At 61.4% G+C, this 56,429-nt stretch carries 48 protein-coding genes and 1 pseudogene (1 of these 49 running past the window's edge); 22 read left to right on the top strand and 27 right to left on the bottom strand.

Going from position 1 to position 56,429, the window contains the following annotated elements; genetic code table 11:
* On the bottom strand, nt 1–864 hold the 5' portion of the coding sequence (locus AC09SL_RS24540; protein ID WP_064107088.1) for an acyclic terpene utilization AtuA family protein. The gene continues 486 nt to the left of window position 1, outside the view; only the first 864 of its 1,350 coding nucleotides appear in the window; its start codon is at nt 862–864; the stop codon falls past the left edge of the window.
* 101 nt (nt 865–965) lie between these two features.
* Here AC09SL_RS24540 and AC09SL_RS24535 point away from each other — a divergent pair, with 101 nt between their 5' ends.
* Nucleotides 966–1,862 carry a LysR family transcriptional regulator gene (locus AC09SL_RS24535; RefSeq protein ID WP_058543970.1) on the top strand — a complete coding sequence of 299 codons (897 nt, stop codon included), beginning with the start codon at nt 966–968 and terminating at the stop codon, nt 1,860–1,862.
* A 132-nt stretch (nt 1,863–1,994) separates the two neighbouring features.
* Here AC09SL_RS24535 and AC09SL_RS24530 read toward each other — a convergent pair whose 3' ends face one another.
* The 3 genes from AC09SL_RS24530 to AC09SL_RS24520 all read right to left on the bottom strand — a co-directional run bounded on the left by AC09SL_RS24530 (nt 1,995) and on the right by AC09SL_RS24520 (nt 5,278).
* Entirely contained in the window at nt 1,995–2,846 is an 852-nt protein-coding gene (locus AC09SL_RS24530; RefSeq protein ID WP_058543969.1) for a CAP domain-containing protein, read from the bottom strand.
* A gap of 194 nt (nt 2,847–3,040) precedes the next feature.
* Nucleotides 3,041–3,814 (bottom strand): L-iditol 2-dehydrogenase, encoded by a 774-nt coding sequence (locus AC09SL_RS24525; RefSeq protein WP_058543968.1) that lies wholly within the window; start codon nt 3,812–3,814, stop codon nt 3,041–3,043.
* Between the two features lie 150 nt (nt 3,815–3,964).
* On the bottom strand, nt 3,965–5,278 hold the full coding sequence (locus tag AC09SL_RS24520) for an ABC transporter substrate-binding protein (RefSeq protein WP_064107089.1): 1,314 nt from the start codon (nt 5,276–5,278) through the stop codon (nt 3,965–3,967).
* Nucleotides 5,279–5,551: 273 nt separating this feature from the next.
* On the opposite strand from AC09SL_RS24520, the gene AC09SL_RS24515 reads away from it, so the two are divergent.
* Nucleotides 5,552–6,454 carry a helix-turn-helix domain-containing protein gene (locus AC09SL_RS24515; RefSeq protein ID WP_058543967.1) on the top strand — a complete coding sequence of 301 codons (903 nt, stop codon included), beginning with the start codon at nt 5,552–5,554 and terminating at the stop codon, nt 6,452–6,454.
* 165 nt (nt 6,455–6,619) lie between these two features.
* Here the strand turns inward: AC09SL_RS24515 and AC09SL_RS24510 are convergent, their stop codons facing one another.
* Entirely contained in the window at nt 6,620–8,395 is a 1,776-nt protein-coding gene (locus AC09SL_RS24510) for a sigma-54-dependent Fis family transcriptional regulator (RefSeq protein WP_058543966.1), read from the bottom strand.
* 284 nt (nt 8,396–8,679) lie between these two features.
* On the opposite strand from AC09SL_RS24510, the gene AC09SL_RS24505 reads away from it, so the two are divergent.
* The 6 genes from AC09SL_RS24505 to AC09SL_RS24480 all read left to right on the top strand — a co-directional run bounded on the left by AC09SL_RS24505 (nt 8,680) and on the right by AC09SL_RS24480 (nt 17,751).
* Nucleotides 8,680–10,152, top strand: a complete 1,473-nt coding sequence (locus tag AC09SL_RS24505) for a benzaldehyde dehydrogenase (protein WP_058543965.1) — start codon at nt 8,680–8,682, stop codon at nt 10,150–10,152.
* A 69-nt stretch (nt 10,153–10,221) separates the two neighbouring features.
* A complete protein-coding gene (locus AC09SL_RS24500; RefSeq protein ID WP_058543964.1) occupies nt 10,222–10,989 on the top strand; it encodes a coniferyl-alcohol dehydrogenase in 768 nt (255 codons plus the stop codon).
* 89 nt (nt 10,990–11,078) lie between these two features.
* On the top strand, nt 11,079–12,728 hold the full coding sequence (locus AC09SL_RS24495) for a DUF1302 domain-containing protein (RefSeq protein WP_058543963.1): 1,650 nt from the start codon (nt 11,079–11,081) through the stop codon (nt 12,726–12,728).
* A gap of 15 nt (nt 12,729–12,743) precedes the next feature.
* Complete coding sequence (locus tag AC09SL_RS24490; RefSeq protein WP_058543962.1) at nt 12,744–14,105, top strand: DUF1329 domain-containing protein; 1,362 nt, start codon at nt 12,744–12,746, stop codon at nt 14,103–14,105.
* 69 nt (nt 14,106–14,174) lie between these two features.
* Complete coding sequence (locus tag AC09SL_RS24485; protein ID WP_058543961.1) at nt 14,175–15,278, top strand: WD40/YVTN/BNR-like repeat-containing protein; 1,104 nt, start codon at nt 14,175–14,177, stop codon at nt 15,276–15,278.
* A 52-nt stretch (nt 15,279–15,330) separates the two neighbouring features.
* The gene (locus AC09SL_RS24480; RefSeq protein WP_058543960.1) at nt 15,331–17,751 is read left to right on the top strand and encodes an efflux RND transporter permease subunit; all 2,421 of its coding nucleotides are present in this window, start codon (nt 15,331–15,333) and stop codon (nt 17,749–17,751) included.
* A 94-nt stretch (nt 17,752–17,845) separates the two neighbouring features.
* Here the strand turns inward: AC09SL_RS24480 and AC09SL_RS24475 are convergent, their stop codons facing one another.
* Entirely contained in the window at nt 17,846–19,333 is a 1,488-nt protein-coding gene (locus AC09SL_RS24475) for an aldehyde dehydrogenase family protein (RefSeq protein ID WP_058543959.1), read from the bottom strand.
* Nucleotides 19,334–19,541: 208 nt separating this feature from the next.
* Between AC09SL_RS24475 and AC09SL_RS24470 the strand changes: the two are divergent.
* Nucleotides 19,542–20,501, top strand: a pseudogene (locus tag AC09SL_RS24470) (methyl-accepting chemotaxis protein); the annotation flags it as partial.
* 149 nt (nt 20,502–20,650) lie between these two features.
* Here AC09SL_RS24470 and AC09SL_RS24465 read toward each other — a convergent pair.
* Nucleotides 20,651–21,976, bottom strand: a complete 1,326-nt coding sequence (locus tag AC09SL_RS24465; protein ID WP_058544316.1) for an alginate export family protein — start codon at nt 21,974–21,976, stop codon at nt 20,651–20,653.
* A 293-nt stretch (nt 21,977–22,269) separates the two neighbouring features.
* On the opposite strand from AC09SL_RS24465, the gene AC09SL_RS24460 reads away from it, so the two are divergent.
* From AC09SL_RS24460 to feaR, 3 genes are all read left to right on the top strand, one after another.
* Nucleotides 22,270–23,769 carry an APC family permease gene (locus AC09SL_RS24460; RefSeq protein WP_058544315.1) on the top strand — a complete coding sequence of 500 codons (1,500 nt, stop codon included), beginning with the start codon at nt 22,270–22,272 and terminating at the stop codon, nt 23,767–23,769.
* Nucleotides 23,714–24,334, top strand: coding sequence for a DUF3156 family protein (locus tag AC09SL_RS24455; RefSeq protein WP_058544314.1), 621 nt, complete (start codon nt 23,714–23,716; stop codon nt 24,332–24,334). The genes AC09SL_RS24460 and AC09SL_RS24455 overlap by 56 nt, the downstream gene beginning before the upstream one ends.
* A gap of 123 nt (nt 24,335–24,457) precedes the next feature.
* A complete protein-coding gene (gene feaR, locus AC09SL_RS24450; protein WP_058544313.1) occupies nt 24,458–25,420 on the top strand; it encodes a transcriptional regulator FeaR in 963 nt (320 codons plus the stop codon).
* Nucleotides 25,421–25,602: 182 nt separating this feature from the next.
* Here feaR and AC09SL_RS24445 read toward each other — a convergent pair whose 3' ends face one another.
* The 6 genes from AC09SL_RS24445 to AC09SL_RS24420 form a co-directional block, all read right to left on the bottom strand.
* Nucleotides 25,603–26,370: an SDR family oxidoreductase gene (locus tag AC09SL_RS24445; protein WP_058544312.1), complete on the bottom strand. Its 768-nt coding sequence runs from the start codon at nt 26,368–26,370 to the stop codon at nt 25,603–25,605.
* Entirely contained in the window at nt 26,363–27,163 is an 801-nt protein-coding gene (locus tag AC09SL_RS24440; protein ID WP_058544311.1) for an SDR family NAD(P)-dependent oxidoreductase, read from the bottom strand. The genes AC09SL_RS24445 and AC09SL_RS24440 overlap by 8 nt, the downstream gene beginning before the upstream one ends.
* On the bottom strand, nt 27,156–27,977 hold the full coding sequence (locus AC09SL_RS24435) for a molybdenum cofactor biosynthesis F family protein (RefSeq protein WP_058544310.1): 822 nt from the start codon (nt 27,975–27,977) through the stop codon (nt 27,156–27,158). The genes AC09SL_RS24440 and AC09SL_RS24435 overlap by 8 nt, the downstream gene beginning before the upstream one ends.
* Before the next feature lie 78 nt (nt 27,978–28,055).
* Nucleotides 28,056–28,715 (bottom strand): helix-turn-helix transcriptional regulator, encoded by a 660-nt coding sequence (locus tag AC09SL_RS24430; protein ID WP_058544309.1) that lies wholly within the window; start codon nt 28,713–28,715, stop codon nt 28,056–28,058.
* 51 nt (nt 28,716–28,766) lie between these two features.
* Entirely contained in the window at nt 28,767–29,132 is a 366-nt protein-coding gene (locus tag AC09SL_RS24425) for a cupin domain-containing protein (protein ID WP_058544308.1), read from the bottom strand.
* Nucleotides 29,133–29,407: 275 nt separating this feature from the next.
* Nucleotides 29,408–30,706 carry an NAD(P)/FAD-dependent oxidoreductase gene (locus tag AC09SL_RS24420; protein WP_058544307.1) on the bottom strand — a complete coding sequence of 433 codons (1,299 nt, stop codon included), beginning with the start codon at nt 30,704–30,706 and terminating at the stop codon, nt 29,408–29,410.
* A gap of 311 nt (nt 30,707–31,017) precedes the next feature.
* Between AC09SL_RS24420 and AC09SL_RS24415 the strand changes: the two genes are divergently transcribed.
* The 3 genes from AC09SL_RS24415 (at nt 31,018) to hpaR (AC09SL_RS24405) (ending at nt 33,880) form a co-directional block, all read left to right on the top strand.
* Nucleotides 31,018–32,187, top strand: a complete 1,170-nt coding sequence (locus AC09SL_RS24415; protein WP_058544306.1) for a p-hydroxyphenylacetate 3-hydroxylase oxygenase component — start codon at nt 31,018–31,020, stop codon at nt 32,185–32,187.
* A gap of 65 nt (nt 32,188–32,252) precedes the next feature.
* Nucleotides 32,253–33,194: a p-hydroxyphenylacetate 3-hydroxylase reductase component gene (locus tag AC09SL_RS24410; protein ID WP_058544305.1), complete on the top strand. Its 942-nt coding sequence runs from the start codon at nt 32,253–32,255 to the stop codon at nt 33,192–33,194.
* Nucleotides 33,195–33,457: 263 nt separating this feature from the next.
* Nucleotides 33,458–33,880 carry a homoprotocatechuate degradation operon regulator HpaR gene (gene hpaR, locus AC09SL_RS24405; protein WP_058544349.1) on the top strand — a complete coding sequence of 141 codons (423 nt, stop codon included), beginning with the start codon at nt 33,458–33,460 and terminating at the stop codon, nt 33,878–33,880.
* Nucleotides 33,881–34,091: 211 nt separating this feature from the next.
* Here hpaR (AC09SL_RS24405) and hpaI read toward each other — a convergent pair whose 3' ends face one another.
* The 8 genes from hpaI to AC09SL_RS24365 all read right to left on the bottom strand — a co-directional run bounded on the left by hpaI (nt 34,092) and on the right by AC09SL_RS24365 (nt 41,400).
* Nucleotides 34,092–34,889 carry a 4-hydroxy-2-oxoheptanedioate aldolase gene (hpaI, locus tag AC09SL_RS24400; protein ID WP_058544369.1) on the bottom strand — a complete coding sequence of 266 codons (798 nt, stop codon included), beginning with the start codon at nt 34,887–34,889 and terminating at the stop codon, nt 34,092–34,094.
* Between the two features lie 14 nt (nt 34,890–34,903).
* Entirely contained in the window at nt 34,904–35,707 is an 804-nt protein-coding gene (hpaH, locus tag AC09SL_RS24395) for a 2-oxo-hept-4-ene-1,7-dioate hydratase (RefSeq protein ID WP_058544368.1), read from the bottom strand.
* 12 nt (nt 35,708–35,719) lie between these two features.
* Nucleotides 35,720–37,024: an MFS transporter gene (locus AC09SL_RS24390; protein ID WP_064107090.1), complete on the bottom strand. Its 1,305-nt coding sequence runs from the start codon at nt 37,022–37,024 to the stop codon at nt 35,720–35,722.
* Nucleotides 37,025–37,076: 52 nt separating this feature from the next.
* Nucleotides 37,077–37,469, bottom strand: a complete 393-nt coding sequence (locus tag AC09SL_RS24385) for a tautomerase family protein (protein ID WP_058544367.1) — start codon at nt 37,467–37,469, stop codon at nt 37,077–37,079.
* 45 nt (nt 37,470–37,514) lie between these two features.
* Nucleotides 37,515–38,372 (bottom strand): 3,4-dihydroxyphenylacetate 2,3-dioxygenase, encoded by an 858-nt coding sequence (gene hpaD / locus AC09SL_RS24380; RefSeq protein WP_058544366.1) that lies wholly within the window; start codon nt 38,370–38,372, stop codon nt 37,515–37,517.
* Nucleotides 38,373–38,489: 117 nt separating this feature from the next.
* Nucleotides 38,490–39,950, bottom strand: a complete 1,461-nt coding sequence (hpaE, locus tag AC09SL_RS24375) for a 5-carboxymethyl-2-hydroxymuconate semialdehyde dehydrogenase (RefSeq protein ID WP_058544365.1) — start codon at nt 39,948–39,950, stop codon at nt 38,490–38,492.
* 5 nt (nt 39,951–39,955) lie between these two features.
* Nucleotides 39,956–40,726, bottom strand: coding sequence for a fumarylacetoacetate hydrolase family protein (locus AC09SL_RS24370; protein WP_058544364.1), 771 nt, complete (start codon nt 40,724–40,726; stop codon nt 39,956–39,958).
* Nucleotides 40,723–41,400, bottom strand: coding sequence for a fumarylacetoacetate hydrolase family protein (locus AC09SL_RS24365; RefSeq protein WP_058544363.1), 678 nt, complete (start codon nt 41,398–41,400; stop codon nt 40,723–40,725). Before AC09SL_RS24365 ends, AC09SL_RS24370 begins: the two co-directional genes overlap by 4 nt.
* 186 nt (nt 41,401–41,586) lie before the next feature.
* On the opposite strand from AC09SL_RS24365, the gene hpaA reads away from it, so the two are divergent.
* Together hpaA and hpaR (AC09SL_RS24355) are read left to right on the top strand one after the other, a co-directional pair.
* On the top strand, nt 41,587–42,492 hold the full coding sequence (gene hpaA / locus AC09SL_RS24360) for a 4-hydroxyphenylacetate catabolism regulatory protein HpaA (RefSeq protein ID WP_058544362.1): 906 nt from the start codon (nt 41,587–41,589) through the stop codon (nt 42,490–42,492).
* 126 nt (nt 42,493–42,618) lie between these two features.
* Entirely contained in the window at nt 42,619–43,041 is a 423-nt protein-coding gene (gene hpaR, locus AC09SL_RS24355) for a homoprotocatechuate degradation operon regulator HpaR (protein WP_058544361.1), read from the top strand.
* 182 nt (nt 43,042–43,223) lie between these two features.
* On the opposite strand, the gene AC09SL_RS24350 is transcribed toward hpaR (AC09SL_RS24355), so the two are convergent.
* The gene (locus tag AC09SL_RS24350; protein ID WP_064107091.1) at nt 43,224–43,559 is read right to left on the bottom strand and encodes a hypothetical protein; all 336 of its coding nucleotides are present in this window, start codon (nt 43,557–43,559) and stop codon (nt 43,224–43,226) included.
* A gap of 540 nt (nt 43,560–44,099) precedes the next feature.
* Here AC09SL_RS24350 and AC09SL_RS24345 point away from each other — a divergent pair.
* From AC09SL_RS24345 to AC09SL_RS24330, 4 genes are all read left to right on the top strand, one after another.
* Nucleotides 44,100–44,675, top strand: coding sequence for a TRAP transporter small permease (locus tag AC09SL_RS24345; RefSeq protein ID WP_058544359.1), 576 nt, complete (start codon nt 44,100–44,102; stop codon nt 44,673–44,675).
* On the top strand, nt 44,672–45,952 hold the full coding sequence (locus AC09SL_RS24340; RefSeq protein WP_058544358.1) for a TRAP transporter large permease subunit: 1,281 nt from the start codon (nt 44,672–44,674) through the stop codon (nt 45,950–45,952). Before AC09SL_RS24345 ends, AC09SL_RS24340 begins: the two co-directional genes overlap by 4 nt.
* Before the next feature lie 55 nt (nt 45,953–46,007).
* Nucleotides 46,008–47,027, top strand: coding sequence for a TRAP transporter substrate-binding protein (locus AC09SL_RS24335; protein ID WP_058544357.1), 1,020 nt, complete (start codon nt 46,008–46,010; stop codon nt 47,025–47,027).
* Nucleotides 47,028–47,305: 278 nt separating this feature from the next.
* Nucleotides 47,306–48,976 (top strand): BCCT family transporter, encoded by a 1,671-nt coding sequence (locus tag AC09SL_RS24330; protein ID WP_058544356.1) that lies wholly within the window; start codon nt 47,306–47,308, stop codon nt 48,974–48,976.
* Nucleotides 48,977–49,025: 49 nt separating this feature from the next.
* Here AC09SL_RS24330 and AC09SL_RS24325 read toward each other — a convergent pair whose 3' ends face one another.
* From AC09SL_RS24325 to AC09SL_RS24315, 3 genes are all read right to left on the bottom strand, one after another.
* Entirely contained in the window at nt 49,026–49,745 is a 720-nt protein-coding gene (locus AC09SL_RS24325) for a 3'-5' exonuclease (RefSeq protein ID WP_058544355.1), read from the bottom strand.
* The gene (locus tag AC09SL_RS24320) at nt 49,742–51,619 is read right to left on the bottom strand and encodes a DUF294 nucleotidyltransferase-like domain-containing protein (protein WP_058544354.1); all 1,878 of its coding nucleotides are present in this window, start codon (nt 51,617–51,619) and stop codon (nt 49,742–49,744) included. Before AC09SL_RS24320 ends, AC09SL_RS24325 begins: the two co-directional genes overlap by 4 nt.
* 96 nt (nt 51,620–51,715) lie before the next feature.
* Nucleotides 51,716–52,507, bottom strand: a complete 792-nt coding sequence (locus tag AC09SL_RS24315; RefSeq protein WP_058544353.1) for a transporter substrate-binding domain-containing protein — start codon at nt 52,505–52,507, stop codon at nt 51,716–51,718.
* 450 nt (nt 52,508–52,957) lie between these two features.
* Between AC09SL_RS24315 and AC09SL_RS24310 the strand changes: the two genes are divergently transcribed.
* Nucleotides 52,958–53,839, top strand: a complete 882-nt coding sequence (locus tag AC09SL_RS24310; protein WP_196764492.1) for a hypothetical protein — start codon at nt 52,958–52,960, stop codon at nt 53,837–53,839.
* A gap of 150 nt (nt 53,840–53,989) precedes the next feature.
* On the opposite strand, the gene AC09SL_RS24305 is transcribed toward AC09SL_RS24310, so the two are convergent.
* Both AC09SL_RS24305 and AC09SL_RS24300 read right to left on the bottom strand, forming a co-directional pair.
* Nucleotides 53,990–54,622, bottom strand: a complete 633-nt coding sequence (locus AC09SL_RS24305; RefSeq protein WP_058544351.1) for a response regulator — start codon at nt 54,620–54,622, stop codon at nt 53,990–53,992.
* A gap of 31 nt (nt 54,623–54,653) precedes the next feature.
* On the bottom strand, nt 54,654–56,015 hold the full coding sequence (locus AC09SL_RS24300; protein WP_058544350.1) for a cache domain-containing protein: 1,362 nt from the start codon (nt 56,013–56,015) through the stop codon (nt 54,654–54,656).
* Nucleotides 56,016–56,429: the final 414 nt, after the last annotated feature.

The following is a 56,429-nucleotide window of genomic DNA, read 5'->3' as shown; positions in this document are numbered from 1 at the left end:
GTCCCGTACATGGGCCTGGCCCAGGTCCAGCACCACGTCCGGCGTCAGATAGCGTCGGGGGTCGTGTACTTCGTAAAGGAGTTGTTCCTTGACGGTCTGTTCGCTGACCCGTCCGCCGCAGTGACGGGTTTTGCCGATGATCAGGCGGCCATCCTGATGGATCTCCGCAATGGGACAGCCGAGATTGGCCGGGTCTGGAATGTCTTTCATCCCAGGATGGGCAAAATAGCCGCCGGTGACTTGGGTGCAGCACTCCAGCAGATGGCCGGCCGTGGTGGCGATGGCCATTTTCTGCCAATCGTCAGCCGGCCAACCCAACCCATGGCGGATTGCCCCCACGGCCAACGACGGATCCGCGACCCGGCCACACAGCACGATGCCAGCGCCCTCGGCCAACGCCTGGGTGATACCGTCAGCCCCGGTGTAGACGTTCACCGACACGGGGTGCTCCGAGGGATCCGAGGACAACCATTGTTCGTAACGGGGCGGCGTTTCTTCCAACAGGTCATCACCCAGCACGCAGGCGATTTTCAGTGCAGGGAAGCGGCCCGCCAGCGTCTGGCGCAGCCGTTGCGCGGCCGCCCTGGGATTGGCGGCACCGCCGTTGGTGATAATCGCAATGCCGGCCCCGATGCACAGGTCCAGCATGGGTTCGAGGAAATCAAACAGGCGGGGGGAATATCCCGCTTGTGGATCCAGGCGCTTGCGTAGTTGCGCCTCGGCCAGGGTCCGTTCAGCCAGCAGTTCGAGCATGATGTAGCGCTGGCCTTCGCGCTGCGCCAGGTCCTGGGCCAGGCGCAGCGCGGCGTCGGGCCGATCATTGGCGAAACCGGCGCCGCAGCCGACGAGGATTTTTTTTGTCATGTCCGTTTCCACTGTGGGGATGGCCCATAGTGGCTGGCGTGGATTGTTCTGTGAATTTTAAAGGTAGAATCAATTGATTCATTAATTTTATAAGTGCGGCCATGAACGTTTCTTTCAGACAGCTTCGTGCCTTTATCCTTATCGCCGAGACGTCGAGCTTTACCCGTACGGCAGAACAATTGCACCTGTCCCAGCCGGCGCTGAGCTATAGCATCCGCAAACTGGAAGAAAGCATGGGGTTGCAGTTGCTCGCGCGTAATACCCGCAGCGTCGAGCTGACCCCGGCCGGTGAGCATTTTCTGCCTCAGGCCCGGCGCATGCTCCGGGACATGAACGACGCTGTGCGCGATGCCCGCGACACCCTGAGCCTGAGCCGCGGCACGCTCCGGCTGGCCGCCCTGCCCACCGCTGCGGCGTCATTCCTGCCGATCGCCATTGCTTCTTTCCAGCATGAAAACCCTGGCGTGACGGTGAGCTTGTTGGACGGCCGCGCCGGGGAAATCATGGGCTGGGTGCAGCGGGCAGAGGTGGACGCCGGCATCAGTTCGTTGCCTGACGATCTGTCTGGACTGAGCTTCGTGCGTCTACTGGATGACAATCTGGTGTTGCTGAGCCACAAGGCCCCGCAGCATGACGACCAGGACGACTGGAAGCGGCAACCCTACATTGCCCTCACGCCTGACACCAGCATCCGGCCCCTGGCTGACGCTGCGTTGCGCTATTTGAACGTCGATCCTGTGCCGGCCTGGGAAGTGGCGCATATGAGCACGGCCACAGCCCTGGTGCGCGAAGGATTGGGTTTTTCCCTGTTGCCGGCCAGCTGCACGGCGGTGTTCAACATCGGTGAGCAGTGTGCTGTTACCGCCATCGACCAGCCGGCGAAACGTTCGATCGGCCTGCTGCAACGCAAGCCGGTGGCCCAATCGCCTTCGTTGAGCCAGTTCATGCGGCATGTACGGCAGGTGCTGCGCAAGGACGATGTCAGGTACGGACACTGAGGTTGATCGAGCAATGGCTATCGCGAGCAAGCTCGTTCCCACATAGGCTGGTGGTGGAACTTGATTGCATGTCCGCCACAAATCCCCTGTGGGAGCGGGCTTGCTCGCGATAGCGGTGGCCCGGCCACCGCGCTATTGGGTGCCAAACATCGCCGTCCAATAGATCCCTGCATCGCTTTTCGGATCGGTCGCGTACCCGGCGCCCAATTCGCGGAACTGCGGGTTCATCAGGTTGGCGCAGTGCCCCGGGCTGGCCAGCCAGCCGTCCACCACCTTGAGCGCGGTGTCCTGTCCGGCGGCGATGTTCTCGCCGATCAACTGACCCAGGTAACCGGCCAGTTCGGCGCGGTCGCCCGGCATGCGGTTGTCGCGGTCCTTGTGGTCGAAGAAATTGTTGTTGGCCATGGCCCGGGTGTGGGTCACGGCGGCCAGGGCCAAGGTGGCGTTCCAGGCCAGCGGTGTGGTGGCGGCGAAGGTTTCGGTGCCACAGCGACGCGGCTGGGTGCGGGCACTGTTGATCAGCTTCAGCAGTTTCTGGCCTTCGGCTTGCCAGTCACCCAGGCGCGCCGACAACAGTGGGCGCGCCAGTACGATGCGCCATTCGCGATCCAGGCGGCTGACGCCGATGTCTACGAACTGCGGGTCGAGTATGACCTGGCAGAAGCTTTCCTGGACAGCTTTCATGGCCGATTGCGCATCCCGCGGCCCGGACAGGCTGATGGCCTGCACGTTGACCATCGGGTAGGCCGCCCGCGCCAGCGCCTGCTGCAGGTCGCCGATGCCATTGGCCGAAAGGATCAGCCGGGAATCCATCGCCAGCGGTGGCAACTCCAGCGAGGCCTCGCCGGCGCAGCTTTGGGACTGGCTGCGGAAAAGGTTGATGGACTCGACCAGTTGCGTCTCTTCGGTGGCCGTAGCGCTGGTGGCGAACACCAGGCCCAGCGACAGCACGACAAGACCCATGACGGATGAAATGGCACGCATGTAAATCTCCCTTGAGCGGACGGCGCCTATGATGCGCAATTTTTGCCCCGCTGGGGCAACGGTATTCACGCTCTCTTGAAATCCCTTGGAACGGCACCGTTGGGTACCGTTCGGGACAATCCTCAAGTAGTGGGATCAGTTTTTGGGCGAATAAGTCCATTTCCGTCGTTACAAGGCCATGAAATCGCAGATTTTCAGCTCATCCAGTTCCCGCCATCGACGTTGTAAGTCTGCGCCACCACGTACTCGCTCTCCGCCGAGGCGAGGAAAATCGCCATCCCGGTGAGGTCCTGCGCAGTGCCCATCCGGCCATAGGGCACCTGTTGCCCGACCTGGCGCTTCTTTTCCCCCAATGGCAGATTTTCGTGGCGGGCGAACAGCGCATCCACGCCATCCCAATGCTCGCCCTCCACCACACCAGGGGCGATGGCGTTGACGTTGATCCGATGCTTGATCAAATCCAGCCCGGCGGACTGGGTCAGGCTGATCACCGCTGCCTTGGTGGCGCAATAGACGCCGACCAGCGCTTCGCCACGCCGACCGGCCTGGCTGGCCATGTTGATGATCCGGCCGCCGTGACCCTGGCGAATCATCTGCCGCGCCGCCGCCTGCAGGGTGAACAGCGTGCCGGCGACGTTGATGGAAAACAGCCGCTCGTAGCTCTGGCGCGTGATCTCCACGATGGGCGCCAGGTCGAACAGCGCGGCGTTGTTGATCAGGATATCCAGCTTGCCCACCCGGGCCACCACGGCCTCGATGGCCTGGTCGATCGAAGCCTGGTCCGTCACGTCCATTTTGACCGCGTAGGCGCTGTCGCCCAGTTCGGCGGCAGTGGCCTGGGCCCGTTCCAGGTCGATATCGGCAATCGCTACCGTGGCGCCTTCGTTGATATAGGCCTGGGCGAACGTCCTGCCGATACCTCGGGCGGCACCGGTCACCAGGGCGCTTTTTCCTTGCAGTCGTTTCATGGGGTTGTCCTTTCTGAAGTCAAAAAAATCAATAACGGGTAGCGCAGGTATCCCTCTGTGGGAGCAAGGCTTGCCCGCGATGAAGCTGATGCGGTCTCTCAGAAATCGAGGTGCCAGCACCGCGAGCAAGCTTTGCTCCCACAGAGGTCGTTACTTCTTGGGATACCCAGCCCGCTTCATCTCCCGCGCGGTACTCGATTGCGCCGAGGCCAGTGCCTGCTCCACCGTGATCTGTCCGGTGAGGGCGGCGGTGAACAGCTTGCCGACGGAGGTGCCGATGGCTTGGAACTCTGGAATCGTCACGTACTGGATACCCACGTACGGCACCGGTTCGACGGTGGGGTGGGCCGGGTCGGCGTTCTGCATCATTTGCAGGGTGATCCGGGCGAATGGTGCGGCTTTCAGGTAGGCGTCGCTGTAGGTGGACATGCGCGTGCCGGGTGGGACGTTGCTGATGCCGTCCTGCTTGGCGACCAACTGGATGTAGTCCTTGGACGTGGCCCAGGCAACGAACGACTTGGCGGCGTCCTTGTGCCGGGAGCTGGTGGGAATCGCCAATGACCAGGCATAGAGCCAGGAAGCACCTCTGTGGGTCACTTCGATGGGGGCGGCAGCGAAGCCCACACGGTCGGCGACCTTGCTTTGGCTGGTGTCGGTGATGAAGGAGCCGGCGACGCTGGCATCGACCCAGATCGCACATTTACCACTGTTGAACAGCGCCAGGGTTTCATTGAACCCGTTGCTGGTCAGGCCCGGCGGGCCATATTTTTTCAATGTGTCGACGTAGAACTGCGCGGCGGCCTTCCATTGCGGGCTGTCCAATTGCGGTTTCCATTGTTCATCGAACCAACGGGCGCCGAAGGTGTTGGCCAGGGTGCTGAGCAGCGCCATGTTCTCGCCCCAACCGGCCTTGCCCCGCAGGCACAGGCCGTACTGGCCCTGGTCAGGCTGGTGCAACTTGGCCGCGAATTCACCGAGCTGGCTCCAGGTCGGTTGCTCGGGCATGCTCAGGCCGGCCTGTTTGAACAGGTCCGTGCGGTAATAGGTGACGGTGCTTTCGCCGTAAAAGGGCAGGGCGTAGAGCGTGTCGTTGACCGAAAGGCCTTGGCGAACGGCAGGGAAAATGTCCTCCAGGTCATACCCGGCGGGCAGGTCGGTCATCGGTTCGAGCCAGTGCTTGGCTCCCCACAGCGGGGTTTCGTAGGTGCCGATGGTCAGCACGTCGAACTGCCCGCCCTGGGTTGCGATGTCGGTGGTCAGGCGCTGGCGCAGGACATTTTCTTCGAGTACCACCCAGTTCAACTTGATGTCCGGGTGCTCGCTCTCGAAGGTTCTCGAGAGTTTTTGCATGCGGATCATGTCGGCGTTGTTCACCGTGGCGATGGTGAGGGTCTCGGCGGCCTGTGCGGCCAGGGCAAAAGACAATCCCGCGAACATGACAAGCGCCTTGGGCACCGTTTTCATGAGCTTCTCCAGAGCTGCGCCTGGGCGCAGAATTATTATTGTTGTGGGGGGCGTGGCGTCGGGCAGAGCTGTCCATCGCCAATGGCAAGCCGATTACAGCAGCGCCCGTGGAGGCCGACAAACGCAGGGAGGATCGTGTGCCGATACTTTTTTAACGCCCTTGAGTGCGGCAGGCCTGGGTTAAAAAAGTATCAGTGAGCGGTCAGGCCGAGGCTGGCGAAGCGCTACGCACTCGGCGTAAGGTGCCCGCTATAACGATAAAAGAGGCGCGACATGCCTGATCACCGAACGCCCCTGTTCGAGCAGCGACCCGCCGAACTGGAAGTCATCCTGCCTGAGCCCGAACACAGTTTTCGCTGGTACGAGCATGACTACCCGTACCCGATGGCGCGCTGGAACCATCACCCTGAATTTGAAATCCACCTGATCCGCCAGGGCAGCGGCAAACTGCTGGCGGGCGACTACATCGGCCCGTTTGGCCCTGGCCATGTGGCGATGATTGGCCCCGACTTGCCCCACGACTGGATGGGCGACCTGGCACCGGGCGAGCACCTGCCCGGGCGCGACGTGGTCTTGCAATTCGATGGCGCCACGCTGCTGACCTTGCGCCGAACCCTGCCCGAACTGGGGGATCTGCAGGGCCTGTTCGAACGTGCCCGCCGTGGCCTGGCCTTCGACGGCAACACCGCGCGGCAGGCCGCGCACCTGCTGGAGGCCATCGGCCCGGCCCAGGGGCTGGTGCGATTGGCGCTGTTCCTGGAACTGCTTCACACCCTCAACCAAGCCCCTGACGACGAGGCCTTGAGCCTGGCGAGCCCTTGCTACGCGCCGGCCCTCGATGCGCGCAGTTCCGAGCGCATCCATAAAGCCTTCGAGTACCTGCAAGCCGAACTCACCGGCGACCTGCGCCTGTCGGTGATCGCCCGCCAATTGGACATGAGCGAGCCGGGCTTTTCGCGGTTCTTCAAGCGCATCACCGGACACGGCTTCATTGACCTGATGCGCAAGCTGCGGGTCCAGCGTGCCTGTCGCTTGCTGTTGCAGAGCGAAATGCCGGTGACCGATATCTGTTTTGAAGTGGGCTACAACAACTTGTCCAACTTCAACCGGCATTTTCGGATAGAGATGAACCAGACCCCCAGCGAGTACCGGCGGGGTGCTTTTCCCCCAGCTTGACACAGACCTTGCAGTCACCCAGAAACCAATGTGCGAGCTTGCTCGCGATGACGTCAGCCCAACCGACATCAATGCCAGCTGACCCACCGCCATCGCGAGCAAGCTCGCTCCCACAGGGGATTTATGGTGGATACAGATTTTGCAGTATTCCCCCAGATTCGGGGGTTAGTCCGGGACACCCCGTTGATGCTTCTTCAACCGATACGCGAACTGTGCCCGGCTCAGTCCTAATGAGCGTGCGGCCGCTGCCAGGTTGCCGCTGCTCAGTTGCAGGGCTTCGTTGATCAGCCGTGACTCCAGGCCGTCAATGGAGAAGTCCGAGTCCAGTTGGCTGAGGGACTGGAGCAGCGCCGGCTTTTGCGCGGCGTCGTTGGCGGCCAGGCCCATCGGCGAGAGACCGCCGTGCAGGTCGACGGAGTACGCATCCACCGGCAGTTGCTCATTGCGAAACAGGTGGACCAGGTCAATCGCCTGGCCTTCTTCGCTGGCGATCAGGCCGCGTTCGATAAGGTTCTGCAATTCCCGCACGTTGCCCGGAAAGTCATAGCGCAACAGCACCTTCAAGGCGCGCATGGTCAGGCCCATGGGGGTGCGGCCGTATTCCTGGCAAAAGCGCTTGAGGAAGGCATTGATCAGCAACGGGATGTCATCACGACGCTCGCGCAAGGGCGGCAGGGCGATGGGGTAGACGTTGAGGCGGTAGAACAGGTCTTCACGGAATGCGCCGTCCGCCACGGCCTTGCGCAGGTCGATGTTGGTGGCCGCCACGACCCGCACATCGACCTTGATGCCGTGGCCACCACCGACCCGCTCGATTTCCCGCTCCTGCAAGGCGCGCAGCAACTTGCTTTGCCCGGCCAGGCTCAGGCACGTGATCTCATCCAGAAACAACGTGCCGCCATGGGCCCGCTCGAAACGACCGGGGCGTGAATGGGTCGCCCCGGTATAGGCACCGCGTTCGACGCCAAACAGTTCGGCCTCGATCAGGTTGTCGGGGATGGCCGCGCAGTTGAGAGCGATGAACGGCCCCTCGCGTCGGCGACTCAATTGGTGCAACTGGCGGGCGAACATCTCCTTGCCGACGCCGGATTCGCCGCTGACCAGCACGGTGGCGGGGGTCAAGGCCACCCGTTGCAAGGCCTGGGTCGCGGCGTTGAAGGCGGCGCTGGCACCGATCAGCGGCTGTTCGCTGTCCGGCAGCGGGGCGGCTCCGGCAACAATGTCCGACTGACTGTCGGTGCGCGCGACGACCGTCGGCGGTGAGGCGTTGAGGTAATTGAGGTCCTGCTCGACATCACCCCATTGTTCGGCGGTCTTGCCGACGACTCGGCAGCGTTCGTGCCCCATGCCTCGGCATTCCACTTCGCGGAAGATCACCAGTTGCCCGAACAGCCCGCTGACGAAACCGATGGCATAGCCCAGTTCGGTCCAGCACACCGGGTCCTGCCCGGTGCCATAGGCGGCGACATGCTCGTCGGCCTCGCAGGAGTGATGCCAGAGAAACTCCCCCTCATAGAACCCCGAGTCGGCATCGAACTTGAAATGCAGTGGCTCGACCTTGGTCATGCCTTCAAGGGTGTGCAAATGCGTGCCGGCGCGAAACACCGCCGCGGCATCGGCGTGGGGCCAGCGTTCGCGAATCAGCCGGGCGTCCCGGGCGCCAGAGCAATAGCCGGTGCGAGTGAGCATGCCACGGGCCTGTTCCAGGCCCTGGCGTTCGATGATTTCCCGGCGCAAGGCACCGAAGGATGAACTGTGCAGCAGCAACATGCGCTGGTCGTTGAGCCAGATTCGGCCGTCATCGGGGGAGAAAAACAGGCATGCGGTGAGCTCTGCCGGCGTGGGCGAACTGCTGTCGGTCAGCTCGGTGCTGTCACCCCGTGGACGGAAGTGCTCGGTGGCGATCCGGTGATCCGGCAACTGGCAGTGGGGATTATTCATTGTTATGCCCCTGATGGCGGGTGATCGAAATGATCATCTGGCGAGATAGTTATTAAACATAACTTTATCAAATGAACAAGTGGCGGCTGGCCAGCGGCCACGTCGGTGAGGGCCCCATGAACCTTGCACTCGGTGCAGAGCATTGATCCAGAGCCCTGCGCCAGGTTTATCAAGGTCTGCTGGCAAAACCGGCACAGCGCTTGCTCAAGCACTTGCACAGCGTTTGCGTCGATACCTTCCAGGTGCGGCAAACGATGACAACAACAAAGAGCCGGGAGTGTTAAATGTCTGCATCCAAAAGCCACCTGTTGTCCCAGGTGATCGAGTCGGAATGTGTCTTCAACGGTGACTGGGTGCCTGCGTCGGGTCCGCTGCAATCGATCATCGAGCCGGCCACCGGTGAGCGGCTGATGCGCTGTGCCACGGCCGACTCCGCTGACATCGCCAAGGCCAGCCGCGACGCCGCCCTGGCGCAGCCGGGATGGGCGGCCCTGGGCCCGCGGCAACGGGCGACGATCTTGCGCAAGGCCGCCGACGTGGCCGAGCAGTCTTTCGACGAGCTGGCGCTGTACGTGGCCCGGGAGACCGGCGCCGCGTTGTTCAAGGGCCAACACGAAGTGCGCGAAGCCATCGTGCTGTTGCATCAGGCCGCCGGCCTGCTGTCCCAGGCCCATGGGGTGGTCCTGCCCAGCGAGGCGGGGCGCCTGTCCTATGCGCGGCGCCAGCCCCATGGCGTAGTCGGGGTGATATCGCCCTTCAACTTTCCCCTGGTGCTGTCCATGCGCTCCGTTGCGCCAGCCCTGGCGGCGGGAAATGCCGTGGTGCTCAAGCCGGATCCGCAGACCCCGGTGAGCGGTGGTTTGCTCATCGCCCGGTTGTTCGAGGTAGCGGGGCTGCCCAAGGGCTTGCTGCAAGTGTTGCCCGGTGCGGCGGATGCCGGTGAGGCGCTGTGCCGCGACCCTAACGTGCGCATGATCGCCTTCACCGGGTCCACCGGCGCCGGTCGCAAGGTCGCGGAAGTGGCTGGGCGCAACCTGAAAAAGGTCGCGCTGGAGTTGGGTGGCAAGAACCCGTTGATCATTCTTGAAGACGCCGACCTCGATCTCGCCGCCCGCAACGCGGCCTGGGGCGCCTGGCTGCATCAAGGGCAGATTTGCATGGCCACCGGCTTGATCCTCGCCCATGAATCCATCGCCGAAGAACTGACCCGCAAACTGGTGGAAAAGGCCCGGGCCTTGACCGTAGGCAACGCCGCCCAGGGCGAAGCCGCGTTGGGGCCGCTGATCAACCAGCGACAGCTGAAACGGGTGCACGACATCGTCAGCGACTCCGTACGCGCCGGTGCCCGGCTGGAGGCAGGTGGCGAGCACGATCGGTTGTTCTATCAGGCCACCGTGCTCAGCGGCGTGAAACCGGGCATGCGGGCTTTCGACGAGGAGATCTTCGGTCCCGTGGCAACGGTGGTCAGCTTCGCCACCGATGATCAAGCCGTCGAGTTGGCCAACCGCACCGAATACGGTTTGGCGGCAGCGATCATTTCGCCGTCGGTGGGCCGGGCCATGGCCATTGGTGAGCGGTTGCAGTGCGGCATGTTGCACATCAATGACCAGACCGTCGCCGATGAATGCGTCAACCCGTTCGGCGGGCGCGGCGCCTCGGGCAATGGCGGCAGCGTCGGCGGCCCGGCGGACTGGGACGAATACACCCAATGGCAGTGGGTGACGGTCAAGGACAAGGCGCCGGTCTACCCCTTCTGACAGGCAGGTTTACAGGGCCCGATGAGCTGAAGGCCTTGCGAGTGCACAAAAATAATAAGAGGACTCAACATGAAACTCGACAACAAGATTGTATTGGTGACCGGTGTCTCGTCGGGCATTGGTGCCGCCACGGCGAGCCTGCTGCGCGCCCATGGCGCCCAGGTGATTGGCGTGGACCTCAAGGCGCCGCACATGACCCTGGACGGTTTTGTGCAGGGCGATCTGAGCAGTGCCGAAACCATCGAACGGTTGCTGCCGCAGCTGCCCGCACGGTTCGACAGCCTGTGCAACATTGCCGGGGTGCCGGGCACCGCAAACCCGCAACTGCTGGCGCGGGTCAACTACCTCGGGTTGCGCCACTTGAGCCGTGCGCTGCTGCCGCGCATCAACGCGGGCGGCAGCATCGTCAATATCGCCTCGATCCTCGGCGCCGAATGGCCGTTACGCCTGGAACAGCACAAGGCGCTGGCGCGCATCGAAGCTTTTGCCGCCGCGCAAGCCTGGCTGGCCGAGCACCCGGTGCCCGACCAGACCTGCTACCAGTACTTCAAGGAAGCCTTGATCGTCTGGACCTATCTGCAGGCCCAACCCTGGTTTCTTGAGCATTCGGTGCGCATGAACAGTGTCGCGCCTGGCCCGGTCTTCACGCCCATCCTCGACGACTTCGTGAGCATGCTCGGTGAAGCCCGGACCCAGGCCGATGCCCATCGCATGAAACGTCCCGCTTATGCCGACGAGGTGGCGGCGGTGATCGCTTTCCTGTGTGCCGACGAGTCGCGCTGGATCAACGGCGTCAACCTGCCCGTCGACGGGGGATTGGCCTCCACCTACATCTGAATGTGCATCCGAAGAAAGCGGTGCAAGCCGCTACCCGAGCGTGTTGGCTGCAAAGCCATGCCCGAAAATAACAATAATGAGAAACGTCCATGGATAACCTCAAAGATTGCCTTGGTTTCAAGCATTGCGCCCTGTTCCTGGCGTTATGCAGCAGCGGTGTGATGGTCGAAAGGGTCCAGGCCATGCAAATGGACCTGGGTGACTCCGACTGGAAACTGCGTTGGGACAACACCCTCAAGTACAGCCAGGCCTGGCGCCTGCAAGGGCAGGACAGCCGTTTGGTCAACGCGCCAACCGCCAACGGCCTGTACCCCTCGATCCAGAGCCAGGGCGATAAGAACTTCAGCAGCGGCCTGGTCTCCAACCGCCTGGACCTGTTTTCCGAAATGGACCTGAGCCGGCAAAACTATGGGCTGCGCGTGAGCGGCGCAGCCTGGTACGACGATATCTACAACCAGGACACCGACAGCAGCGAGCAAACACATTTCCTCAGTGAAACCCGCAAGCTCCATGGGCGCGACGCGGAAATTCTCGATGCCTTCGTGTTCTTGCGCGGTGACATCGGCGAAGACTCCCAGGGCGTGGTGCGCCTGGGCCGACACAGCCTGATCTATGGGGAAAGCCTGTTCTACGGCGGCAACGGCATTGCCAATGCCCAGGGCCCGACCGATGTCGTCAAGTTGCTCAGCGTGCCGGGGACTCAGTTCAAGGAGATCCTGCGCCCGGTCAATCAGATATCTGGGCAGTTGCAGATCAACCCGCAGCTGTCGGTGGGTGCTTACTATCAGTTTGAGTGGGAACGTTCCAATCTGCCCGGCGCCGGCAGCTACCTGAGCGATGTCGATGCCATCGGTTACGGCAGTGGCCCTCTGCGCGAAGTGTTCGGCAACGACACGGTCAATGGCGGCGATTTGAAACCGCGCAATTCGGGGCAGGGCGGCATGCAGATCCGTTTCAAACCGACCGGCACTGAGCTGGAACTGGGGTTCTACGCGGCCCAGTACCACGATAAAGCGCCGATCGGGTTGTACGCCTACCTGGACGGTGCGGCGTCTGCGGCCACCGGGTTGCCGATCCTGGGTTCCTATCGTCAGGTCTACGCCGAAGACATCAAGACCGCCGGCGTCAGCTTCTCCACAGCCTACGGTCCGTTCAACTTTGCCGGTGAGACGTCGGTGCGCTGGAACGCGCCGCTGGTGAGTAATCTGCAAGTAGTGACCCCCGGCATGGCGGCCGATGGTGGCGACAATGAGTTGTTCGCCAGGGGCAAGACCGCCCACGCCAACCTGTCGGCGATCTACCTGTTGTCCCCCACCGCGTTCTGGGACGGCGGATCGGCCCTGGCCGAACTGGCCTGGAACCGCACCTTGAGCGTGACCAAGAACGCTGCCGCGCTGGACTCCAACACCACCCGCGATGCCACGGCGCTGCGGGTATTGATCGAGCCGGCGTACTTCCAGATCGTCGACGGAATCGACCTCACCGTGCCGATCGGTATGGGAATAGTGCTCGATGGACGCTCATCGGCGGTCAACAAATCCGGTTTCGGCAATACCCATTCCGGCGACTGGAGCGTCGGGCTCAAAGCCACCTACCTGCAGCGCTGGGATGTCGGCCTCAACTACGTGAACTTCTTCGGCGCACCGAAAGCCGGGCTGCGCGAGGACGGCAATTTCAGTTACGGACAGTCGTTGGCCGATCGCGACTTCGTCTCGCTCTACGTGAAAACCTCATTCTAATAAGGTGGATTCGCCATGCAGAACACAGCATTCCTGAACACGTGCGTCCTGACCCTGGCCCTTGCCGGCATGGGGTTGGCGCAGGCGGCCGTGTCGCCTGAACAGGCCGCGCGCTTGAAAACCGATCTGACCCCCCTGGGCGGCGAGCGGGCCGCCAATGCCGATGGCAGTATTCCGGCGTGGCAGGGCGGTTTTACCCAGGTCGCGCCCGGCTATAAGCCGGGTGACAAGCGTCCCGACCCGTTCGCCGGCGAGAAGCCGCTGTACTCGATCAAAGCCGCGAACATGGAGCAGTACGCCAGCGAATTGGCCGAAGGCACCAAGCTGTTGCTCAAGAAGTACCCGGACTATCGCCTGGACGTGTACCCGACCCATCGTTCGGCCGCCGCGCCGCAATGGGTCTATGACAACACCAGCAAGAATGCCATCCGCGCCGCATTGGACGTCGACAGCGAAAAAGTCTCCAACGCTTATGGCGGCATCCCATTTCCGATCCCGGAAAACGGTGCGCAAGTGCTGTGGAACTATCGGTTGTCCTGGCAAGGCGGCGACACCATCAGCTCGCCTTTTGACACTTGGCTGATGACCGCCGGCGGCAAGAAAGTCCAGGCGACCCGAGCCCAGTACACCTATCAGTTTCCCTACTACGTCGAAGGCGGCAGCCTGGAAAACTATTCGGGCAAGTACCTGCTGGGCAAGCTGTTCACCGAGCTGCCATCGTCCAAGGCTGGCGAAGGCCTGATGACCCATTGGGACCTGGACCCGGCCAAGCGTGCGGCCTGGCAATATCTGGTTGGTCAGCGTCGGGTTCGCCGGGCGCCGAACATCGCCTATGACACGCCGGACTTCGTGACCTCCGGTGTCGGCCTGTTCGACGAAGCGTTCATGCTGTTCGGGCCGACCGATCGTTATGACCTCAAGCTGATGGGCAAGAAAGAGCTGATCGTTGCCTACAACAATAACCGCGCCGCGCTGGCCAAGAGCGACGACCTGGTCAAGGCGAACTTTCTCAATCCTGACCTGGTGCGTTGGGAGAAGCATCGGGTCTGGGTGGTCGAGGCCACGCTCAAACCCGGTAAACGTCATGTCGTGCCGCGTCGGACCTACTACGTCGACGAAGACTCCTGGCAGATCCTGATGGCCGACGGTTATGACGCCCAGGGCAAACTCGGCCGGCAAATGTATTCGCTGACGCTGCTGGCGCCAGATCTTCCGGTCCTCACCGCGCAGGTCATGTGGGGCAGCTACAACCTCGACACCGGGGCCTACTTCCTCAACTCATCGAGCAACGACCTGGCGGTTCAGTACCAGAAAGTTGCGAAACCTTCGGCGTCTTATTTCACGCCGGATGCCATGGCCAACGAAAACATGCGTTGAACCTGTGGCGGCCGTGGCGAGGAGGAGGTTCGCCGCGGTCGCTTACGATTTTCCAGGCGGAATAACGATATGAACGTTGAAAAAAACTTTGCGCAGCGCAGTCCGCTATGGGGTGTTTTCGCCTTGGTGGCGAGCCTGTTGATGAGCGTGCCCTTGGTTGCACAGGCCACGACATTGGCCGTGCTGCAACAGCCGGCATTGCCGACCGCCAAGGCCCAGCGTGCGGTATTGCTCGGGCTGGCCCGGGCCGGCGAACGCCTGGTGGCGGTCGGTGAGCGCGGGATCGTGCTGCTCTCCGATGACGCTGGAATGAGTTGGCGCCAGGCCAAGGTGCCGGTCAGCGTCAGCCTGACGGCGGTGCAATTCGTCGATGCCGAGCAGGGCTGGGCGGTCGGTCATCTGGGCGTGGTGCTGCACACCCAGGACGGCGGGCAAACCTGGCAAAAGCAACTCGACGGTGAGCGTGCCATCGCATTGGCGGTGCAGGTTGCTGAGCGCGATGCCGATCAACCGGGCGGTGCCAGCCACTTGGCACAGGCACGGCGCCTGCTCGAGGACGGACCGGATAAACCGTTTCTCGACCTGTACTTCAGTGACCGCCTGCACGGCTACGTCGTGGGCGCCTACAACCAGATCTACCGTACCGACGACGGCGGGCGAAGCTGGCAGCCGTGGATGCGGCATGTGGACAATCCACAGGGCTTGAACCTGTATGGCATCCGCGCCTTGGGCAACGATCTGTGGCTGGTGGGCGAGCGCGGACTGCTGTTGCGTTCGACCGATGCCGGGCAGTCATTCCAGGCTTTGAAGTCACCGTATGAGGGCAGCTTCTTCGGTCTGCTCGGCACCCGCGATGGCGCCTTGGTGGTCTATGGCTTGCGTGGAAACGCCTGGTGGTCCGGTGATCGTGGCAACAGTTGGCGACGCCTTGACACCGGTATCGAATCGACACTGGCAAGCGCCCTCGAACTGCGCGACGGCGGCCTGTTATTGGCCAGCCATAGTGGTGAACTTTTATTCAGTCACGACCAGGGGCGCAGCTTTGACAAGCGACAAAGCCGTAGCGGCGGGACGGTCGCTGCCGTGCAACAGGCAGTCGACGGCAGCCTGGCCAGCGTCGGTTTGACCGGCGTGGCCGCTGACCAGGATCCGCGGGCCGCAGGTCAACCTTGAAACTTCACGGTGTAGCGCTATCGGGCCACGGCTCGTGCAACAGGAGTCAAACTTGAAAGACGACAGAACCCAAACCGTGATCGGCCGCCAGGAAGACTTTGACCGGACGTCAGGCAACTTCGCTGAGCGGGCGATCTTCAACCATCGACCGCTGGTGATCCTGCTGTGCCTGTTGGTGACGTTGGTGCTCGGTTGGCAAGCCACGCGCATCGGCATCAATGCCAGCTACGAGAAGACCATCCCCACGGGGCATCCCTACGTCGCCAATTTCCTGGAGAATCGCAAGGAGCTGAGTGGCCTGGGCAACTCGCTGCGCATCGCCGTGGAGGTCAAGCAGGGAAGTATCTTCACCAAGGACTACCTCGACACCCTGGCCAGGCTCAACGACGAGCTCTATCTGCTGCCGGGTGTCGACCGCCCCTACATGAAATCCTTATGGACCCCGACCACACGCTGGACCGCGGTGACCGAAGACGGGCTCGACGGCGGCACGGTGATCCCCGATGACTACGACGGCTCGGCCACCAGCCTCGAGCAGGTGCGGACCAATGTGGCCCGCTCCGGGGAAGTCGGTCAATTGGTCGCCGGCAACTTCAAGTCCAGCGTGATCTTCGTGCCACTGCTGGAAATCAATCCGCAGACGGGCAAGGCGCTGGACTATGGCGAGTTTTCCCGGCAACTGGAGGCGTTGCGAGACAAGTACCAGACCGACGACCTGCGGATCCATATCACCGGCTTTACCAAGATCGTCGGCGACCTGATCGAGGGGATGACCCAGGTACTGCTGTTCTTCGTGGTGGCGGTACTGGTGACGGTACTGGTGCTGTTTGGCTACACCCGTTGTGCGCGAAGCACCTTGGTGGTGGTGATCTGTTCATTGGCGGCGGTGCTTTGGCAACTGGGGCTGCTGGCCCTGCTCGGTTATGAGCTGGACCCGTACTCGGCATTGGTGCCGTTCCTGGTGTTCGCCATCGGCATGAGCCATGGCGCGCAGAAGATGAATGGCATCATGCAGGACATCGGCCGTGGCACTCACCGGGTGGTTGCCGCGCGCTATACCTTCCGCCGATTGTTCGCCGCCGGCATCACCGCTTTGCTCTGTGATGCGGTGGGCTTCGCCGTGTTGCTGTTGATCAACATTCGGGTCATCCAGGACCTGGCGATCACCGCAAGCCTCGGGGTGGCGGTGTTGATCTTCACCAACCTGATCCTGTTGCCGATCCTGCTCAGCTATATCGGCGTCAGCCCGGCGGCGGCGCAACGCAGCCTGAGCTCGGAAACCACCGAGCAACAAGCGCAGATCAAGCATCCCTTGTGGCGTATGCTCGATTTGTTCACCCAACGGCGCTGGGCCATTGGCGGCATGTTGGCGGGCCTGCTGTTGGCCGCGTTTGGGTTTGCCGTGAGCCTGCACCTGAAAATCGGCGACCTGGACCCAGGTGCCCCGGAGTTGCGTGCCGACTCGCGCTACAACCGCGATGCGTTGTTCATGACCCAGAACTATGCGGCCAGCTCGGATATTTTCGTGGTCATGATCAAGACCCCGGAAGATCAATGCACCCGTTACGCCAGCCTGTCGGCGGTGGATGCGCTGGCCTGGCAACTGGAGCAATTGCCCGGCGTGGAATCGACCACCTCGATGGCTGCGCTGAGCAAGATCGCCACGGCCGGTTATAACGAAGGCAACTTCAAATGGTATGAACTGATCCCCAATGACGGCGCACTGGGTGCCGTGCAAACCCGCGCCCCGCGAGAACTGTTCAATCAGGGCTGTTCGATGCTGTCGCTGTACGTCTACCTGGCCGACCACAAGGCTGACACCCTGAACCGGGTAGTGGAAGCCAGTGAGCACTTCATTGCCGGGCATCCGATGCCGGAGGTCAAGTTCATGCTCGCGGCCGGCAGTGCGGGGATCGAAGCGGCGACCAATATCGTGGTGAAGAAATCCATGCGCGAGATGCTGTTCTGGGTCTACGGCGCGGTCAGCCTGTTATGTTTGCTGACCTTCCGCAGCTGGCGCGCAACCCTGTGCGCGATGTTGCCGCTGATGCTCACCTCGATCCTGTGCGAGGCGCTGATGGTGGGGCTGGGCATGGGGGTGAAAGTCGCGACACTGCCGGTCATTGCACTGGGGGTGGGCATCGGGGTCGATTATGCACTCTATGTGTTGAGCGTGATCCTGGCGCGAATGCGTGCCGGCGACACCCTGGCCCAGGCGTATTACCAGGCGCTGCTGTTCACCGGCAAAGTGGTGTTGCTGACGGGCATGACTTTGGCTGTGGCGGTGTCGACCTGGGCTTTTTCGCCGATCAAGTTCCAGGCGGATATGGGAATTTTGCTGGCCTTCATGTTTTTGGTGAACATGCTGGGCGCCTTGATCCTGCTGCCGGCGTTGGCCTGGTTGCTGTTGCCGCAGAAGGTGTTTTTAAAAAAGCCTGAACTGAGCCGGCAGCAACGGTGGGTTCGGGGCTGAATTGGCCTGGCGTTTTTGGGCGTGTATACCCATGGCAGAACAAGGGGGATTTTGCTGGGCAGGGCTCTGGGTGTTGTCCCAGAGCCTTTGAACCTCAGTAGCGGATCATCACCGATTTCAGCTCGGTGTAGTCGTCAATGAATGCACTGCCGAATTCACGGCCTATCCCAGAAGATTTGCTGCCGCCAAAAGGCACGGCCGGGTCGAGCAGGGTGTGCATGTTCACCCAGACCGTACCGGCTTCGATGGCGGGGACCATGCGCAGGGCTTTGCCCAGGTCGTTGGTCCAGAGGCTGGCGCTCAGGCCGTAGGGGGTGTCGTTCATCAGCTCCAGCAGTTCCTCTTCACTGTCGTAAGGGAAGAACGTGGCGATCGGGCCGAAGGTTTCTTCGTTGAGCAGGCTGTCATCGCGGCGATGGGCGAGGATGATGGTCGGCTCCACATAGCAACCCGGCCCATCGATCAGCTTGCCGCCGTGGACGATGGTGTTGTTCTGTGCACGGGCCTTGGCGAAGAATTCTGCGAGTTTGTGCTGGTGCTGGCGGTTGGTCACCGGACCGAATTCAGTGCGTTCGTCCAGGGGCGAGCCGATGGTGAGTTTGCTCAGGCGCTGGGCCAGTTTGTCCATGATCGACTCGATCTGCGAGCGATGGACAAAGAACCGTTCCGCTGCAGCGCAGATCTGCCCCGAATGCAGAAAGCCCGCCTCGATGATGCCGTTGACCGCCACCTCGGGGTCGATATCACGCAGGAACCCCGCCGCATTCTTCCCGCCCAGCTCCAAGGTCGCACGAGTCAACCCGGCACCCATGGCCGCCTGGCCCACCGCCAGGCCAGTGGGCACGGAACCGGTGAACGAGATCTTGTTGGTGCCTGGGTGTTCGATCAGCCCTTTGCCCACCTGGCCGCCGCCGGTCAGCACGTTCAGGGCACCGGCTGGAAGGCCGGCCTCGATGGCCAGTTCAGCGATGCGCAGGATGGTCAGTGGGGTGAACTCGCTGGGCTTGATGATGATGCTGCAACCGGTCACCAGGGCTGAGGCCAGTTTCCAGATGGCGATCATGGTGGAGAAATTCCACGGCACGATACCGACCACCACACCGACCGGTTCGCGCAAGGTGAACGCGGTGTAGCGTTCGCCCGCGAAGGACGGCAATGAGGGGGTGATCGTCTCGCCGTTGATCTTGGTCGCCCAGCCGGCGTAGTAGCGCAGGAAATGTGCGGCCTGGTCGACTTCGAAGGCCCGGGAGATGTGGATGATCTTCCCCGACTGGCAGGTTTCGATCTGCGCCAGCTCTTCGCGGTTGCGTTCCAGCAAGTCAGCCAACTTGAGCAGCACATGGCCGCGGACCGCAGGCGCCGTTTGGGACCACTGCTTGAAGCCGCGGCGGGACGACGCCACTGCCACATCAATGTCGGCGGGAGCGGCGTCGCTGACCTGGGCGATGACTTGGCCGGTGGCAGGGTTGACGACGTCCAGCGTCTGGCTGCTCTGGCTTTGGACATAACCACCGTCGATGAACAGGGCGTGATGTCTGGCGAGAAAGGCTTCGACCTGAGGCAGCAGGGCAATATCGCTCATGAGGGTTTCCTGATCGCGAATAGGGAAAGCTGCGAGGGTAATCCCGACAGGAGCGTCCGGCTTGACTGTGCCTGCCGCGCCGTATGTCTGAGGCTGCCAGCCTGCGTGGTTGGCAGCCAGGTGCAAGGCGGCGTGCAGGCAGGAACAAGCCAGCCCGGCCGGTTTGCGATCAGATCCGGGTTTCGACTTGATGGCATAGGGGCGGGCGATGTTTCTCCAGACCAACAAACAGAAACTGGCGTTGATTGCACAGGTGCAGCGTGTGCTGACCGGCGAACTGGAGGACACGCCAATGCTCGACGCGTATCCGCAACTGCGCACCGTCCTTGAGCGGCATGCGCAGCAGATGGCGAGCACGACGGCACACTTGCATCAGGTCGAAGCACAGCTGCAGGCACAAACCCTGCAATGGCAGCACAGCGAGCGTGAGTTGCACAGGGCTCGCCAGCAACTGGAGCCAGCCCGCGAGCGCGAGCAGCTGCTTGAAACTCGTCTGGACGAACACCGCCAGCAGCTGCTGCAACATCGCCAGGATGCGCAGATCTGGGAGTTGCTGCAATCGACCCTGACTGAAGGCTGCTGGGATATCACGGTCGTCAACGGTGATTTGCAACACCCGGCCAGTGGCATGCGCTTTTCCAGTCAATTCCGTTCGCTGCTGGGTTATGGGCCGGATGACTTGCCCGATGGCTGGGATGCCCAGGTCGGCATAACCCACCCGGACGACCTGCCCAAGATCATGGCCATTTTCGACCGGGAAATCCTTGGCCCCCAGGGCAGCGGTGAATACGTCTTTGAATACCGGATGCGCCACAAGACCCGGGATTACATCTGGTGTCGTGAACGCGGTCGGGCGGTGCGCGACTCGCATGGGCAACTGGTGCGGGTCATTGGGGCGGTGCGCGATATCAGCGATGAGCGCTCGGCCCAGTCCACCCACCAGCGCATGCTCGAACAGAACCAGGTGACCTACGCCCAGATTGCCACGGTGGTGGGGGTGATCAAGGGCATCGCCGACCAGACCAATCTGCTCGCCTTGAACGCCGCGATTGAGGCGGCCAGGGCCGGCGATGTCGGGCGCGGTTTCTCGGTGGTCGCCGATGAGGTGCGCAAGCTGGCGCAAAGCACCCGGCAGGCGACCCATCAGATCCAGACCATGTTGCATCAGCACAAATAAGCACGGCAACCGTACCCCGGAGCTGTGTAGCTGTGTAGGAGCTGTCGAGTGCAACGAGGCTGCGATCTTTCCCCAGACACTTGAGTCCCAAGCGAAAGATCAAAAGATCGCAGCCTCCGGCAGCTCCTACGGTCGGCCGTCTAGAACGGAACCGCCACCACCAACTGGCTGTAGACGTTGGTGCCGTTGCCGCCGACCTGATTGCCACCGCTGTCCGCATCCTTCTCAGGCTTGTACAGGCCCACCAGCGGCGTGACGATCAGGTGCTCATTGACCGCCCATTCCACGTAAAGGTCCAGCTCCTGCGCGTCGAGGTTCAGCGCTTCACGGGTGTGCAAGGTCTGGTAGTCGAAGAACAGCGCCCCAATGGTCACGGTCTCTGCCGGCTTGAGCTTGAGGCCCACGTGCTGGATGGCGGTGTTGCTGTTGAACGGGCCGGCATAGTTGCCCGCCACTTCACCCTGGAACCAAGTGCCATAGCCGCGGCTCTGGCCGTTGAACATCGAGTCCCAATCCTTGGAGTAGCGGCTGTAGCGATAGGTCAGGTCCGGCGTCCAGGGCAGGTCGGCGAAGGTGTAGCCGGCTTCGGTGTACCAGGCTTTCTCCGGGCCCGCGTCCTTGTCCTGCCAGGCATACTCGAAGGAGAAGTGGGCATTCTCGATGCCGGCATTCCCGGCGCCGCGCAGGCTGTAGATGTCCATGCCTTCGCGCTGTTTCTGGAAATCGCTGGCGTAGCGGTCATCGACATCGATGCCGTGGATGTAGGTCAGCCCCAGGGTGCCAGGCGCGGCGGTGTATTCCAGGGTGCTGGCGGCCATTTCGGTGTTGGCCTGGGCGCGGTTGTCGGACTTGATCCACATCAGGCTGCCATGCACGCCTTCCTTGCCGCCCAGGCGCACCACAGCGGTTTTGTCGAAGGCATGCCGGGCCGCCAGGTAATAGGCGCCGCCGCGGTTGAGCTCGCCATCGGCCACGCCTTTGCCCAGGTTCAGGCCATCATCGTTGATGATGAAACCGTCGCCCAGGGTGATCACCTGGCGGCCGTAGGACAGGTCGACACCGTCCTTGCCCAGCGCCGGGAACAGCTCCCCCGAACGCCAGCCGGCAAAGGCTTCATCGAACTTGGTGGTGCGCTCGGAACCATCGCTCAAGCCGCCTGCGTCGCCGTCGCCCCAGGTGCCGGAGCTGACCAGGTTGGCCGTGCCGTAGACACTGCCCAGGCCGCCGAGTGTCTGGTCGATACTCAGGCCATACTTGATGAAACCTTCGCGCCAGCTCGAACCGCCGGCTGTGCCGTCGTAGTTCTTGCGGCTGTTGAACAGTCCGTAGACCGCCAGGAAGTTGCCGGTGACGGTGGTGTCTTCGTCGGTGTAAAGCTCATAAGCCTGGACCGACGAGTTGGCACTCAGCAGGGCGATGCCCAGGCCGATGGCGTTGCGCAAAGATGAACGGCGTGTGTGCTCCATGGTGGATTCCCCGGTGTAATAGGACAGTAGAGGGCGCATTAAGAGGAGTGGCAGCGGGGGAAGTCTTTCACTTGCCTGCCATGGAATTGACTCAGGCCGCCAGTGTGGCGGTGTTGGCAGGCAGCAACAAAAGCGGCGGCAGACATGGGCAAGACGCCCGGGGCGGGGGCGGCGCAGAGTAATGCTGCACGCAACGCCGTTTCGATCAGGAACCGGTTGGGGAAGGCATGATCGCCGGCTCCTGGACGGCTGTGGCATCCATACTAAAAATCCGCTTTCGAGGACCTTGCACCATGTCGATCAATGACAGGCTCACCGAGCACTTGAACCGAGGTTCGGTGGGTTTTCCCACCGCGTTGGCCAGCACCATTGGCCTGATCATGGCAAGCCCCGTGATTCTCACCGCGACCATGGGCTTTGGCATCGGCGGCAGCGCCTTTGCCGTGGCAATGCTGATCGCCGTGGTAATGATGCTGGCCCAGGCGACGACGTTTGCCGAGGCAGCATCGATTCTCCCGACCACCGGCTCGGTCTATGACTACATCAACTGTGGCATGGGCCGTTTCTTCGCGATTACCGGGACATTGTCGGCCTACCTGATTGTCCATGTGTTTGCCGGCACCGCCGAGACCATCCTGGCCGGTGTCATGGCCCTGGTGAACTTCGAACACCTCAACACCCTGGCCGAATCGGCAGGCGGTTCCTGGTTGCTGGGCGTGGGGTTCGTGGTGGTCTTTGGTGTGCTCAATGCCTTCGGCGTCAGTGCTTTTGGCCGGGCCGAAATCATCCTGACGTTCGGCATGTGGACGACCCTGATGGTGTTCGGCGTGTTGGGCTTGATCGCCGCACCGGCGGTGGAGCTGGAGGGCTGGTTTGGTGCGTCCGTGGTGGGCACCGATATGGTCACGGTGCTGTCGCTGGTGGGCATGGCCATGTTCATGTTTGTCGGCTGTGAATTCGTCACGCCGCTGGCGCCGGACCTGCGCCAGTCCGCCCGCACCATGCCCCGGGCCATGATGCTGGGCTTGTTCAGCGTCGCCACCTGCATGTTCATCTACGGTGCAGCCATGAAGCGCCAGGTGGAAAACGTGCTGCTCGATGCCGCCACTGGCGTGCATCTGCTGGACACGCCCATGGCCATTCCACGGTTCGCCGAACAGGTCATGGGCGATATCGGCCCGATGTGGCTGGGCATCGGCTTTCTGTTTGCCGGTGCGGCGACCATCAACACCCTGATGGCCGGTGTACCGCGGATTCTCTACGGCATGGCGGTGGACGGCGCGTTGCCGAAGGCTTTCACTTATCTGCATCCACGCTTCAAGACGCCGCTGCTGTGCATCCTGGTGGCGATGCTGATTCCTTGCCTGCATGCGTTGTGGCTGGGCGGCAATACCGACAACATCATGCACCTGGTGTTGGCCGCGGTGTGCGCCTGGAGTTTTGCCTACCTGCTGGTGACCGTGTCGGTGGTCAGCCTGCGGATTCGTCGTCCTGATCTGCCGCGGGCCTATCGCTCGCCGTGGTTCCCGTTGCCACAGATCCTGTCCAGTGTCGGCATTGTGCTGGGCATGTGGTTCATCACACCGCCCGGCATGAATCCGGCGGACATCTATGTGCCCTTTGCGGTGATGCTCGGTGGCACCGCAGCGTACGCCTTGTTCTGGACCCTGGTGGTACAGAAAGTCAATCCATTCAAGCCGGCGTCTGTGGAAGACGTGCTGGCCAAGGAGTTCTCCCATGAGCCAGGGCAACATGCGAGCGAGTTTGTCGACCCTGCTGCAAAAATTGTCTGAGTTGTTCAGCGCCCGGCGCGCCCCGGCCGGTTATCGGCCTGGGGTGACCCTGGAGCATCTGCGGCGCAACCTGGCGCTGGCGCGATTCGAGGTGGCGGGCCCGGCTATGGCGACGGCAGCCACCGACGACGGCAGCTTGCAGTTGGAGATTGTCGAACGCACCGAGTCGCAGCTGTTGATGCACCTGGTGATGACCGAGTTCGTCCTGCGCGTGCCTGCTTCCCGAGAGGGCACGGCGCGCCTGGAACTGCACCACGGTGGGGCTGTTCGGCGTAGCGGCATTCGTTGCCGACAGCGGGACGGGCGCAGTGATCTGGCGACCCGGTTGCAGGCGGCGGTGGAGAAGGATCCTGCGCTGTACCAGGCGCTCATGCCGCTGGATTTCAAACGTCTGCGCATCGATCTGCAGGGACACCAGTGGTGCGTGCGCCTGGAACACATGGGCGGTAGCGAAGTGGTCAATCGCATGCCGGCCTTTCGTCGCTATATCCCGTTGAGCCGGGAGCAGCGCGCCGTCTTGCTGACGACCTTGAGCGGCCTGCAGAGGGTGTTGGCAACGCTCTGATTTCTTCGTTCTACCCTGGCATCATTCCTGCTACTGCTCTGGCGATCAGGTACTTGTTGCGCGCATATAGATAACATGTTAACTATCGCCGTACAAAAACAATAAGCCATTGCGGAGAATGCCATGAGCATGCAACAGGTTGGGCAGGATGGTCTGGACACCTGGAACCGGGATCTGCGGGCGACTTGCGGTCACTTCGTTACCGAGCTGGCCTTCAATCGCTCGCTGTTTATTGGTGAAGTGTCGAATTTCCAGCGTGGGGGCCTTGCCCTCGCGAACCTGCGCACCAACGCCGGTAACATCAAGCGTCAATCGCCCAACGCCGATCACGATGATGACCAGGATTGCCTCCTGGTCAGCCAGCGCAGTGGCTACTGCCGCATTACCCAGAACGGTCAGAGCATCCAGTTGGCGCCCGGTGAATTGTTGTTGATGGATTCAGTGGGGGCGCTTGAAATCACCCCATTCGGCCTGATCGAGCACGCGGTGCTGTCCTTGTCTCGCCAGGACGTGTCGAGGCAACTGGGCGGTGAAACCAAGACCTTTGGCAAGGTTTCGTCCAGCAAGGCGTGTGGGCGAATGCTGCATGTGTTGATGGACCAGCTGTGCAAGGACACACCGGACGGCGAGGGCGCGGCGGGTGAGGGGGAGGCCTTGCAGAGTGCCTTCGTTTCGCTGTTGGGCTCGGCCCTGGAACACGGCAGCGATGCCCGTGACGAGGGGGCTGCCTTGCAGGGCAGCCACTTGCGCAGCTATGTGCAGAAGGTCATCGACGAGTCCCTGACCCAGCCCGGCCTCAGCCCGGTGGGCCTGGCCAACCGGCTGAATATTTCGGTGCGCCATCTGTATCGTTTGTTCGAAGAGCAGGATGACAGCGTTTGCCGCTACATCCAGCGTGCCCGGCTCAAGCGCAGCGCCGATGACCTGACCAACCCGTTCCTGCGGGACGAGTCCATTACCTCGATCGCTTACAAATGGGGCTTTACCGATTCGGCGCATTTCAGCCGTTCGTTCAAGAAGCAGTTCGAGCTGTCGCCCAAGGAGTTTCGTTCCAGCCGTTTGCAGGTGGGGCAGGGGGTGGCTTGAGTGGACATATCCAATAGCTTTGCAGTCTGAACCACCGCTTTCGCGAGCAAGCCCGCTCCCACAAAGGGATTTGTGATGAGCATGATTTTTTTGGATGACATTGGAAAGTGTGGGAGCGGGCTTGCTCGCGAAGGCGGCGTAGCATTCACCACCATCGTCAGCGAGGCACCGCTCCCGTAGGTTCAAACCTCCGGCAAAGTCGAACCCCCATCGACCACCAAAGTCTGCCCGGTCACATAACCGGCCAGGCCCGATGCCAGGAACAGCATGGCACCGGCGATATCGCTCGGCTTGCCCAGTCGACCCAGCGGTACCCGGCGGGCGATGTCCCGGTTGACCTCATCGTCGCCAAGATTCGCCATGGCCGGTGTTGCAATCATGCCCGGCTCGACGCCATTGACGCGGACATTCTCGGCCGCCAGTTCCAGCGCGGCGTTGCGAATGAAGCCATTGACCCCGGCCTTGGAGGCCGCGTAGTGACTGAGCCCTGGATAAGCCACCCGCGGGCCGGTGACCGAAGAGGTCACCAGCACGCAGCCTTGGCCCTGGCGCCGGAACATCGGCAGCGCCGCCTGGGTCAGCCAGAACAGCGCAGAGAGGTTCACTGCCAGCGTTCGCTCAAGCATCGATGGGGTGATCTCGGCGAACGGTGTCAGCGGAAAATACCCGGCGTTGTGCACCAGGATATCCAGCCTCCCCACGCGTTGTTCCAGCTCGGCCATCATCGCGCAGATCGCCGTGGCGTCGGCCAGGTCAATCCCTACCGCTTGCACCTGACAGCCCCCGGTGGTCAATTCGTCGGCCACCGCCTCGGCGCGCGCCAGGCCCAGGTCGGCGATGACCACGCGGGCCCCGCGCAGGGCGAACGCTTCGACGATGGCCCGGCCAATGCCCTGGGCACCTCCGGTGACCAGCACGGTCTGGCCGCTGAAATCCAGATCCTCAGGCATCGCTGGCCTCCATCCGGCTGAAAGCCAGTGTCGGTACGTCGACAATGCTGGAGCCGCCATCGGCCACCAGCATCGCCCCGGTGATGATCGACGCCTCGGGCGAGGCCAGGAAACGGCAGGCATTGGCGATTTCCTCGGCGCTGGCAGGCCTGCGCAACGGCACGTCGGCGCAGACCCGGTCATAGGCCTGCTGCAACGTTTCGCCATGGAACTGCATCAATACCTGCATTTCTTCATCGGCCATTGGCGTGCGGACCCAGCCAGGGCAGAGCGCGTTGACCCGTACGCCGTGAGGCCCGTAATCCCTTGCCAGGGAGCGGTTGAGGCCCAACAGCGCATGCTTGGCGGTGGTGTAGCCGCACACGTGCGGGCCTGCCGCCAAGGAAGCAATGGAGGCGATCAGCACGATGTTGCCGGCACTTTCCTGTAGCAGCGGCAGGCACGCCCGGGCGCTGTAGAAGGCGCTGTCGAGATTACTGCGCATGGCCGCTTCCCAGGCCGATGGCGGGGTCTCGGTGGCGCTGCCCATGCCCAAGCCACCGGCACAGGCCAGCAGCACGTCGAGTCGGCCATAACGCGTGCGAATCCGCTCGATGAAGCTGTCCCAGGTGCTCGGGCAGGCCGCATCGCCCACCAGCACCAGGCCGCCGATTTCCTCGGCGAGAGTTTCCAGGGGCTCGCGGCGTCGGCCGATCAATACCAGGCTGGCACCTTCGGCGGCATACAGGCGGGCGCAGGCCGCACCAATGCCGGTTCCGGCGCCGGTGATTACGATGGTGCGTCGTTCAGGCATCGGGATACTCCGTCTGGTTGAGCACCTGGCAGTAGGAGCTGACCGGGAAGTTGGAGAACTCATCGAACGAGGCACCGGCGTAGCCGAAGATCTTGCCGTCGCTGCGGTGCTGTTGCAGGTCGATCAGCACCAGGCCCAGGGTCGGGATGATTTTTTCCCGCCACACGAACAGGTAAAGCTGATCGGCGATCTTGTAGGTGTCGCAGCGATCGGTGTCGCACAGGCCTTGTTCAACGCCCTTGAGGCACTGCCACGAGTAGAACTGGTCGTTGAGGTAGATGTGCTCGTAGACTTCGCTCGGGCTGTAGCGATACAGGTTGCGCAGCCCCACCAGTTCGGTGGTCGGTGCATGCGGGCACAGGCCAGGCTGCCAGGGACGATCGAGGCTGCCGTGCAGGAACTGGGCTTGAACCGAGGTCAGGGGCTTGCCGGCCAGCGCCCGGCTATAGAGGCCTTCGCCGGTTTCTTGCTGGCTCGGCATGCGGCCGATCACGGCGGTGAAGGCGGCGCTGGCGGTATCGAGCACCAGGCTTACCGACGACGTCAGCTCGCCTTCGCGCTTGATGAAGTCCACCAGGTACAGGCCCGGGCGCACCGAAGTGGCCCGGTAGGTTGCGGTGCCGCTGGAGTGTCCATCGGCGGCGTTCCAGGTCAGGGTATCCTGCTCGAAGCGATGCTCGATCTGCCAGCCATTGGCGAAGTGCAGGGTGAAGGTCTTGCCGTCCAGGTCGGCCAGGTTTGGCAGGATGAAGGCTTCGGGGGCAAAGCCATCGGCCAGGGCGCCGACGGTGATCCAGTCTGAAGATGTGCTCATTGCAAGGCTCCGGTGGTTGAATTAGCCACTCGGATCATGCGGTGCCTGGCAACGGCGGCCTATCAACCAAATGGTTGACTAGAGGAACAGTGCGCTGACCAACTCGGTACGGCTGCTCACGCCAACCTTGCGGAACAGGTGGATCAAGTGAGTCTTGATGGTCGGCAAGCCCACCCCCAGCTCCCGGGCCAATTGTTTGTTACTGACGCCTTGGCGCAGCAGCCAGGCGATCTGGCGCTCCTTGGGCGTCAAGTCGCCCAAGGGGTCCTCATGGCTGGGCAAATGGGCCACGGCCAGTTGCAGCAAGGTCTGCAACGCGCTGAGTTGGCTCAACTGCTGGCTGGTGAAGGCGCCTTGCTCGGCGGTGCGCAACAGCGAAATCGCGGCTTGGGGCTGACCGTCCCGATGGGCGAAGACTTCCACGACGTCGACCACGCCGTAGCGCTGCAGGAAGTCGCGATAACGATGGTTGTCACGCAGCGGTTGGCGGGCCATCGCCAGGCCCAACGGCACCACGGCCAGCTCGCTGGACACGCAGTGACGCGGGTGCAGCGGGTCGAACTGGCGGTAGTTGTCCAGGTAGTCGCGGTGCATCTCGCCGCTCATCCCATGCAGGCTGAAGTCATGGACTTGCAGCTGCCGATCAACACAGTAGAACGCCGCCCGACTGACGGGAACGAGCTGGGTGAACGCGTGCAAGCATTGGCCGGCGATGGCCTGGGTGGGGATGACGTTCATGGTCGCACCTTCGCCAAGAGGGCTGCCGGTGGGTTCGGCAGCCGGTTCCGATCAGGCTACCGCGAAATAGTGTTTGACGAAACTCTCGCTGACCACTTCCCACAGCACCGGCGTACCCTTGGTCACGAACCAGCTGTCGCCGGCCTTGTAGCGGGTGCTCTGGCCGGTGGCCTCGTCGGTGAGCACCACTTCACCGGTGACCACGATGGCTTGTTCGGCGAAGGGATAGACCATCCGGAACTTGCCTTGGGTGGTGCCGAAGTAGGCGCTGCTGACGGGATCGGTCGGTGCGCCGAAGGTCATCTTGCCGAAGGCTTTGACTTCGCCTTCGAGAATCTGCGAACCGAGGTCGGCGACAGTGCCCCAGGCGTCCAGGTCGGACAGCTGGATGTTTTTTTCGAGGGTGATAAGGGGCATGGCAGTGACTCCTGATGAGTGAAAGAAACAGTGAAATTGGGTGGGGCTTTTGTGACGTGGGGGTTGATGAACCATCACATCGCACCGCTGGACCTGTAGGAGCTGGCGAAGGCTCGGGCCGCGTTCGGACGATCTATTGATTTTGATCGTTCGCTTTCGACTCAATGGTCAAGGGAAAGATCGCAGCCTCGTTTCACTCGACAGCTCCTACGGTCCGGTTCGGCGGTGGTGTTGGGGCGTTCCCTCGCCACAGGGTTCGTGTTCAGCCGCTCACCTCAGCGACGGCCATTCCAGTAGCCCGACAGCTGATGCCAGGACTTGCCGGCGGTCAGCAGCAATGGGCGAATGGCGTCTTTGCCGATGATGGTCGGGCGGTGGATCGAGCTGACCAGGTCGTAGCGCGCTGAGCCTTCGCTCATGCCTTCGGCCAGCACCTTGCAGATGATGTGGCTCGGGGTGACGCCAAAGCCTGAGTAACCCTGGACAAAAAACGCATTGCTGCGGCCGGGCAGGGTGCCGATCTGCGGGAACAGGTTCGGGCTGCACGCCATCGGGCCACCCCAGGCCAGGTCGATCTTCACGTCCTTGAGGTACGGGAATATCTTGAGCATCAGGCGCCGGTTCCAGGCCTTGAGATCCTGGGGGATGTGCTCCACCAACGGCGTCGCGGCGCCGAACAGCAGGCGGTTTTCGTTGGTGACGCGGTAGTAGTCGATCACCGGGCGAATGTCACTGTAGGCACCGCGAATCGGGCTGATGCGCTGGATCAGTTCGTCCGACAACGGCTCGGTCATCATCTGGAAAGCGTAGGTGTTGATGGTCGAGCGATGCAGTTCCGGTTCCAGCTTGTTGAGGAAACTGTCGCAGGCCCACAGCAGCTTGCTGGCCCTGACCGAACCACGCCCGGTACGCACGGTGATGCGTTCGCCATAGCTGACTTCCAGGGCCGGGCTGTTCTCGAAAATCCGCACGCCGTGGCTGACCAAGGCCTTGGCCTCACCCAGCAACAGGTTCAGCGAGTGCACATGCCCGCCGCCCATGTGCAGCAAGGCGCTGCCGTAGGCCTTGGAACCGATGATCTGCTGCACGTCGGAGCCACCGAGAAAACGGATCTCGTGTTTGCTGTTGATCGACTTGAAGTCTTTTTCCCAGGCCCGCAGGGTTTTTTCCTGGCGCGCGTTGAAGCCCATGTAGCCGTAGCCATGGCAGAAGTCGGCATCGATGTCGTACTTGGCGATACGGTCCTTGATGATGTCGGCGCCCAGGTCGCTGATCTCGAAGACTTGGCGCAGGCCGTCTTCACCCACGTCCTTCTTGATCTTTTCCAGGTCATGACCGATGCCGGCCATGATCTGTCCGCCATTGCGCCCGGTGCCGCCGAACCCCAGGTAACGCGCCTCCAGCACCACGATGTTGGTGATGCCTTTTTCGGCGAGCTCCAGCGCGGTATTGATGCCGGAGAAACCGCCGCCAATGACCACGACATCGGCGTCCACGTCCTGTTCCAGCGTGGGGAAGCTGAGGTTGTATTTCTTGGTGGCCGTGTAATAGGTGGGCGTTTCGATATTGATCATGACGCAACCTGACAAAGTGAAAGGAAACTCCGTTGCAACGCCTATGCAAGGCATTGCAGGGGATGGCCCTATTAAGAGCCCTGGCGGGGGCGCCTGTCTTGATCATCCGTGCCGGGGTATTTGACCGAGCGCGCCATCGGGCTGAAACCTGCCCATGAAAAGTACAATCTTGGATCTGGAAGGTGCATTTTTCACCTGCCCGTGATTGCCCATACTGGACCGGCCTTAATCACTGATCCCGCTGTTTGTGCAACCTCAGGTTGCCGGGCAAAGGCGGGATTGGCAGATGCCAATAATAAAAGAGCCTGTCCATGAAAAAGCCAAACCCGCTGCTCGAAGACCTCAAGCCCATCCTGCCGGTCATTGCCGCCAACGCTTTCCAGGCGGAAAAGGACCGTAGCGTCCCTGCCGAGAATATAGCCCTGCTCAAAGGCATCGGCATGCACAAGGCCTTCCAGCCGAAAAAGTACGGGGGCATGGAAATTTCCCTGCCACAGTTCGCCGATTGCATCGCGCTGCTGGCCGGTGCCTGTGCCAGCACGGCCTGGGCCATGAGCCTGTTGTGCACCCACAGCCACCAGTTGGCAATGTTCCCGGCCAAGGCCCAGCAGGAAATCTGGGGCGATGATCCCGATGCCACCGCCAGCAGCAGCATCGCGCCGTTTGGCCGCACCGAGGAAGTCGAGGGCGGTGTGATGTTCAGCGGTGAAATGGGCTGGAGCAGCGGCTGCGATCATGCCGAATGGGCGATCGTGGGGTTTCGCCGTAAAAACGCCGAAGGCACCCAGGATTACTGCTTTGCGGTATTGCCGCGCAGCGACTATGCGATTCGCGATGACTGGTTCGCGGTGGGCATGCGCGGCAGTGGCAGCAAGACCTTGATCATCGACAGCGCTTTCGTGCCGGAACACCGGATCCAGAAAGCCAAGGACATGATGGAGGGCAAGTCCGGCGGATTCGGCCTGTATCCCGACAGCAAGATTTTCTACTCGCCATACCGACCCTACTTCGCCAGTGGTTTCTCCACGGTCAGCCTGGGCGTGGCCGAACGTATGCTGGAGGTTTTCCGCGAGAAAACCCGCAACCGCGTGCGGGCCTACACCGGTGCGGCAGTCGGCGCCGCCACCCCGGCGTTGATGCGCCTGGCCGAGTCGACCCATCAGGTGGCCGCGGCCCGTGCCTTCCTGGAGAAAACCTGGCAGGAGCACGCCGAATACGGTGAGCGCCACGAATACCCCAGCCGGGAAACCCTGGCGTTCTGGCGGACCAACCAGGGCTACGCCACCAAGATGTGCATCCAGGCCGTCGACCGCTTGATGGAGGCAGCCGGCGGCGGTGCCTGGTTCGAAAACAACGAGTTGCAACGGCTGTTTCGCGACGCCCATCTGACCGGCGCCCATGCCTACACCGACTACGACGTCTGCGCGCAGATTCTCGGTCGTGAGCTGATGGGCCTTGAGCCTGATCCTTCCATGGTTTGACCGCTTGTTGGCTGAACCCTAGAACAATAATCGAGGCCGTCGCTCGAGGCGGCCGGGAGTCTTGCATGTCCAGTCTTTGTGATACCGCTTTCGATACCCGCGCGTTCCGCCGGGCCCTGGGTAACTTTGCCACCGGGGTGACCGTGGTCACCGCTGCCACTGAAGATGGCCGCAAGGTCGGTGTGACGGCCAACAGTTTCAACTCCGTGTCCCTGGACCCGCCATTGATCCTGTGGAGCATCGACAAGCGCTCGAGCAGCCACGGCGTGTTCGAGGCGGCCAGCCACTTTGCGGTGAACGTGCTGGCCGCCGACCAGATCGACCTGTCGAACAACTTCGCACGGCCCAAGGAGGACCGCTTCGCGCAAATCCAATACGAAACCGGCGAAGGCGGCGCTCCGGTGTTTGTGGACTGCTCGGCGCGTTTCCACTGTGAGAAATACCAGCAGGTCGATGGCGGCGATCACTGGATCATGATCGGCAAGGTCGTGGCGTTTGACGATTTCGGACGCTCGCCGTTGCTCTATCACCAGGGCGCCTACTCGATGGTGCTGCCCCACACCCGCATGACCAAGCGGGAAGAGGGCCAGTCCCCCAGCAGTCACTTCCAGGGGCGCTTGAGCCACAACCTGTATTATCTGATGACCCAGGCGCTGCGGGCCTACCAGGCCAGCTACCAGCCGCGTCAGTTGTCCACCGGCTTGCGCACCAGTGAGGCGCGGATGTTGATGGTGCTGGAGAACGACGCCGGGCTGAACCTGTGCGACTTGCAGCGGGAAGTGGCGATGCCGGCGCGCGAGATCGAAGAAGCCGTGGCCAACCTCAAGCGCAAGGGCCTGGTGAGCGATGAAGGCGAGCGGGTACGCCTGACTGCCAAGGGTATCGATGAGACCGAAGGACTCTGGGCGATTGCCAAGGAGCAGCAGGACAAGGTGTTCGACCAGTTCAGCGAGGAACAGGTCGAGCATTTCAAGCAAGTGCTCAAGGGCGTGATCAAGGGCGCTTGAGAGCGCATCGATACCTTCCCTTGCTCCCGCTGGGCTCCGTAGGAGCTGGCGAAGCCTGCGATCTTTTGATTTTTCGCTCTCGACTCAATTGTCTGGGACAAGATCGCAGCCTCGTTGCACTCGACAGCTCCTACACCGCCCATACAATCTCGTCACAGGGCAATTGCTTGTTCCAGATTCTGTGAACGGATAGGCCAGCATGAGTTGGAAGCTGTTAAGATTTAGTTAACTCATTAACTAAATCTATTTCGCGAACATTACTCATGCCCAAGCTGCGCCAATCCTTGACCCTGACCCTGCTCCAGGCCCGTGAAGCGGCCATGGGGTTTTTCCGGCCTTCCCTCAATCAACATGGCTTGACCGAGCAGCAATGGCGAGTCATCCGTATTCTCAGCCAGCACGACGAGCTGGAGATCAATCGCCTGGCCGAGCTGGCCTGCATCCTCAAGCCCAGCATGACCGGCGTGTTGGTGCGCATGGAAGCGGCGGGCATGGTGGTGCGGCGCAAGGCCGAACAGGATCAGCGGCGGGTGCTGGTGCGCCTGGCGCCGCAAGGGCAGGCGAGCTTCGATTCGATGAGCCAGAGCATGGAAGAGAATTACCAGCGTCTGCAGGACAAGTTAGGGGAGGAAAAATTGCAGACGTTGCTGAGGTTGCTCAATGACCTGAAGGCGATCAGGCGCTGAGACCTCCAAGCGAGATCGGCTTTTGTGGCGAGGGAGCTTGCTCCCGCTGGGCCTGTAGCTGTGTAGGAGCTGTCGAGCGGAGCGAGGCTGCGATCTTTCCAAAGACGCTTGAATCCCAAGTGCAAGATCAAGATCAAAAGATCGCAGGCTTCGCCAGCTCCTATAGAGACCAGCGGGAGCAAGCTCTCTCGGCACTGAGGTTGTGTTGCTATCAGTACACGCCGCCAGCCGCAGGTTTTGGCGTGTCTTTGAACGCCGCCGCGAGTGTCTGCAAGCCCCGCATCAACACCGTGGTATCCACGCCCACCGCGACAAACGCCGCGCCGAGTTCGATATAGCGCCGGGCCAGTTTTTCATCCGCGCTGAGAATCCCGGCCGCCTTGCCGGCCTGGCGGATGCGGGCGATGGCGTCTTCGATGGCTGCTTGCACATCCGGGTGACCGGGGTTGCCACGAAACCCCATGGACGCGCTCAGGTCCGCCGGGCCGATAAAGACCCCATCCACACCTTCCACGGCCGCAATGGCATCCAGGTTGGCCAGGCCTTCGCGGCTCTCGATCTGGACCAACAGGCACATCTGTTCATCGGCCTTGTCGAGGTAACCGGGGATGCTGTTCCAGCGTGACGCCCGGGCCAGTGCGCTGCCGACGCCGCGTACACCATGGGGCGGGTAGTGCATGGCGCGCACCAGTTCGCGCGCCTGGTCGGCGCTTTCCACCATCGGCACCAGCAGGGTCTGCACGCCGATATCGAGCACTTGCTTGATCAGCGCAGTGTCACCGATCACCGGGCGTATCACCGGCTGGCTGGGGTAGGGCGCCACGGCCTGGAGCTGGCCGAGCAGGGTGCGCAAGTCGTTGGGCGCGTGTTCACCGTCGATCAGCAGCCAGTCGAAGCCGGCGTTGGCCGCCAGTTCCGCACAGTAGGCGTCGGCCAACCCCAGCCACAGGCCGATCTGCGCCTCGCCGCTGCGCAGGCGTTGCTTGAAGGTATTGATGGGCATGTCCATGAAACGGTCTCCGATCAGACGAAACGGCAGGCGATGGAACCGAGCATGTCGTAGTCGACATGAAAGGTGTCGCCGGGGTTGGCTGCCACGGGGCGGGTGAAGGAGCCGCCGAGGATGATCTGTCCCGGTTGCAGGGTGACGTCATAAGCCGCCAGTTTGTTCGCCAGCCAGGCCACGCCTTTGGCCGGGTGATTGAGCACCGCCGCCGAGACGCCGGACTCTTCGATCACGCCGTTGCGGTAGAGCACCGCCGGCACCTTGCGCAGGTCGATCTCGGTCGGACGTACGGCGCGACCGCCCATGACCACGCCGGCATTGGCGGCGTTGTCGGAGATGGTGTCGAACACCTTGCGGGTCGCCTTGGTCTGCGGGTCGACCTGCTGGATGCGCGCATCGATGATTTCCAGCGCCGGGATCACCCATTCGGTGGCGTCGAGCACGTCGAACACCGTCACGTTCGGACCCTTCAACGGCTTGCCGAGTATGAACGCCAGTTCCACTTCCACCCGTGGCACGATGAAACGCTCGAACGGGATGTCGGTGCCTTCGTCAAAGAACATGTCATCCAGCAGCGCACCGAAGTCCGGCTCGGTGATGTTCGACGACACCTGCATGGCCCGGGAGGTCAGGCCGATCTTGTGGCCGACCAGCTTGCGGCCGTCCTTGATTTTCTGCGCGACCCAGGCGCGCTGGATGGCGTAGGCATCCTCAATGGTGATGTCCGGGTGGTCGAGGGAAAACTGCCGCACCTGCTCGCGGGAGCGTTCGGCCTGGTCGAGGCGGGTGGCGGCTTGCTGGATGAAGTTCTGGTCAAGCATGGCAAGGGTCTCTTATTGAGGGTTGACGATGGCGGCCCGGGTGCGCAGCACCAGCAAGCCGCCAAGGGCGATGAGCAGGGCCAGCACATACAAGGCGAGGCTGGCGCTCTGGGTGGTGTCGCGCATCCAGCCGATCAGGTAGGGCGCGAAGAATGAGGCGATGCTGCCGAAGGAGCTGATCAGCGCGATACCGGCGGCCTGGGTGCCGTTGGACAGGAAGGCTGGCGGCAGTTGCCAGAACATCGGCAACGCCGCACTGGCGCCCATGCCGGCGACAATCAGGCCGCTCAGTACCAGGGTCGGATTGCCGGGTGAGAGCCCGGTGACCGCAATGCCCAGCGCCGCCATCAACAGTGGCACGCACAGGTGCCAGCGACGTTCGCGATGGCGGTCGGAGGAACGCCCGCAGCCGATCATGAAAAAACAGCCGGCCAGGTAGGGCACCGCGCTGAGCAGCCCGACCTTGCCGTCGCTGCCGATGCCGGCGCCGTGGATCAGGGTGGGCATCCAGAAGGCCAGGGTGTTCACCGCCAGCATCACGGCGAAGTACACCGCCACCAACAACCACACCTGCCGATTGTTGAGGATCGCCGAAAACGAGGTGATGGATTTGCGCTGTTCTTCAAGGCTCAATTGCTCGCGCAGCTGCTGTTTGGCTTGCGGTGTGAGCCACTTGACCGTCTCGAAATTGTCCGGCAGGCACTTGAGCACGACAAGGCCGAGCAGGATCACCGGCAGCCCTTCGATGACGAACATCCATTGCCAGCCGCGCAGGCCACCAAGATCATGGAAATGCTCGAGAATGCCGCCGGACAACGGCCCGCCAATCACCCCGGCCATGGGCACGGCGATGGCAAACAACGCGGTCACCTGGGCCCGGCGCCGGGCCGGATACCAGCGGTTGAGAAAGACCAGGATGCCAGGAAAGAAACCGGCCTCGGCCACGCCCAGCAGAAAGCGCAATACGTAGAAACCGGCGGCGCTGTCGATGAGGAACATACCGGTGGACAAGGCGCCCCAGACCACCATCAGCGTGGCGATCCAGCGCCGCGGACCGACCCGGTCCAGGGCCATGTTGCTGGGCACCCCGAACAGCGCATAGGCGATGAAGAACAGCCCGGCGCCGAAGCCGTAGACCGTGTCGCTGAACTGCAGGTCGGCGCTCATCTGCATCTTGGCGAAGCCGATGTTGATGCGATCCAGATGGGCAAAGAGGTAACAGACCAGCAGCAGCGGCATCAGCCGCCAGGTGATGGTGGCATGGGTGCGGTCGTGCGCGACGGTGCCGGCAGTGTCGGCGGTATTGGCTGTGCTCATGATCTTGTACTTTTTGTCAGAGGGGCCGATGGGGAGTGCGGGGCAGACGGGTTTAAGTGGCCTGGGCCTTGAGGAAGGCATGCACGTTGTTGGCCTTGAAGTTGAGCTGTTCGTGCAGCTCGGTCATCTCGAAGGACAGGGCCAGCAGGCGTTGGGCCTGGAGCTCGGCGAAGTGCGCGGTGATCACCTCGAAGAGTTTTTCCGCAACTTTCTGGCGGGTGGCCAGGTCACGACCATGGCCGACTTTCAAGGTCATGTGCACGAAGGCGTAATCGTGCTTGCCGTCGGCCATGCGCCAGGTGTCCAGGCGCACGCCGCGGCTGCGGATGCCACCCAGGGGGAACACGCCGCTGTCGCCCAGCAAGGCGTGGACCTTTTCAAACAGGCCGGGCAGGTCGGCTTGTTGTTCGATGTTGTCGGTGTATTCGGCAATGAAATGGGGCATGAACGGCTCCTTCAGGCCGCACGGGGATGCCGTACGGCCGCAGTGTCAAACAGGGAAGACAGCGTTGATCTGTCCAGTGCCGGAGCTGCCGAAAGGCTCGGTGATGATTTCGGCAGGCTTGTCGTAGTCCGGCCCGCCGAGCAACCCCAGCAGCATCGCTGTGTCATGCATCTTGCCTTCGCCGAAGCAGTGTTCGGCGTAGTCCGGGAGCATGGCGCAGAACTCTTTCCAGCGGCCTTGGCGCCACATTTCGACGACGTGCAGGTCGACCTGCTTGTCGAACTCCCGCGTCCAGTTGTGGATGTTGGCTTCAGCGTTGCGATCATCGGAGAAACGGTGCGACAGCGAGCCGGACGCGAGCACCAGCACCTTGCGGTCGCTTTTTTCGATGGCCCGGCGCACGGCGGCACCGAAGGTGAAGCTGTCTTGCAGGCGGTGCCAGGCGCACCAGGCGGCAATCGACACGACGTTGAATTTCTGTTCCTGGGCAACGTCCATGTGCATGTAGCGCATGGGCACCAGCGTGCCGTATTCCAGCTCAAGGCTCGGGATGTTGTGGGCCAGGGTGCGCACATCGGCGGCATTGGCCTCGGCGGCGATCAGTTCACCCAGTTCCGGGGCGCCTGAGTACTCGTACTCCATGTTCTTGATGAAGTGCGGCAGCTCGTTGCTGGTGTAGATGCCCTTGAAGTGCGCGCCGCTGTTGACGTGATAGGCGCTGTTGACCAGCCAGTGCACGTCGAACACCACGGCGGTATCGGCCCCCAGTTCACGGGCGCGGCGACCGATTTCCTTGTGGCCGGCAATCGCGGCGGCACGGCAACCGTGGTGCTTGCCGGGCAGCTCCGACAGGTACATCGAGGGAACGTGGCAGATTTTCGCAGCCAGGACGACTTCGCCCATGATGATTCTCCTGAAAAATTGTTCTTGTTGAATCTTGGTTGTGGGAGCAAAGCTTGCTCCCACAGGAGCGGGGATAAATCCCCTCGCCACAAGGTTAATCACCAGATTTGTCTGTGATCATGCACCCCACCGCGGTATGTGATGGCTGCCCATGGAGATGCAAACGTTCTTGATCTCGGCAAACACTTCAAAGCTGTACTGTCCGCCTTCGCGGCCGGTTCCGGAACCCTTCACGCCGCCGAAAGGCTGGCGCAGGTCGCGCACGTTCTGGCTGTTGATGAACACCATGCCGGCCTCGATGCCATGGGCCAGGCGATGGGCCTTGCCGATGTCCTGGGTCCAGATGTACGAGGCCAGGCCGTATTCGGTGTCGTTGGCCAATTGCAGGGCTTGGGCCTCGTCCTTGAACGGGATCAGGCACACCACCGGGCCGAAGATTTCTTCCTGGGCGATGCGCATGTTGTTGTTCACGTCAGCAAATACCGTTGGCTGGATGAACTGGCCGCGGCTCAAGTGCGCCGGCAAATTCGCCGGACGCTCCAGGCCGCCGGCCAGGAGGGTGGCGCCTTCATCGAGGCCGATCTTGATGTAGCCGGTGACCTTGTCGTAGTGAGCCTGGGTGATCATCGAGCCGACCTGGGTTTTCGGGTCCTGCGGATCACCGACGATCAGGCGTTTGGCGCGGGCGGCGAACTCGGCCACGAACTGCGGGTAGACGCTTTCCTGGATGAAGATCCGGCTGCCGGCGGTGCAGCGCTCGCCATTGAGGGAAAAAATCGTGAACAGCGCGGCGTCGAGGGCGCGTTCGAGGTCGGCGTCTTCGAAAATCAGCACCGGCGACTTGCCGCCCAGTTCCATCGAGTACTTTTTCAACCCGGCGGTCTGCATGATTTTCTTGCCGGTGGCGGTGCCGCCAGTGAAGGAGATCGCCCGCACATCCGGGTGGCGCACCAGCGCATCGCCGGCGGTGGCGCCGTAACCCTGGATCACGTTCAACACGCCATTGGGCAGGCCAGCCTCGACCGCCAGGCGACCCAGCTCGTTGGCGGTCAACGGCGACAGCTCGGACATCTTCAGCACGGCCGTGTTGCCCAGCGCCAGGCACGGCGCGGTCTTCCAGGTCGCGGTCATGAACGGGACGTTCCAGGGCGATACCAGCGCGCAGACACCCACCGGTTGGTACAGGGTGTAGTTGAGCATCTGATCATCGACCGGATAGGTGTGACCGTCCATCCGCGTGCAGACTTCGGCAAAGAAATCGAAGTTGTGCGAGGCACGCGGGATCAGCACGTTCTTGGTCTGGTGGATCGGCAAGCCCGTGTCGAGGGTTTCCAGTTCGGCCAGTTTCGGCACGTTCTGCTCGATCAGTTCACCGAGCTTGCGCATCAGCCGGGCGCGTTCCTTGGCCGGGGTGTTGGCCCATTTCGGAAACGCTTCCTTGGCCGCGGCGACCGCTTGGGCGACTTCCTCGGCACCGCCGCTGGCGACTTCGCCAATGGCTTCGCCAGTGGCCGGGTTGTAGTTGACGAACACGTCTTTGCTTTCGACCTCACGGCCGTTGATCCAGTGTTTGATCATGTTGCTCACGCCTCTTTACGGGATGCGAAGAACTCGGCTTCGCTGACAATTCGATTGACCAGACGGCCGACGCCTTCCACTTCCACGATCACTTCATCGCCAGGCACCACGTCCGCCAGGCCTTCCGGCGTGCCGGTGGCGATCATGTCGCCGGGTTGCAAGGTCATGAAGCTGGACAGGTATTCGATCAGGTACGGGATGTCGAAAATCATGTCGCGGGTCGAGCCTTCCTGGCGCAGTTCGCCATTGATCCAGGTGCGCAGCGTCAGGTTGCTCGGGTCCGGCACATCGGCCACATCGACGATCCATGGGCCGACGGGCGTCGTCGCGTCACGGTTCTTCACTCGCAGGTTGGGTCGGTAGTAGTTTTCCAGGTAATCGCGGCTCGCGTAGTCGTTGCACACGGTGTAGCCGGCCAGGTATTGCAGCGCGTCCTCGCGCTTGACGTTGCGCGCCGCTTTGCCGATGACCGCCACGAGCTCGCACTCGTAATGCATGTAGGCGACGTTGTCAGGGCGCCAGGTCACCTGATGGTGGCCGGTGTAGGTCCCAGGGGATTTGATGAAGGCCAGGGGTTCGGTTGGTGGCTTGAACGCCAGTTCGGCGGCGTGATCGGCATAGTTCAGGCCCAGGGCGAACATGCTGCCGCTGGCCGGTGGCAGCCACTGGACCTGGTCCTCGGCCAGCAAGCGACCGTCAGCCAGGCGTACGGCGTTGTGAGCTTCAACGGTGACGGCGTGATCCTGTCCTTCAAAACGAATGCGCGCGTGTTTCATGAACCTGCTCCTGTTTCGTCGGCCACGACGGTATTGACCAGACGGCCCAGGCCGCTGATGTCCACTTCGACCCGATCGCCGGGCAGTACCTCGACCCGGCCTTCAGGCGTGCCGGTGATCAGCACGTCGCCGGCATGCAGGGTCATGAACTCGCTGATCTCGGCAATCAGTTGGGGAATGTTGCGAACGAAGTTGGCCGTGCTGTTCTGCTGGCGGACCTCGCCGTTGACGTACAGCGTGATCGTCAGGCTGTGGGGGTCGGCCACCTGAGTGGTGGGCACCAGTTCCGGGCCGACGGCGCAGAAGCCGTCCCGGCACTTGGCCTTGACGGCGGGGCGGTAATAGCTGTCTTCCGGGAGGCTGAATTCATTGACGATGGTGTAGCCGGCCACGTAGTCCAAGGCTTCGGCGGCGCTGACGCGACTGGCCGACTTGCCCATGACCACGCCAAGCGCCGGCCCTGGTTGCAGTGTTTCGCCGCGACCTGGGTGAACCACATCGGCGCCGTGCCGGTTGCGGGTATTGGGGGTCTTGATGAACAGCACGGGCTTGAGCGGCGGCTTCTGGTAGGGCGGTTGCTCGAACTCGGCGAGGCGCTGTTTCAGCAGCCCCTGGTAGTTCAGCGCGACCCCGAACAGGGTGCCGGTCGCGACGTCATGCAGGGCACGGCTCATGCTTGTCTCCTGGCGATGCAGAGGGGTGAGGGCTCTGCGGTTATTGTTAATGTATTAACAGTTATAATTAAGATGTTAACTATCGTCAAGCGTGACAGAATGAGCGGGCACTGGTTGCCTTGCCGGATTCGGTGCAGGATGGTGCGGCAGGCGCCTGAACCAGAATAAGAAAACGAGTACTGCGTGATGACTGACCGTCAGCCGATCCCGAACATCAACATTGGTCAGGTGTACGACCAGCGCTACAGCGACGCCGAAGTGCATTACGACCGACTCGCCAACCTGGCGGATTTTTTTGGCCGCAACATGCCGGTTCATCGCCACGACCGGTTCTTCCAGGTGCACTACGTCAAGAGCGGCACCGTGCGCGTGTACCTGGACGATCAGCAGTACGTCGAGTCCGGTCCGATGTTCTTCCTCACACCGCCGACCATTCCCCATTCCTTCGTAACCGAGGCCGACAGTGACGGGCATGTGCTGACGGTGCGCCAGCAATTGGTGTGGCAGTTGATCGACGCTGACCCGAGCCTGGCGCCGGCGGGCGTGCAAATGCCGGCAGCCTGCGTTGCGCTGGCACAATTGGGGCCTGGGCAGGCGGCAGAGGTGCGGCGGTTGGAATACCTGTTCGAGGAATTGAGCGAGGAGGTGACGGCCGGGCGCCCAGGGCGTAGTGCAGCACTGGATGCATTGACGCGGCTGATCATGATCAGCCTGTTGCGGTTGTGTTCCAACTCCCTGGAGGCCAGGCCGGCGCGGCATGAAGACCTGAAGATATTTCACCGCTTCAACGAGTTGATCGAGGCTCACTACCTGCAGCATTGGCCGTTGTCGCGCTACGCCGAAGGCATCGGCGTGACCGAGGCGCGCCTCAATGACGTGTGCCGACGCATCGCCGACCTGCCTTCCAAGCGCCTGATCATGGAGCGGCTGATGCAGGAGGCCAAGCGACTGTTGTTGTTCACCGGCAGCTCGGCCAATGAAATCTGCTACCAGCTCGGGTTCAAGGACCCTGCGTATTTCAGTCGGTTTTTCCAGCGTTACGCCCAGCTCACGCCGGGGGAGTATCGCCAGCGGCAATCGGGGTTGCGCTGAAGGGTGGCGAGAGGGATTTGTGTGGGAGCAAATTCCCTTCCACAGTGACATAGCGCCGCCATGCTTCTTGCAGCAGCCTGGCGGCCCCACTAAGCTGCCGACTCGCCCATCCCACACAGTTCGAACATGGCCAACCCCAGACCTTCATTGACCCTGACGCTGTTGCAAGCCCGCGAAGCCGCCATGGCATTTTTCCGCCCGGCGCTGAACCAGCATGACCTCACGGAACAGCAATGGCGGGTGATCCGCATCCTGCATCAGCAAGGGGAGCTGGAAAGCCATCAACTCGCCCACCAGGCGTGCATCCTCAAGCCCAGCATGACCGGTATGCTCAGTCGCCTGGAGCGCGACGGCTTGGTGCGGCGGCAGAAGTCCAGCCAGGACCAGCGGCGGGTCTTTGTCGGGTTGACCGAGCGCGGCCAGCAGTGCTTCGTGTCCATGAGTGAGGGCATGGAAAGCAACTATCGACGGATCGAAGAGCAGTTCGGCGAGGAAAAAATGCAGCAGCTGCTTGCGTTGCTCAACGAGCTGAAGAACATCAAGCCTTGAGGCTTGTGTGGAGACGGAGCATGCTCCCGCTGGGCTGCGCCCGTAGGAGCTGTCGAGCGAAGCGAGGCTGCGATCTTTGCGCTGCCAATTGAGTCGGGAGTGAAAGATCAAGATCAAAAGATCGCAGGCTTCGCCAGCTCCTACAGAGTCGAGCGGGAGCAGTCTCTGGCCACAAAGTCGCTTCACACCGGGCTGCGTTCACGCAACTCCTGCAACCGATCAGCCCCCCCTTCAGCCACACGATTCTCAAGCAGACGATCGGAGCCGCCCTCGGCCACGCGATTCTCGAGCAAACGATCGGAGCCGCCTTCGGCCACGCGATTTTCGAGCAAACGATCGGAGCCGCCTTCGGCCACGCGATTTTCCAGCAAGCGATCAGCCCCGCCTTCAGCCAGCTGTTGCGCCTGGTTGTGAGTCGATGCACTGGCTGCGGTGGCCGAGGCGATATTGGCCAGGCCGACACCGCCAACCAATGCCAGAGCGATAGCCAGGGACGATACTTTCGAGAAATTGAACATGGTGATTCTCCTTGCGCTTGATTGAGTGGGTCCGTGGCAGCGAATGTGTTGCTGTCCGGTGATCACAGTTAAACGCGCGGATGTATCGACGATGTGTGCCAGGGGAGGGCGAGATCCGTTGTTTCGTATCAGTGCGCATTTCAGATACAGACCGATACAAATCTGTTGAGGCGTGGCGTGGCGGGGGCGCGTGCTGGCTGCTCAACGAAATGAAAAATCGCGAATTGCCTGGTCGATAATCGCACGCTTTGCGGTGGATCCCCGGCTGGGTTATTGACCAAACTAACCGGGTGGTACATTTTATCGACACCTGTCTTGCCCAACGTGTCCAAGACCATAATAAAAAATAGAGGAATACCCATGCCTATCCGTCTGCGAGCCCCCCATTTCCCCTTGATTCGTTGTTCCAGCCCTGGAGCATCTTCCAGCCCTGGAGCATCTTCCAGTCTCTCAGGTTTGATCCGATAGCGGCCCACGCTGTTTACGGTCTTATCGCGCCAGTGGGATGTCGGCGCTCGACAAGCCTCGGAGTTCTTCAAGATGACAAAAGTCGTGGATCTGTATTTCAAGCTGCTCAAGCTGCTGATTGTGTTGTGCATGGTCGCGATGATCGTGCTGGTGTTCGGCAATGTGGTGCTGCGTTACGCCTTCAACTCTGGCATCAGTGTGTCGGAGGAGCTGTCGCGCTGGTTCTTCGTCTGGATGATTTTTCTCGGTGCCCTGGTGGCGCTCAAGGACCGCGCTCACCTGGGCATGAACAGCCTGATCAAGCGCTTGCCGCCGGCCGGCAAGCGTATCTGCCTGGTCATCAGTCATCTTGTGATGTTGTACATCTGCTGGCTGATCTTCAGCGGCAGTTGGCAACAAGCAGTGATCAACCTGGAGGTGGTCGCTCCGGCATCAGGTTTGTCCATGGCGCTGTTTTACGGTGCTGGCCTGGTGTTCGGCGCCAGTGCCGCTGCGATCCTGCTCTACGAGCTCTACCTGGCGCTGTTCGGCAAGCTGGGGGATGACGAGCTGTCGATGGTCAAGGACAACGACGCCGAGGTGATCACGACTAACTCCATCACCGCAGACCCCATCACCCCTAACTCCATCAAGAGCACCCGCCCATGACACTGGTTATTTTCCTCGGGTCCTTGATAGGCAGCATGGCACTGGGCATGCCCATCGCGTTTGCCTTGCTGGTGGTCAGCGTGGCGTTGATGTTCTATCTGGATCTGTTCGACGCGCAAATCATTGCCCAGAACCTGCTCAACGGCGCGGACAGCTTCCCGCTGATGGCCGTGCCGTTCTTCATGCTGGCCGGCGAAATCATGAATGTCGGCGGCTTGTCCAAACGCATCGTCAACATCGCCATGGCACTGGTGGGGCACAAGCGCGGTGGTCTCGGTTACGTGGCTATCATCGCGTCCTGCCTGCTGGCGTCGCTCTCCGGTTCGGCCGTAGCCGATGCGGCGGCACTGGCGGCGTTATTGGTGCCCATGATGGTACTGGCTGGGCACAACCGGGCGCGCTCGGCGGGCTTGATCGCTGCCGGCGGCATCATCGCGCCGGTCATTCCGCCGAGCATTGGCTTCATTGTCTTTGGCGTGGCGTCCGGTGTGTCGATTTCCAAGTTGTTCCTGGCCGGCATCGTGCCAGGGATCATGCTCGGGGTGGCGCTCGCCATTGCCTGGTGGTTCGTCTCCCGCAGCGAGAATGTCCAGACACCACCCAAGCAATCGCGTGCCGAGGTCCTGCGGGCATTGGTTGAGGGCAGCTGGGCCATGGGCTTGCCGATCATCATTATTTTCGGCCTCAAGTTCGGTATTTTCACCCCGACGGAAGCGGCGGTGGTGGCGGCGGTCTATTCGCTATTCGTATCCCTGGTGATCTACCGGGAAATGAAAGTCAGCCAGTTGTACGAGGTGATCCTGTCCTCGGCCAAGACCACTTCGGTGGTGATGCTACTGGTCGCCGCCGCCATGGTTTCTTCCTGGCTGGTGACCATTGCCGACCTGCCGAGCCAATTGGCGGCGGTGCTCGAGCCGTTCATGGACAGCCCGACGCTGTTGTTGGTGGTGATCATGCTGATGATCATCCTGGTCGCCACGGTCATGGACATGACGCCAAGCATCCTCATTCTCACACCCGTGCTGATGCCGGCGGTCACCCAGGCGGGCATCGACCCGGTTTACTTTGGCGTGTTGTTCCTGATCAACACCGCCATCGGCCTGATTACCCCGCCCGTGGGCACAGTGCTCAATGTGGTGAGCGGGGTTTCCAAGCTCAATATCGAGGAAATCGTTCGGGGCGTGTGGCCGTTCCTGCTTGCGCAACTGGTGGTGCTGTTCCTGCTGGTCGCATTCCCGCAGCTGGTCTTGGGGCCCTTGAAGTTCTTCACCGGTTGAGGCCGGTGCAAGCCGTAGTAGCTCAACTTAAAAACAATAACGATCGGAGAGTGACATGGGAAAACTGATGAAAACCCTGATGGCCGGGGCATGTGCGACGGGCTTGCTGTTGACCAGCGTGGCCAGCCACGCAGATGAAATCCGCGAACGCACCCTGCGATTCGCATTCCAGAACGTCAAGGAGCATCCACAAGGGCAGGGCGCGCAGAAGTTCGCCGACCTGCTCAGCGAAAAGAGCGGTGGCAAGATCAAGGTCCGCCTGTTCCCAGGCGGTACGTTGGGCGGCGACGTGCAAACGGTTTCGGCGTTGCAGGGCGGCACGCTGGACATCACCGTGCTCAACTCCGGCATCCTGGCGGCCCAGGCACCGGATTATGCCATGCTCGATTTCCCGTTCCTGTTCAACAACGTCGAGGAAGCCCATGCGGTCATCGACGGTCCGGTGGGGCAGAAACTGGCCGCGCAACTGGACAGCAAAGGGCTGGTAGGGCTGGGTTATTGGGACCTGGGTTTTCGCAACCTGACCAACAGCAAGCACCCGGTGACCAAGCTTGAAGACATGCAAGGCTTGAAGATTCGCGTCATTCAGTCGCCGATCTACCTGGAGACTTTCTCCGCCCTGGGCGCCAACCCGGTACCGATGGCGTTCCCCGAGGTCTACACGGGCCTTGAGCAGCACACCATCGACGGTCAGGAAAACCCTTTCACGGTGATCGAGGGCAACAAGTTCTACGAGGTGCAGAAGTACCTTTCCGTTACGGGCCACATCTTCAACCCACAATCGTTGATCATCAGCCAGAAAACCTGGAACCGCCTCAACGACGACGAAAAGGCGATGATCCGCTCGGCCGCAGCCGAGGCGCAAACATTCCAGCGTGAAATCACGGCCGCGAGCATGGACAAGGCCAAGGCCACGTTGGCCGCTGCCATGACCGTCAATGAAATCAGCCCGGCCGAGAAGGACCGCTTGCGCGAGCGGGTGAAGCCGGTGGTCGACAAGTTCGCCAAATCCCTGGATGGCCAGTTGGTCAAGATGATGTATGACGAAATTGCCAAGGTACGTGCCGCGCAGTGAGTTGAAGCCAACCCCCGATTGACGGGGGCTACGAAGGGTGCCGGTGACTGTCTCGGCGCCCTTCGTTGCGCCTGGGACAAGGCAAGAACCAAGGCCGGTGCAGTGCCTTTCTCGGCTCGGATTGCCGTTTGTAGAACAGTCATGGCCGGTCTCGATGTCCCAATCATCGCGCTAAACTTGTTAGGCTATGGCGCACACATCTCGTTTTCACTTTGAAGCGGCGGGACTCATCAGGCCATAGGCGCGCATGCGCGTGCTGTATATCAAAGGAGGTTCACGTGGGTAAAAATCCTGTAGACGATCTATCAGGAAAACCCCAAACGCCCGGAACGGAGGGGATACCAGCCCCTAGCGGCGAGGCAAATCTCATCGAAACCGACTATGTCATAGGGCAGGACAATATCTGCGGGGAGTTCTCGTTCTCCCTGGATATCCATGGCAAAGTCTTCCTCATCTCTGCCGTCACCATTCTGCTGTTCGTCGTCATCACGTTAGCCCTGCAAAATGAAGTCGAGCCGCTTTTCAGCGCATTGCGCAGTTGGTTGACCGGGCACCTGGCCTGGTTCTTCATGAGCGTCGGCAATATCTTCGTATTGCTGTGCCTGGCGCTGATTGTTTCGCCACTGGGCAAGGTCCGATTGGGCGGTCGCGAAGCCACGCCGGATCATACGTACCTGGGTTGGTTCTCCATGTTGTTCGCCGCCGGGATGGGCATCGGGCTGATGTTCTATGGCGTTGCGGAGCCAATGTCGCATTACGCCGCCGCGATGGGCGGAGTCACGGTCGATGCCAGCGGGGCGCGCACGGACTGGGCCCCCCTTGGCGGTGCCGCGGGCGACATGAAAGGCGCCGCGGAGCTGGCGATGGCGGCGACGATCTTTCATTGGGGGCTACATCCTTGGGCGATCTACGCCATCGTTGCATTGTCCCTGGCACTGTTTTCCTTCAACAAAGGCTTGCCGCTGTCGATACGCTCGATTTTTTACCCGCTGCTGGGTGAGCGCGTCTGGGGATGGCCCGGGCACATCATCGACATCCTGGCGGTCTTTGCCACGCTGTTTGGACTGGCGACCTCGCTGGGTATCGGTGCCGAGCAGGCCGCTGCGGGGATCGAACACCTGTTCGGTATCCCGTCCACCAATGTCAGCAAGGTGGTACTGATCATCGGCATCACCCTGATTGCGCTGTGGTCGGTATTGGCCGGGCTGGAGAAGGGCGTCAAGTTGCTGTCCGAAATCAACATGGGCCTGGCGCTCCTGTTGCTCCTGTTCATCATCGTTGTGGGGCCAACCCTGGCCATCCTCACTGGCTTTTTCAAGAACGTGGTGACCTACGTTGAATACCTGCCGGCCTTGTCCAATCCTTTCGGGCGCACGGACACCGAGTTCACCCAGGGGTGGACTGCGTTCTACTGGGCCTGGTGGATCAGTTGGTCGCCGTTCGTCGGCATGTTCATTGCCAGGGTCAGTCGTGGCCGTACCGTTCGTGAGTTCCTGATTTCGGTATTGCTGGTGCCTTCGCTGGTATCGGTGCTGTGGATGACTACCTTTGGCGGGACGGCCATTGATCAGGCCACCCTGCAAGGCTTCAGCGGCGTGAAGGATGCGGTCCTGGAACTCAAGCTGTTCGCAATGCTCGAAGCGCTTCCCCTCAAGGAAATCTCGTCACTGCTGGGCATTGTGCTGGTGATCGTGTTCTTCATCACCTCCTCGGACTCCGGCTCGCTGGTGATCGATACGATCACGGCAGGCGGAAAGGTTGACGCCCCCGTCCCGCAACGGGTCTTCTGGGCAGTCATTGAAGGCGTGATCGCCATCGCGCTGTTGTTGGGAGGCGGATTGATTGCCCTGCAAGCCATGGCGGTGTCCACCGGATTGCCTTTCGCCATTGTCCTGCTGCTGGGCTGCATTTCGCTGGTCAAGGGATTGATGTCCGAACCGCGATCCTGATTGTCGACCTGCACCGATGATGGAGGTGTTTCATTCTCCATCATCGGGCTCAGTCCCAGAGTTCTCCAATCGCAACGCCAGGGCTGTAGTGAGTGGCTATTTGTGCTTGCAGCAGTTCGGCCGTGGCCAAGGCATCGGTCAAGGCCTGATGGGCGTGATAGGGCGGCAGGTGATAACGCAGGCGGCTGTCTGCCAGCCGGATGGAGACGGGAGGGCGTTGCAACAGTCGGTCTAACCAGCTGCGATGCCCCCGGACCTGCCGCGCTTCGAGTTGCATGGTGTCAATGACTGGAAATTGCAGGCCTTCTCCCAAATGGCGACGAAACGCCTGATCCAGAAAGTCACGTTCGATGGCCCGGTAGTGCACGACCATGATTTTCCCCGCCATTGCTTCGAGCATGTGCTCCATGACGTCCGGCAACCGGGGGGCATGGCGAATATCTGCGTGGGTGATGCGGTGGAACGTCACCGATTCGTGGGACAGGCGCGCGGGCTTGATGATCCAGTACAACGCTTCGCCGCAGCGTATTCGCTTGAGGGTCAACGGCATCAGGGCGATGCTGACAATGCTGTCGCTGCGAGCATTCAAACCGGTGGTTTCCAAGTCCATGGCCAGCAGGTCCACCTGCTCCAGCGGCGTCTGTGCGTGGGCAACGCCGGCCTGATAGAAGCGCTGCAAGAGAGGGTGCCTGGCTTGCTGCGCCAGTTGTTCAAAGCGTGTCGGCCAGTCCGGTGTTGTCTGTCTCTTCGAGTTCTGTGAATCGTTCATCGTGCTGGCCGTACGTGGCCGGGATAGCGAAAGCGCAAGAATTTTTGCGCATTGCTCAACACTTGGAACGCTTCCTTGAGGTTGTGGCGTTCAGTGGTGGAAAAACGCTCCGGCTCGATGTAATTGTCGGGTGTTTTGCCCTGTTCGATGGCATGGGCCTGGTGCCGTATGCGCACCATCGAGAGGAACTCCAATGCGTAGCGTAGATGATCGATGGCTTGTGGTTGCAGCCATTGCGTCGTGCTGATGGCTTCGAGTCGATCAAAGGAGTTCTGTGCGGTGCTCCCGCAAGCCAGTGCATGAATTCGGATCAGGTCGGTGAGAGGCGCTGTGCCACGCCCCTTCAGGTTGATGATCTGCTTTTGCTCGCCGTCTGTTTCCATGACGAACGTGCGGAAGAAACCCAGGGGGGGCGTCCGATTCAGTGCATTACGAGCCATTGCCGTCAGGAAGGCTGGCGTCACCCTTGATTTTTCAGCGCAAAGCGCTTTGAGCGTGTCGACCATTTCCAATCGGCCATAGACCCCGTCCAGGTCAAAGAAAATACAGCAGTTAAGCAGGGTGGCGGCGCTGGGCTTTTCAATCCATTGGGTGAAATAGTCGCGCCAGACTCGCAACGGCTGGCGCCACTGAACGTTGGTCGCCATGATCCCGCCCTTGCAGTAGCTAAAGCCGCACGCGGCGAGCCCATCACTGACGAACGTGGCCAGTTTCCTGAAATACTCATCGTGCAGGGTCGGGTCGAAACGATCGTCCAGCACCAGGGCGTTGTCCTGGTCGGTCACCAGCAGTTGTTCGTCCCGTGCCATCGAGCCCAGCACCATGAAGCAGTATGGAACCGGCGGCGGCCCCAGTTCCTTTTCTGCCAGTTCCAGCAGACGCTGGGTGAAGGCGCGACCAATGCCTGAGATGGCGCTGCCGATCATGTGGGCGGTGGCGCCGTCGCGCACCATGCGAATGTAGGTGCCGCGTAGATCCCGCAGCAATGACCGCAGACCTTCGATGCGGGTCTGGTTGGAGATGCTGTTCACCAGGTACAAGCTGCTCTGGGACTCGTGCCGGATAATGTCCGACAGATTGATCAGGCCCAGGGTGCGCCCCTTGTGCACCACGGGAAGGTGGTGAATGTTGTTTCGAAGCATGCACAGCATCGCCTCGAACAGCGAGTCGTCGGCCTGGATGGCCACAGGATCGTTCGACATCACTTCGCCGATGGTGGTGTCGCCGCTGCGGTTGGCGGCCACCACGCGAGTGCGCAGGTCCCGGTCGGTCACGATGCCGAGCATTTCCCCAGGGTTATTGCCGGCCCGTTCCAGGACGACGACACAAGAAACGCTTTGTTCGGTCATCAGCTGTGCGGCTTCCCGGACGCTGGTTAGTGGCGTGACCCAGACCAAGTGCCGGGAAATCAATGCACGGGATTTAAGCTGGATCAAGTCGCTCGCGCGCCCTTGGGCTTCAACGGCCGATTTGAGCCTGGAATGACCTTCGGCTTCGACAAAGTCGGCGAAGCTGTCATGTCGTTTGCACAATTGGGCGATGATATCTGCCGGGATGAAATAGATCAGGCTATCTTCCAGGGCCTTGGCCGGAAAACGCACCTTGTTGCTGCGCAGCAGGCCGGCCTGACCGAAGATATCGCCTTCCACCAGGCGGTCGTACAACTCGCCGCTGCGCCGATAGATCTCGACTGCGCCGCTGCGCACATAGTGGAGGTCATTGATGACGGCGCCCCCTTCGAGAATAACGCTACCGGCCTTGAAATAGGCAACTTCGACACGCCGGGCAATGTCTTCCAGCGTTGCCTGGGGCAGGGCATCGAATGGGGGAAATCGATGCAGGTGCTCGCTGATTTCCAATAACTCGATTTGCATGGGGCCTCGTGGCTGTTCGCGTGAGAGGCCAACATGCCAGACCATGGCGTCGCGCACAAATCCGATACTGGCGAGCGTGCGCGAGCACCGGTTAAGTCACTGGCCTTCAGGCACCGCCAGCCACTTCCCGATCACCTTCTGGTAGCTGCCATTGGCCTTGCTCAGGTGCAGCCACTGGTCCACGTACATCTTCCAGGTGGCGTCATCGCGAGGCAGCAAATAGGCCTTCTCGCCATATTGCAGGTAGCGGGTCGGGTTGACCGCGCACAGGCCTGGCTTGAGTTTTTGCTGGTAGAGCGCTTCTGACGCGTCGGTAATCATCACGTCGGCTTTCTTGTCCAGCAGTTGCTGGAAGATGGTCACGTTGTCATGGAAGCTGAGTTGGCCGTTGGGCAGGAACGCCCGGACGAAGGCTTCGTTGGTGCCGCCGGCCGGCTCGACAAGACGCACCGAAGGCTGGTTCATCTGTTCGACGGTCTGGTAACGCTCCTTGTCTTCGCAACGCACCAGGGGGATCTTGCCATCCACATCCAGGGTGTTACTGAAATAGGCTTTCTTCTGGCGCTCCAGCGTCACCGAAATCCCGCCCATGCCGATGTCGCATTGACCGGCAACCATGTCCGGCATCAGGGTTTTCCAGGTGGTCTGCACCCATTGCACCTTGACGCCCAGGCTGGCGGCCAGCGAGTGCGCCATGTCGATGTCGATGCCTTCGTATTCGCCGGTTTCGTTCTTGAAGGTATAGGGCTTGTAGTCGCCGGTGGTGCACACCTTCAGTTCGCCGCGTTGCAGGACCTGGTCCAGCAGCGAAGGGGCCGGCTCGGCCAGGGCGCTGCCAGAGAGCGCCAACAGGCCACAGAGCGTCATCGAGCTTGTTATGTTTTTCATAGTGATTGGACGTCTCGCAAGGGAGGGACAAGACGGGCGAGTGTAGTAAAGTGCCAGCAGGCTGTCACTGCGGTACCGAGGTGAGTGGTCAACCTGCCGCGGTCCCGGGACTGCGTTGCTGCTGACTTTCCAGATAAGCCCAAAAACATATCCGCCATGGCACCGGCATGCGTCTGGATTTCTTCGCCGAAGCGGGGCGTTGCCGAATCTCACCGCACCAATGGGGATGAAGCGGCGGGTTACAAGCCTGCGATCGACCTCTGCTGGCGACATCCGGCCTTTTCGGATCGACCCGGGGCGAGAGTGAACTGGAGATATATAGTAGGTTTCGTAAACCTCGCCGAGATTAGAAATAGGGTTGATTGCGAACAAGTCTATAAAGCTGTCAACTTTGACAGTGGAGACTCACAGGTTCTTTGCCCAATGTGGATTTGCAGCAAAGCCTTTTTCATGGCTTTGCAAAGCTGCAATATTCTTCGGAGGTGGGCAATGGACAAATGCGGACAATCAGCAATTCGTACAGTTTTCTTTAGCGTGTTGATGGCGATGACCGCGTCATCAGGTCAGGCGCAGGATGCGTTGCGCACTATTCCGCCTGATGCGGGCAGTCGGCCGACGGAACCGGATGGAAAAATGGGCGTGCCGCGTGAGGTGGATGGAGACGCAAGGCCTTCTTCGCAACCCACCAGCACGTCCGCGGCGCATTCCGGTGTGCCAGACGAGAACCCAAGGGTGCCTCAACCGCTTTCAATGCAAATACGAGAAACCGGCATTCAAGTCACTGCAGTGCCCCCGAATCCTGACGCCTCGGGGCAAGGTGGATGGGGAAACTGGGGAAGCCCTGCGTATTGCCCGTCAGGGACGATGGTCCTCGGATTTCGTACCAGGGCCGAGCCTGCGAACAGCGACAATACCGCACTGAACGCGGTGCAATTGGTGTGTGGGGAAGTGGCTCCCAAAACGTCGCAGCGCGCCTTGACCAGGATTACCAGCCTGGAAGCGAGCTGGGGCAATTGGGAAAGCGAAAAGTTATGCCCGAATCTGAAGCCCGCTATTGGATTTGCTATGTCGATACGACCTTATCAAGGTACAGGCGACGATTGGGCGGCGGCCAGTCTTGTTCTTATTTGCGCAGAAAAGGACGCGCAAGGTAAAAATATTGAGCTCATCAGCGATGCGCCGGCCTGGGGAGCATGGACAGCTAATTTCATGTGTCCGGCGGGCGAAGCGATCACCGGCTTCCGAACAAAAGTGGAGCCTTACCAAGGCTCCGGCAACAGGGATGACGATACAGCCCTGAATGCGATGCAGGTTTACTGCAGTAGATGGTAACCGGACATCACGGAGCAATTGCAAATGCCCTCGCGGTGAAGGTCGGTAAGATCTCGGTCGTAAACGTGACAAACGAAACGTTGAACGCACACGCGTAATTTTAGCGACCCTGTGATCTTTCTATCTTGCCACAGGGCTTGCTGCCGATCCCTAGCGCGAAATGATCCCGTGGTCGATCGCGTACTTCACCAGGGCCGCAGGCTTGTCTATGTTCAGCTTGCGGCGAATGCTCAGGCGATGGGTCTCGACGGTCCGCACGCTGATGTCCAGTTCCCGGGCCATTTCCTTGTTGTTCAGGCCCTGGACCATTTTGTACAACACCTGGCTTTCGCGCGGCGTCAGCTCGTTATCGGTGTTTTGGTCAGTGGCGAGCCGCTGGGCGATCTCGGCGCTGTAGAACGTGCCGCCGCTGATGATGGCTTCGATGGCCGCGATGATTTCCCGCGACGGCGCGTTCTTGAGCACGTAGCCGCTGGCGCCGGAGCGCACGGATTCGCTCACGTACTCGTAATTGTCGTACATGCTGAGGATGAGGATCTTGAGGTGGGGGTATTGCTTGCCCAGCAGCCGGGTCAGCTCGAGCCCGTTCTTATCCTTGAGGCCGATGTCCATCAGCAGCAGGTCTGGCTGGCAGCGACCGACCATTTCGATCGCCTGTGCGCCGTTCTCGGCTTCGCCCACCACGTCCAGTTGCGGCATCACCGACAGCAGGGCCTTGATGCCGTCGCGGACCAGGGAGTGATCATCGACCAGCGCGACGCGAATCACGGGGGGCAGGTTCATCGGCAAGTGCTCTTGTTGGAAGGGGCACGCATCAGCTTTCCGTTACCGAAAGATTCATGGGCAGCAGGATGTCCAGTTCGCTTCGTCCCGGTACCGAGGTCACTTCCAGGCGTCCGCCGAAATGCTCGACCCGTTCGCGGATATTGCGCAGGCCGATGCCGGCATGGCCGCGTTCTACTTGCGGGACGTTGAAGCCCATCCCATCATCGACCACCGTCAGGCGCAAGGATTGGCTGGAGCCGAACAGGGTGATGCCGACGCTTTTCGCCCCGGCATGGCGCTCGATATTGGTCAGGGCTTCCTGGGCAATGCGGAACAGCGAGACAGGGGCGCCATTCTCCAGGCGGCAATCGAATTCGTTGCTTCGGTAGGAGACTTCCAGCCCGCTGCGCTGTTGGAACTCGGTCGCGAGCTGGCCGATGGCGGCGGGCAGGCCCAGGGTGTCGAGCAGGGACGAGCGCAAGTCGTGGGAGATGCTGCGGATCTCGCCGATGGCTTCGCCCAGCCGGTCAGTCGCGTTCTTCAGGATGCCCAGGCCGTTTTCCTGGCCGTTCTCCAGCACGTGGCTGGCCAGTTCGAACTGGAATTTTATCGACACCAGCAACTGGCTGATGCCGTCGTGCAGCTCGCGCGAGACCCGCGAGCGTTCTTCTTCCTGCAAGCTGACGATGCGCTGGTTCAGGCGCTGCAGCTTTTTGTCGGCCAGGCGATGTTCGCTGACGTTGAGGGTCATGCCGCCAGCGAACACCAGCAGGACCGCCACCAGGGCAATGGCGGCGATGGCTTGCATGGTGCTGTGGATGCCACGGGCAACTTCGTCGCGGGCTTGCTGGGTGGCGCGCTCGACATCCTCCAGGTAAATCCCGGTGCCGAGCATCCAGCCCCATTTGTCGAGCATCACGACATAGGCCAACTTGTCGGTGACCTGGCCGGAAGAGGGCTTGTTCCAGGCGTAGCGCTGGAACCCTTCGCCTGACTCGGCGCTCTTGATCAGCGCCTGGATGACCGGCAGGCCGTGGGGATCCTTCATGTCCCACAGGTATTGCCCCACCAGTTCCGACTGACGGGCGTGCATGAGGCTGCGGCCCTGGCGGTCGTACACGAAAAAGTACCCGTTGATGCCGAAGCTGAGTTTGCGCAGTTCTTCCAGTACCTGCTGTTGCGCGCGCTCGTCCCCGCGGCCGTTGTCATACAGCGGGGCGATCAGGCTCTGCGCCATCTCGACATAGTTCTTCAGCTCAGCGCGCTTGCTTGCCAGGATGCTGTCTTCGATCAGTTGAGCCTGTTGGTCGCCCAACTGGCGATTGAGCGAGATCACCAGGGCGCAGATGACCGCGATGGCCAGGACCAGCGGCAGAATCCCAAGGGCGACGATCTTGTGTTTGAGCAGCATCTGTACTCCTGTCGGGCTCGACGGGATGGAGGTGAATGGTGGGCATCATAACTCTGTGGGAGCAAAGCTTGCTCGCGATCACGTCGGATCAGCCAGCATTGTTGCTACCAGACGCACCGCTATCGCGAGCAAGCTTTGCTCCCACAGCAATTGTCCTGCATTTGATTGCATAGGCTTTCATAGAGCAATCCAACAAGTATCTACGTAGAACTACGTAGGTGCCCCGTACGTAGTACTGCGGATTTATTTATTGACGACTTGCAGGGATATTGGGCCGGCTCCGAATAGCCGGGGCACACTATAAAAACAATCGCCGCAATCCACTGGATATCGGCAGGAGACATGCAATGACAACCCGTCTGGTTAAACACCTCGCCTGGTTTGCCGTGGCTGTTCTGGGAGCCTGTGCGTTGA

The sequence above is a fragment of the Pseudomonas sp. PF05 genome, from assembly GCF_056521845.1.
Note: the sequence above shows the minus strand (reverse complement) of the source record. Positions and strands in the feature narration are given on the sequence as shown.

Excerpts from the sequence above, each read along its gene's own strand:
- AC09SL_RS24535 (WP_058543970.1), top strand. The coding sequence starts at position 966 with ATGAACGTTTCTTTCAGACAGCTTCGTGCCTTTATCCTTATCGCCGAG.
- AC09SL_RS24530 (WP_058543969.1), bottom strand. The coding sequence starts at position 2,846 with ATGCGTGCCATTTCATCCGTCATGGGTCTTGTCGTGCTGTCGCTGGGC.
- AC09SL_RS24525 (WP_058543968.1), bottom strand. The coding sequence starts at position 3,814 with ATGAAACGACTGCAAGGAAAAAGCGCCCTGGTGACCGGTGCCGCCCGA.
- AC09SL_RS24520 (WP_064107089.1), bottom strand. The coding sequence starts at position 5,278 with ATGAAAACGGTGCCCAAGGCGCTTGTCATGTTCGCGGGATTGTCTTTT.
- AC09SL_RS24515 (WP_058543967.1), top strand. The coding sequence starts at position 5,552 with ATGCCTGATCACCGAACGCCCCTGTTCGAGCAGCGACCCGCCGAACTG.
- AC09SL_RS24510 (WP_058543966.1), bottom strand. The coding sequence starts at position 8,395 with ATGAATAATCCCCACTGCCAGTTGCCGGATCACCGGATCGCCACCGAG.
- AC09SL_RS24505 (WP_058543965.1), top strand. The coding sequence starts at position 8,680 with ATGTCTGCATCCAAAAGCCACCTGTTGTCCCAGGTGATCGAGTCGGAA.
- AC09SL_RS24500 (WP_058543964.1), top strand. The coding sequence starts at position 10,222 with ATGAAACTCGACAACAAGATTGTATTGGTGACCGGTGTCTCGTCGGGC.
- AC09SL_RS24495 (WP_058543963.1), top strand. The coding sequence starts at position 11,079 with ATGGATAACCTCAAAGATTGCCTTGGTTTCAAGCATTGCGCCCTGTTC.
- AC09SL_RS24490 (WP_058543962.1), top strand. The coding sequence starts at position 12,744 with ATGCAGAACACAGCATTCCTGAACACGTGCGTCCTGACCCTGGCCCTT.
- AC09SL_RS24485 (WP_058543961.1), top strand. The coding sequence starts at position 14,175 with ATGAACGTTGAAAAAAACTTTGCGCAGCGCAGTCCGCTATGGGGTGTT.
- AC09SL_RS24475 (WP_058543959.1), bottom strand. The coding sequence starts at position 19,333 with ATGAGCGATATTGCCCTGCTGCCTCAGGTCGAAGCCTTTCTCGCCAGA.
- AC09SL_RS24465 (WP_058544316.1), bottom strand. The coding sequence starts at position 21,976 with ATGGAGCACACACGCCGTTCATCTTTGCGCAACGCCATCGGCCTGGGC.
- AC09SL_RS24460 (WP_058544315.1), top strand. The coding sequence starts at position 22,270 with ATGTCGATCAATGACAGGCTCACCGAGCACTTGAACCGAGGTTCGGTG.
- AC09SL_RS24455 (WP_058544314.1), top strand. The coding sequence starts at position 23,714 with ATGAGCCAGGGCAACATGCGAGCGAGTTTGTCGACCCTGCTGCAAAAA.
- feaR (WP_058544313.1), top strand. The coding sequence starts at position 24,458 with ATGAGCATGCAACAGGTTGGGCAGGATGGTCTGGACACCTGGAACCGG.
- AC09SL_RS24445 (WP_058544312.1), bottom strand. The coding sequence starts at position 26,370 with ATGCCTGAGGATCTGGATTTCAGCGGCCAGACCGTGCTGGTCACCGGA.
- AC09SL_RS24440 (WP_058544311.1), bottom strand. The coding sequence starts at position 27,163 with ATGCCTGAACGACGCACCATCGTAATCACCGGCGCCGGAACCGGCATT.
- AC09SL_RS24435 (WP_058544310.1), bottom strand. The coding sequence starts at position 27,977 with ATGAGCACATCTTCAGACTGGATCACCGTCGGCGCCCTGGCCGATGGC.
- AC09SL_RS24430 (WP_058544309.1), bottom strand. The coding sequence starts at position 28,715 with ATGAACGTCATCCCCACCCAGGCCATCGCCGGCCAATGCTTGCACGCG.
- AC09SL_RS24425 (WP_058544308.1), bottom strand. The coding sequence starts at position 29,132 with ATGCCCCTTATCACCCTCGAAAAAAACATCCAGCTGTCCGACCTGGAC.
- AC09SL_RS24420 (WP_058544307.1), bottom strand. The coding sequence starts at position 30,706 with ATGATCAATATCGAAACGCCCACCTATTACACGGCCACCAAGAAATAC.
- AC09SL_RS24415 (WP_058544306.1), top strand. The coding sequence starts at position 31,018 with ATGAAAAAGCCAAACCCGCTGCTCGAAGACCTCAAGCCCATCCTGCCG.
- AC09SL_RS24410 (WP_058544305.1), top strand. The coding sequence starts at position 32,253 with ATGTCCAGTCTTTGTGATACCGCTTTCGATACCCGCGCGTTCCGCCGG.
- hpaR (WP_058544349.1), top strand. The coding sequence starts at position 33,458 with ATGCCCAAGCTGCGCCAATCCTTGACCCTGACCCTGCTCCAGGCCCGT.
- hpaI (WP_058544369.1), bottom strand. The coding sequence starts at position 34,889 with ATGGACATGCCCATCAATACCTTCAAGCAACGCCTGCGCAGCGGCGAG.
- hpaH (WP_058544368.1), bottom strand. The coding sequence starts at position 35,707 with ATGCTTGACCAGAACTTCATCCAGCAAGCCGCCACCCGCCTCGACCAG.
- AC09SL_RS24390 (WP_064107090.1), bottom strand. The coding sequence starts at position 37,024 with ATGAGCACAGCCAATACCGCCGACACTGCCGGCACCGTCGCGCACGAC.
- AC09SL_RS24385 (WP_058544367.1), bottom strand. The coding sequence starts at position 37,469 with ATGCCCCATTTCATTGCCGAATACACCGACAACATCGAACAACAAGCC.
- hpaD (WP_058544366.1), bottom strand. The coding sequence starts at position 38,372 with ATGGGCGAAGTCGTCCTGGCTGCGAAAATCTGCCACGTTCCCTCGATG.
- hpaE (WP_058544365.1), bottom strand. The coding sequence starts at position 39,950 with ATGATCAAACACTGGATCAACGGCCGTGAGGTCGAAAGCAAAGACGTG.
- AC09SL_RS24370 (WP_058544364.1), bottom strand. The coding sequence starts at position 40,726 with ATGAAACACGCGCGCATTCGTTTTGAAGGACAGGATCACGCCGTCACC.
- AC09SL_RS24365 (WP_058544363.1), bottom strand. The coding sequence starts at position 41,400 with ATGAGCCGTGCCCTGCATGACGTCGCGACCGGCACCCTGTTCGGGGTC.
- hpaA (WP_058544362.1), top strand. The coding sequence starts at position 41,587 with ATGACTGACCGTCAGCCGATCCCGAACATCAACATTGGTCAGGTGTAC.
- hpaR (WP_058544361.1), top strand. The coding sequence starts at position 42,619 with ATGGCCAACCCCAGACCTTCATTGACCCTGACGCTGTTGCAAGCCCGC.
- AC09SL_RS24350 (WP_064107091.1), bottom strand. The coding sequence starts at position 43,559 with ATGTTCAATTTCTCGAAAGTATCGTCCCTGGCTATCGCTCTGGCATTG.
- AC09SL_RS24345 (WP_058544359.1), top strand. The coding sequence starts at position 44,100 with ATGACAAAAGTCGTGGATCTGTATTTCAAGCTGCTCAAGCTGCTGATT.
- AC09SL_RS24340 (WP_058544358.1), top strand. The coding sequence starts at position 44,672 with ATGACACTGGTTATTTTCCTCGGGTCCTTGATAGGCAGCATGGCACTG.
- AC09SL_RS24335 (WP_058544357.1), top strand. The coding sequence starts at position 46,008 with ATGGGAAAACTGATGAAAACCCTGATGGCCGGGGCATGTGCGACGGGC.
- AC09SL_RS24325 (WP_058544355.1), bottom strand. The coding sequence starts at position 49,745 with ATGAACGATTCACAGAACTCGAAGAGACAGACAACACCGGACTGGCCG.
- AC09SL_RS24320 (WP_058544354.1), bottom strand. The coding sequence starts at position 51,619 with ATGCAAATCGAGTTATTGGAAATCAGCGAGCACCTGCATCGATTTCCC.
- AC09SL_RS24315 (WP_058544353.1), bottom strand. The coding sequence starts at position 52,507 with ATGAAAAACATAACAAGCTCGATGACGCTCTGTGGCCTGTTGGCGCTC.
- AC09SL_RS24310 (WP_196764492.1), top strand. The coding sequence starts at position 52,958 with ATGGCTTTGCAAAGCTGCAATATTCTTCGGAGGTGGGCAATGGACAAA.
- AC09SL_RS24305 (WP_058544351.1), bottom strand. The coding sequence starts at position 54,622 with ATGAACCTGCCCCCCGTGATTCGCGTCGCGCTGGTCGATGATCACTCC.
- AC09SL_RS24300 (WP_058544350.1), bottom strand. The coding sequence starts at position 56,015 with ATGCTGCTCAAACACAAGATCGTCGCCCTTGGGATTCTGCCGCTGGTC.